Genomic DNA, 57671 nt, shown 5'->3' on the forward strand with positions numbered 1-57671 from the left:
ATGAAGTTTCGATTGAGAGTTCCTCGTCCAGAACACCAGGAATCAGATATCCGCAGAACTTGCAGGAATGGAAAAAATCTGCGTCGGTTTGTCTTGAAAATCAAGAAAGAGAACCCAGAAAGCGACGTAGAAGTATGGTCAATGGACGAACATCGGCTCGGGTTGAAACCTATTCTAAGACGAGAATGGGTGGATGAGTTTAGTAATGCTACTGCTGTTGTTAACTGGCGGTTTCAATGGTTATGGCTATACGGTTTTGTACATCCGAGTACGGGAGAAACAAAGGCGTGGATACTGCCATTTGTCAATAGCCAGCTTTTTGATCGAGTTTTAAAAGATTTTGCCCGACATTGGAAAGTCGGAGCGAAAAAAAGAGTGGTTTTAGTAGTGGATGGAGCCGGATGGCATTTGAGTGAAAGCGTGAAAATCCCCTTGGGGATACATTTATATTGTCTGCCTTCACATTCACCTGAACTGCAACAGCCGTGAAAGACTGTGGCCTGCAGACAAATGAACCGATAGCCAATCGCTGTTTTAAAAACTTAGATGAATTAGAAGCAGTTTTATTTGAGCGGTGTCGAAAACTGTTAAATCTCAAACAGTTAATCAGTGGTTTGACTCATTTCTATTGGTGGCCGGAGGCAAAAGTTTAATCATGGTTGATCGACCGGACATGATATTATTGGTTAAGCTCCTTTAAATGCCGAACAGCTTAGCCGGAAAGGATATTCCCAATGCCCAATGCCCAATGCCCAATGCCCAATTTCCAATAACTATTTAATCTCCTCAATTCGAGCATTCAAACCGTTAGTGCTGAGCATTTGTAGCAATTCCTCAGCTTTTTCGAGTTCCCGAAAAGCACCGGCTTGCATCACCGATCTTCCGCTGGAAAAAGAGCGAAAAGCACCGGGAACGAGGGATTGCATTTTTTGTCGCTCGCGCCAACTGTCGGTATCCACCACAACTCGATACCGGAAACCCAAAGCTCTGGCTCGATCGAATGACGGCGAATTATCCGCGGCATCGGGCAAAGAATTCCCTCCTAAAGGTGCAGGTACATAGCCGCCCCTTCCGATTGGAATGTTGCGGCCCGGAACCGGCAATCTACCCTCGGAAGAAACCGAACTCGAACTATCAAAATTGGGAGGAATCATTGGTTGCTGTACCGAAATTTCCGAAACCGATCGAAAACTCGGATCGGGCACGGGAATTGCGATCGCCCCTTGGACTACCACTGAAGCAGCGGCATTCCTCGGAGAAAGCTCTTGCTGCAACTGAGCGCTTGGCGGTGTCGATCGATTTTGCACCGGTCGCCTTGAAACGGGCGCAGGCGGGGGAAGTGGCGCTCTTTCACTTCTGGGACTTAGCCGGCCGGGAGTGTAAACCGGGAGAGAAGTGTCTGGGCCACCGATGCTGGGAGGTCGATCGGTCGTTAGCTGCAAAGCACTTCCCCCCATTGGCCCAGGGGTAAAAGTTCCCGCCACATCAACCGAGCCCGTCGTCCGGCTGCTCAATAATTGATTCCCGTAAGCTGGGATTACTTGACCTTTGGCTGCATTGTTGACATCGTACTGACCGTTGTTGCGAATAACATTGCCCCCCGGTTCGGCTGCAGTTCCCAAATCCGGCAGAGCTCTCGATATCGCCACAATTCCGTCCCGCCGGTTACTCTCGATATAATTGTTACGCAGCACAGGTCTAGCATTAGCTTGCACCACCACGCCGTCTTTATTGCGAGTAATTTTGTTACCGATGAGCAGAGGCGAAGCGTTCTGCGCTACATTCACCCCAAATCCCGTGTTTTCAAACACATTATCTCGAACTTCCGGCTGGGAACTGCCAAAAATCGTAATGCCGTTAGCTCCATTTTTCGAGAAAACATTCCCGCCAATCGTCGGCCTGGAAGTACCCACTACCGAAATGCCGTCGTGAGTGCTGCCAGAAAAAGTATTGTTGACAACCGTTGGAGAACTCGATTCGATCCACAAAGCGTAACCGCGATCGTTGGTATTCGTCACCGTCACCCCGCTGAGTCCCGCCCCGTCTGCGCCTAAAATCGCGATATTTTGACCCGCCGAAGTCGGACTGATAAAGTATCCTCCGCCTTTGATGACAATATTCTGACCCCGAGTGTTGGGATTTCCCTGAACTGTCACGCTGGGCCTGAGCATTAATGGAAATTTTTCGCCGGTTTGCTCGCTGTAAGTACCGGGCGCTAGCAAAATCGCTGTTTTGGGCGGCGCCACGCTTAAGGCGTAGGTAAGGGTTTTAAACGGAGCTCGATCGCTGCCGTTGCCCCCCGTGTCGCTGCCGCCGGTCGAGCTGACGTACAGTATGTTAATGTCGCTCTGCAGGGTCTGAGAAAGTAGCTGCACTCCCGGTATCCCGGCTGCGATAACTGACGGTTGATGGTTGCAAAGGGCGGTCATCGCAAAAACGAGCAGAAGGCAAGAACTCAAACCTTTGTTTTGCGATCGCTTTTCTTTGCGCCTGGTCGGTTGTGAGTACATCAGCATAAAAAAACGCAACTTATCTGTGATCCGAGTTTCGCCTCCGGTGTTTCGTGTCGGGTTTTCGCGATCGAACTTTGATTTCACCCGCCTGTTTGGGTTGTTCTCCCTTAATCTTTTGTGTTGTTCTGCTAACCTCACGGCTCTCCTCCCAAGTGTGGTATGCAGCTTAACGATTTCACTCTCATCAAGTTTGATCTATTATGCTTCGTTTTTCTCAAATTCAATAAAACTTAAAAATTTGTCTGAATTAAATCGCTTGATGCCAAAATTAAGCCGATCGCTGTACTAGAATCTATACGGCGTGGGACAATGTAGCGGTTTGACTGGTAAAATTAATTATAATTAGGGTGGTTCTGAATGACCGACAAACAAAACAGAACTTTACCGGCACAGCCAGCCCTCTGCCGGATCTTAGATGCAAATTTAGATCGATCGCGCGAAGGGTTGAGAATTATTGAAGAATGGTGCAGGTTTGGTCTCAACAACGCGGATTTAGCTGGCGAGTGCAAGCAACTGCGTCAAGAATTGGCTGCTTGGCACGTCGCAGAACTTCGCAGTGCTAGGGATACACCTGCCGATCCGGGTACGGAGTTGACTCACCCGCAGGAAGAGCAGCGTTCGAGCATCCAGCAGCTACTGGAGGCGAATTTCTGTCGGGTGGAAGAAGCTCTGCGGGTACTCGAAGAGTATGGCAAAATTTACGATCGGAATATGGGCGCGGCTTTTAAGCAGATGCGCTATCGGGTTTATACTCTCGAAAGCAATTTGCTGGCTTACCGGCGCTACCAGCAGTTACTTCGATCGCAGTTATACCTTGTAACTTCGCCGAGAGACAACTTGTTGGGAGTCGTGGAAGCTGCTTTGCAAGGCGGACTGACTTTGGTGCAGTACCGCGACAAAAGCTCAGACGACGGCGCAAAGCTGGCTAACGCGCGCAAGCTTTGCGAACTTTGTCACCGCTACGATGCTTTGCTGATTGTGAACGATCGCGTGGATTTTGCGATCGCAGCGGATGCTGACGGCGTACACTTAGGACAGCAAGATTTGCCTGTGGCGGAAGCGCGCAAGTTGCTCGGCCCGGGACGGATCATCGGTCGTTCGACTACAAATGGCGAGGAAATGCAGCGAGCTATTGAAGAGGGAGCCGACTACATTGGAGTTGGGCCGGTTTACTCCACTCCTACTAAACCTGATAAACAGGCTGCGGGTTTGGATTATGTGCGGTATGCTGCTGATAAGTCGCCGATTCCGTGGTTTGCGATCGGCGGAATTGATATCAACAACCTCGATGAAGTATTGAATGCCGGAGCTCAAAGGGTTGCCGCAGTACGCGCGATTATGGAAGCAGAACAGCCTACTTTAGTGACGCAGTTTTTCATCTCGCAGTTGATTCGGATGCAGAATCTGAAAGCTCAGAAAGCTTTGCACGGAAAAAGCTAGGTTTATTTGCGATTTGTAGGGCGGGTTTAGCACAGGAAATCTGTGCATAAAATATAATTTTGTTACAAAACCCGCCCTGAAAACCGATATTTTACTGATGATAAATCAAATTGCGCTGCAAGTTAACGGAGAAACCCGCAATTGTGCGATCGACACACCGTTACCAAAATTACTAGAACAATTGGGATTAAACCCGCGCTTGGTGGCTGTGGAGTACAACGGCGAAATTCTGCACAAACAATTTTGGGAAACTACACAGATGCAAGAGGGCGACATCTTAGAAGTTGTCACAATTGTCGGAGGAGGCTAGCCAAGTTTTAGGAGTAAAAACGAGAATTTTTCCTGCTTTTCTGGTTCTGGGTAAGCACCCAGAGTCCTTTCTCCGGGGAAACGAATTGCAAAAAGCTCTGCCTCCTGTAACTTTCTAATAACATAGAAAATCAGGAGGCAGAGCCTTGCTTATATGCGTTCCCAGGCATAGCCTAGGAACCATGAAACTAAACTGCGACAGCTTCAGCCACAGGTTCAGCCACAGGTGCTGCTACAACAGGATAAATGCTGACTTTCTTGCGAGTTTTGCCCTTTCTTTCAAAAGTCACCACACCGTCAATCATGGCAAACAGAGTATCATCTCTGCCGATACCAACATTGTTACCAGGGTGAAATTTGGTGCCGCGCTGACGGATCAAAATGTTGCCTGCTCGGACAACTTGACCGCCGTACTTTTTGACACCCAGACGCTGAGAATTAGAGTCGCGTCCGTTACGTGTACTGCCTGTACCTTTCTTGTGGGCCATAATATCCTCAACTGTATTTACTATTTTTTATTCTGAATCAGTTTCGGCGGTTTGGGGGGTTTCCACAACTGCTGCAGTTAAGTCTCTGGCGGCTAAGACTGTACCGTTGACGCTAATCGAGTCAATCATGAAGCGAGTTGTTTCTTGACGGTGCCCTTTTTTCTTCCGAGTTTTCTTTTTCCGCTGCATCTTGTAGACGAGGACTTTGCGGCCCCGGAAATGCCGGAGAACCGTTCCTTCTACAGTGGCATTTTCTAGTAGAGGCTGGCCGATATGAACCTCGCCTTCGTGCTGGATCAGAAATACTTTGTCTATGGTGACTTTGGATTCAGCTTCGACGTGAAGCAGTTCGATGTCGTAGAAGCGGCCTGGTTCTACCCGAAATTGTTTGCCGCCGGTTTCAATGATTGCGTAAGTCATGGGATGGTGGTTGAAATTGCCGTACAGGTAGCTGATGAGTCTTTGGTCATTGGTCGTTGTGGACTTTTGACTGCTGACTGCTCTCCAGCTTTTGGAATGTCTTAACCTGATCCGAGCCGGATTTAGACAGACAATCTACTATTATTGCGGATTGTTGGAGTTTTGTCAAGGTTAAAGAGAGTTAATCTTTTCTATTTGTTAGTTTGAGAACAGATTTGTGGCGACGAACTACGGAATGCTTACAGAGTTAAATGTAGATTTTCTCGGATTCTCTCTTCTGAAATAGGGCAGGTAAAAATGGCAAATCGCATCGGGAAATTATTAAATACTGATATCAAAGAACTGTTTTCCGCCGAAGCAGCGGAGGGAATCGGAGAAGCAGGGAAAACAGCCGCAGAATTGGCAAAAATGTTCAAAGAACAAGGGCTGGACAATAGCAACTTGCTGCTAGAGGTTTTGAACTCTCCGTTAGCTCAAGTTGTGGGAACTGGATTGCCATTTATCGGGATTGCGGCGAAAATGCTGGCGTTTTTTATCGAAAAAACTCAACAGCAGCCGACTTTAGCTGAGTGCATTTTCCTCGTCAGTCAGGCGGCTTATCTGGAAAGTTTTAAAGAGTTTCTTGAAGAAGACGCAAGTTTGTTAAATCGCATCGGGCAAACTCCTGTTTCCGATAAAGTTAAGCAGTTGCTTAAGAAATTGGCGGATTTGGAATTGAGCGATAAAGCAGCCAAAGACACTGTTATTTGCTTCCGCGATTCGATGTTAGCCACGGAATTTAACCTAGTGCTATCAGAACGGCTGCAACAAGCCGGACTCAATGCCGATGAAGCTCAAATTTTGACAAAGAGAGTTGCTGCTAATACTCACCGCTATTTGATCCAAGCTTGGGCAGTTTCCGGCGAAGCAATGAAACATCTTGGACAGCCTTCTATCAGCGAATGGCGGGAGGAACAGCAGAAATATCACAGCATTGACAACTACCTGCAAGAACAGATTTCCTCTCTACCGCTAGAACCGGTATTTAAAGAAAAATTTTCATTCAAAGATATCTACGTGCCTCTGAAAGCAAAGCCAATTGATGCAAATGGCAAGCTCATAAATGATGCAGAAGCTTTCGATTTACAAACTTGGGCAAAGCAATTGCTTGAGGATGAAAACAAACAAAATCAGGTGATGTTCGTCGAAGCTGGACCTGGACGCGGTAAAAGCGTTTTTTGTCGGATGTTTGCTGACTGGGTGCGGCAAAATTTGCATCCAGTTTGGACGCCCGTGTTAATTCGACTGCGATATATTCCTAAATTGCAAAATAATTTTCGAGAGACGCTAAAATATGCAGTTACTGCGGGTTTTCCTAACGATGACGGCTGGTTGACGGATCGAAACACACGATATTTGTTTTTCTTGGATGGTTTTGATGAGTTGCTGATGGAGGGGAGAAGCAGCGGCGGTTTAGAGCAATTTCTCAAGCAAGTAGGACAATTTCAGCGGGACTGCGATCAGAATTCAGAAATGGGGCATCGGGTTTTGATTACTGGCAGAACTTTAGCTTTGCAAGGGATTGAAAGGCAAATGCCAGATAACTTGGATCGAGTCGAAATTCAGATAATGGATGACGGACTACAGCAACAGTGGTTGAGCAAGTGGGAAGCCCAATTAGGGGCAGAAAAAACCTCAGCTTTTCAGAATTTTTTGCAAGATAAATGCTGTCCACAGAATGTAAAATCAGAACTGTCGCGAGAGCCGCTCTTGCTTTATCTGTTAGCGGCGATGCACCGAGACAAAATCATGAAAGTTGAGGATTTTCAAGGAACTAACAGCACTCAAGCAAAAATTTTGATTTACAACAAAACTGTGAATTGGGTACTCACAAAACAACGCTCTAAATCACTCAATCTCGATTTAACAGGATTGAACACAGAGAATTTGCGGCGCATCTTGACAGAAGCAGGGTTGTGCGTGGTGCAGTCTGGAGGGGAACGCGCTCCTGTAGCGATGATTGAGGAACGATTGAAAGCACATGACTCAGCTAAAAAATTTCTTGAGGACGCACAAAAACGGATTGATGATCCTCTAAGAAATGCTTTGGCAGTTTTTTATCTTCAGCAAGGCAGTAAAGAAGGTTCTGTGGAGTTTGTACACAAGAGTTTTGGTGAATTTTTGTGTGCGGAACGATTAAAAGAAAGTCTGGAAGAGTGGACGGAACCGGGAAAGAAAGGTAGAGGATTTAATACTCAAGACTCTCAGATGGACTGGGAAATTTATGATTTGTTGGGTTATGGGGCCCTGACGGAAGAAATTGTGGAATATTTGATGGGGTTGTTAACAACTCCGGTTGCTCTTGGCGAGGAAAATCTGTTTCACCCTGTGGAGCTATTCCAGCGTCTGGAAAATTTTTATGTGCGGTGGTGCGAAGGGGAATTTATTGATGCGCCGCCGGAAAATTGGCCTCAGAAGAAGATGCGCCTACTGCGAGATCAATTGAAAACCAAAGATTTGGGACAGCGACAAATAGATGTTTATGCTGGTTTGAATGTGATGATTTTGCTGTTGGAGTTGCACCGTTACGGTCAGCAGAGAGATGAATTAAAAGACAAAATGGTGTTTTATCCTTGTGGGGAACCTAATGCTGAAGGTGAACTTGACGATGCAAGTCGGTTGTTGCGTCTCATCGGTTATAGCTGTTGTATTGGGGATTTTGGCTTTCTCCAAACAGTTGGGAGATTTCTCAGCGGCGTAAGCCTCAGCGGCGTAAGCCTCCGTGGCGCAGACCTCATTGGCGCAGAACTCTGTGGCGCAAACCTCAGCGGCGCAAACCTCATGCGCGCAAACCTCATGGGCGCACAACTCAGGGACGCAGACCTCAGCGGCGCAGACTTCAGCGGCGCACAACTCAGGGACGCAGACCTCAGCGGCGCAAACCTCATGGGCGCAGAACTCAGCGACGCAGACCTCCGCAGCGCAGACCTCAGCAGCGTAGACCTCCGCAGCGCAGACCTCAGCGGCGCATACCTCCTTGACGCAAACTTCAGCGGCGCAAACCTCAGCGGCGCAGACCTTTGGGACGCATACCTCAGCGGCGCAAACCTCAGCGGCGCAGACCTCAGCGGCGCAGACTTCAGCGGCGCATACCTCAGCCGCGTAAACCTCATTGGCGCAGAACTCAGTGGCGTAATCCTCAGCAGCGCAGACCTCATCGGCGCACACCTCGGCGATCGCACTATTGAAGATATCAAATGGGATGAAGACACAAACTGGGACAATGTTCGAGGTTTGGATACAGCCGTTAATGTCCCAGAAGCGTTAAGGCGACAGCTAGGAATGCAGTAGAAACCTTTTTCCAGGCTTGGCGTATCATTTTTATGAACAGGCTTTCCGGCCTGTTCCACAAAGAGTGAATTTTCTTGTGGGGTGGGCCCTCCTAGTCCGCGCCCGAAAGGCCGATCAACATACGAAGGTCGATCGACCTTATTTTATCCAAAAGGTCGATCGAACTGGATTTAAGCCGTCACAGAACATTTGCGCGATCGTAACAATTCCAAAGCTTGCTGTTTCACCCTACCCTCCATCACCTCTTTTTGCAAATTAATAAAAGCCTCAAAATCTTCTAAACCGTACTTAGTCATCTGCAACTGCTGTCGCAACTGTTCTTCGGCCTCAACCGTTAAGCAACCTGTTGCCAAAGCTTTTCGGACAATTTTACTGATTAAAGTCATACTAGATTCACCCTGAATACACCTACATTAAAACACTGAAGTTTTGTCACCCGACTAACTCAGGTTTTAGTTTGTTTCATAATTACACTTCAAATAGGTTAAATCTACCTTAAGGTGTATGTAAATAAAGTTATTTTGGATACATCCAGGAAACTGTAGAGATTTTAAATGTACAGTGCGATTAAATTGAGCTATTTAGTTGTGGTCCGCCTTTATTATTCTTCCCTTACCTTAAATCTACCTTAAGGCATAATTTAAACATAGCGATTTGTGACATTGGAAATTGTATCGATGTTAAATGTAGAGTGCGCTTAAATTGGTATATTTAGTTTCTGTCTAACAACAGTCGCCATTCTCTGACAGCAAAAGGAGGAACCAGCAATTCTGTTTCTTTTTGATTTTTTACGGGAAAATTCAACAGCAAAGGTCGATTACTTTCCAGTTGTGTAATTATTGATTTGAAATCGTATTCTCCGACATTAATTGGCAAACCCGACTCGTTCCAAATATCATTAGCATTGCCAATTTCGCGCTTGCCCGCCGCAACTTTCAGCGGAACCGGGTGCTGCAATTCTGTTCCGGGAAATCCTACTAATCTCAGATTTAAAGACTTTACTACTCCCGACTTGACTCGTTTGTACAAAACAACTTGCCATGCTTTGTCATCTGTATCACGCAGGCTTTGTACGGATCGGAACATTACTGTCTCGGCAGTTTCTGGATATTTGTAAATCGAGGCGAAAGCAGGCGGGTTAACCGCTAAGATTATATACAAGCACAAGCTAATAATAGTTAAAGTTCTACGCCAACAATAATATTTTTTCAACTTCCAATACCTCCAATAGTTTACATTTTTTTAGCAAACAACAGAAAAAAGGACAGGTTTGTATTGAGATTATTAAGGGATAAACAATAGAAGACAAGAAGCAGGCAGGCTTTGTATAAAGATTATTCATCTATTACCAAGTTACGCGCTAAACCTGCCCCTACATTATACCTCGGCTTGGTTTCCTGAAGTTAGGCGCTAAACCTGGTCTTACAATGTAGATAGTCTGGTTTATTTCCAATCGGTTTCAGCTTGGGATAGCACGTAAGCTGAAACATCGATAATTTGTTGTTCCGACAAACGATCTTTGTAAGCGGGCATAATACCTTTGCCGTTGGTTACTAAGTTGGAAATGTTGGCGATGGAATCCATGCCGTATTTTTTTAATACTTTTTGTTTCAAGTTTTTGCCGCGCCGGATAATGTTGCTGCCGTTAATGTGACAACCTGCACAGTTGGCGCTGAAGACTTCGGCTGCGGTTGTGGGATTTGTAGCTGTATCTGCGAGGGCGATTTGGGAATTAGTGGCGATTTCTACAAATGCCAGTGTCAGTATCAATAGAAAGGCGGTGAGAATTTTTTTTAAGTTCTTTAGCGAAATCATTTATTTGCAAGTTAAAAAATAGTGCTGGATTTAAGGATATCACTAAATACGCATTTTGGGGTTAACTCAGCTATTTATTCTTCCCAATCGAATGTGCGGGAAACTGCTTTTTTCCAAAAGCGATATTTTTGTTCGCGAAGTGCGATCGGCATTTTTGGTTCCCAAGTACAATCCACCGCCCAATTGTCGCGCAATTCGGCTAGCTGACTCCAAAAACCAACCGCCAAACCAGCCGCATAAGCCGCACCGAGTGCAGTAGTTTCTGCTACCACGGGCCGCACCACAGGCACTCCCAAAACATCACTCTGAAACTGCATCAACGTATGATTTCCCACCATACCTCCGTCTACTTTTAAAGACAAAAGCTGCACAGCCGAATCCTGATTCATCGCATCCAATATTTCCCGGGTTTGCCAGGCTGTAGCTTCCAATACTGCGCGGGCAATGTGTGCCTTAGTCGCGTAGCGAGTTAAACCTGCAATTACTCCCCGCGCGCTGTCTTTCCAATAAGGTGCGTAGAGTCCAGAAAATGCCGGAACAACGTAAACTCCGCCACTGTCTTCGACTGTATTTGCTAATGTTTCTACTTCCGCAGATGTGTTGATGATGCCCAAATTGTCCCGTAGCCACTGCACTAGAGCTCCGGCGATCGCAATACTGCCTTCCAAAGCATACACAGCGGGCGATTCCCCCATCTTGTAGGCGACTGTTGTCAGTAACCCGTTTTTTGAAGGGACGATCGCCTCACCAGTATTCAGCAGCATAAAACAGCCCGTGCCGTAAGTATTTTTTGCCTCCCCGGGACTGAAACAAGTTTGTCCGACGAGGGCTGCTTGCTGATCGCCCAAAGCAGCAGCAATCGGAACACCTGCAAGCAATCCTTTTGCAGTTCCAAAAACTTGACTCGAAGGGCGAATTTCTGGCAGCATCTGGCGGGGAATTGCCATTATTTCCAAAGTTTCGGCATCCCAATCGAGGGTTTGCAAATCCATCAGCATCGTGCGGCTGGCGTTGGTAACATCGGTAATGTGCGCGCCGCCAGTCAGGTGCCAAATTAGGAAAGTATCGACATTGCCAAAAATCGCATCCCCTTGATTTGCAGCTTCCCGCAATCCTGCAATATTGTCCAGCATCCACTTAATTTTCGGCCCGCTGAAATAAGTAGCCAGCGGCAAACCGCATCGTTTTTGAAATCGAGCTTTGCCCTCAATTTCAGCTAATTGATCGCAAATAAAGCGAGTGCGGGTATCTTGCCAAACAATCGCATTGCCGTAAGGCTTGCCAGTTTTTCTGTCCCAAACAATTGCAGTTTCGCGCTGGTTGGTAATACCGAGGGCAGCAATATCTTTCGGGTCGATATTGCCGATTTCGAGGGCATTTTTAATCACGCTTTGGGTGCGCTGCCAAATTTCATCGGGATTGTGTTCAACCCATCCTGGTTGGGGATAGATTTGCTGGTGTTCTTGTTGGTTGCTGCAAATTATCTGTCCGCGGCGATCGAATATGATAAATCTGGTGCTGGTGGTTCCTTGGTCGATCGCTGCTACGTATTTTTTGGCCAATTGTCTAAAACCTTTTTAGTAACGAGCTATTTAACGTATATGATACTATGTAAAACACAACCTAATCTCAAAAACTTTAGTTTAGGGAACTCCACAAGTTGAAACTGGCAGATTTGCTCAGGCTCGATCGCACAATTAAGGTTATTGGCTTTGACGACGCTCCGTTTTCTCGTACAAGTGGCAGTCGGGTGTCGATCGCAGGCATAGTCTGCGGGGGAACTCGATTTGAAGGAATGGTGTGGGGACAAGTTTTCCCAGACGGATTAGATGCCACGGATGCTATTTCTGGGCTACTCCTCGGAGGCAAATTTCTGCCGCAATTGCATCTCGTTTTGCTAGACGGAATTGCTTTCGGCGGCTTCAATATTATTGACCTTCCCGAGTTAGCATCGCGGCTGCAAATTCCTTGCGTTGCTGTCATGCGCCGCCCACCAGATTTAGCTGCTGTTGAAAAAGCCCTCCGCCATTTACCCGATTCAGAATACCGTTTAGAATTGTTGCGCCGCGCCGGGAAAATTCACGCTTTTGAACCTTTCTTTTTTCAAGTTTGTGGCGAAAAACCCGAAGTAATTGCGCTGGTGCTTCAGCGTTTGACAGACACTGGGAAAGTTCCTGAAGCTTTGCGTTTAGCTCATTTGATTGGTGCAGCGGTAATTAATGGAGTTAGCAGCAGTTCTGCTTGAATCATTGTTAAGAACGGGCAAGATGCCCGTTCCACAAAGAGTAAATTTTCTTGTGGGGTGGGCATCCTGCCCGCCCATGAAAGGTTTATTGACAATGGTGCAATATCTCAGTTTGCACTCGCTTACTTACACAATTTCGCCGTCCATTTCACCGAATTCGATTTGAGTTCCCAATGCCAAAGTCAGGGTACTTTCAGGTTCTACCATTTTTATATCGCCTTGAATGTCTGTAGCCCACCAAGCGCGATCGCACAAATTGGTCAATCCTAACGAAAGCTCGTTTCTCGATCGAGAAGTGACTATAGCTACAAGACCGTTAGATGCTGCGGCTGTTAAACTCGGTATGTCAGAGTTGAATAGTTGAGTTCCCGCACTCAGAGGAATAACTCGACTGCCTAATTTCAGAGAAAGTTGGCTGCTGGTAAAAGAATTTACTGCGGGCTGATCTGATATAAAGGTAGGCGGAATATTTGCTGGTGTTGGGGCTGGCAAGTCAGAGTTTCCTACTGTAATTGTACAGTTGCCGATTTTCTTTTGGTCGCCCGATCGCAAATAACTCACCGCCCCGCTATCAAGATTCTCGCAAACAATTTGACCTGCTTCCAATTGAAACCGCATAGCCAAGGGCGAAACATTAGGAATGCAGATAATAGACAAATTTTCATCACTGCCAAAAGTGATAGGTTCCGAGCCCAGAGTGAGAGTGCGATTTGCTCCGGTATCGTAACTAATTACCAGCCAAGCTTTGTTGAACAAAGTTTCAGCTACAACCAACATGATGCCTATCCAAAAACCGATCGCAGCACAGCCAGCTAAACGGCCCGCGGTACCGGATAGATTGTAAGCAAACAGAATAAACAAACAGCCGCCCAAAACTCCTCCAACACCGCCGCCTCCCGTGCCGCGAAGCGCTCCCAAATTAGGAATCCGCTGTGCAAGTCCCAGTCCTAACAAACTGCCAGCTATTCCCCAGCAAATTACTCGCAATAATTCGTTGTTTCCGTCGCCAATTCCGCTGTAAATACCTTCGGCAATCGCCCCAGAAATCGCTCCTGCTATTAAACCAAACAATCCGCCATTTTTTAAAGCCTGTTTAATTTGAGGCTTGCCTTTGATATAGTAATAATAGCCGAACATGATAGCAGTAGCAATGCCACCGCCTACCAATCCAAACCAGCGAGCTGTGGACAATACACTGTCAAAAACAGATTCCGAACCAGTGAGCCCCTGCATGAAAGGTTCGGTGATTAGATTGCCGGCGAAACCGCCGACAGCACCGCTAATGCCAAACTGTAAAGCTTTTTTAAGGGCTGATAGATTTCTTTTCACGGCGCACCAGATTAAAAGTGAGAGTCAAATCTAGCTACAAGCTCGAAACTTACGATTTCCGACGATCTTAATATCTGGCATCACGATCGAGAACAGGCCCGACTGCCTGTTGCACAAACGCAAAGAGTGAGTTTTCTTGTGAGGAGTAGGGGTTGGCAGGAGATCCCCCCCGTCCAAGACTTATTCAGAATGGTGCAAGATGTGAGACGATCGCACATCTCCCCCTCTATCTCCCGCCTGTCTCCCTTCCCTCTCAGGGAAAAGTCTTTGAGCGTTGCGCCGTCGCCCGCCACAAATCCCCCTTAATAATTTATCGCCTGTAACCCTTGCTGCGAGGGAATTATAGCGATTTTTTATCCGTGAAATTTTAACGCAGAACACCCTAGCGAGGGCCCAAATATGAAAAGGAATGTTACAAACTATTACAGTAACACTCAGAATGTGAACATAATGCCTCAAAATACTTGCGAGAGGTAGTTGTGTCAGAGAAGCAATATCCTTACTAACTGCCGGACAGTCACTCGATCGCCACTAAGTGGCCTGCTGCAATCTCGATCGTAAATTAAAGATCGCATCAGTCATTTGTGGTATTGTAAGCGACAGGCTTAGTGCGAGCACTCACAACCGCACCGGCGTGAAGAACGAGCGCCGTTAAGCACCGAAGGCAGTCACCCGCCAACAACTTCAACAGTTGCTGAGTGTGGAAAGTCCAGCCTTCCCCGTCAAAGCTCCTGCCTGAGCAGGAAAGATACGGGACGCAAGCGCCCGCCTTCGCTAGCCCAGCGCAGAGCAGTTCATATAGCAAAATATCCAGCGGGTACACACAAGATGAGTATCGTCACCAAATCAATCGTCAACGCAGACGCCGAAGCTCGCTACTTGAGCCCAGGTGAATTAGATCGGATCAAGAGCTTTGTCACCTCTGGTGAACGCCGCGTCCGCATCGCCCAAATTTTGAGCGAATCCCGCGAACGCATCGTCAAGCAAGCAGGCGACCAACTTTTCCAAAAGCGCCCTGATATTGTTTCTCCCGGCGGCAACGCTTACGGCGAAGAAATGACCGCAACTTGCTTGCGCGACATGGATTACTACCTGCGTTTGATCACCTACGGAATCGTAGCTGGCGACATTACTCCGATCGAAGAAATCGGTATTGTCGGCGTCCGCGAAATGTACAAATCTCTCGGCACCCCGATTGAAGGCGTCGCCGAAGGCATTCGCGCTATGAAAAGTGCAGCAAGCTCGCTGCTGTCTGGAGAAGACGCTTCCGAAGCTTCCTCTTACTTCGACTACGTTATCGGTGCGATGCAGTAAGGAATTTCGATTTTAGGTTTTTGATTTTAGATTGAAAAATTGGGGGTTGCCGGCAACAAGTTAAAAGCTTTTGCAAATAACCAGCCACTTAAAAATCTTAAATCCCAAATCCCAAATTCCAAATTCTAGCTCCAAAATTGGACTGACTCAGCCACTTTCTACGAAACAAGACAACCATGCAAGACGCAATTACCGCCGTTATCAATTCCTCTGACGTTCAAGGTAAGTACCTCGACATCAGCGCTCTAGACAAGCTCAAGAACTACTTTGCTTCTGGCGAACTGCGCGTCCGCGCCGCTACAGCCATCAGCGCCAATGCAGCCACAATCGTCAAAGAAGCAGTTGCTAAGTCTCTGTTGTACTCTGACGTAACTCGTCCCGGCGGCAATATGTACACCACTCGTCGTTATGCAGCTTGCATCCGCGACTTGGACTACTACCTCCGCTACGCCACCTACGCTATGTTGGCTGGCGACCCTTCCATCCTCGATGAGCGCGTGCTCAACGGTTTGAAAGAAACCTACAACTCCTTGGGCGTGCCCATCGGTTCTACCGTACAAGCAATCCAAGCAATGAAAGAAGTCACCGCTGGTTTGGTCGGTTCTGACGCTGGTAAAGAAATGGGCGTCTATTTCGACTACATCTGCTCTGGCTTGAGCTAAGACTCAGGAAGAAGGAAGAAGGAAGAAGGAAGAAGGAAGAAGAAATAACACTTATTTCTTGCCTCTTTTAACTTTTAACTTTGGACTTGTTACCTTTGGCTTTGAAAAGAGGTCAGGGAAGTTGAGAGTGATTGCTAGACCGTCAAAGGCTTGTCGAGAAAGCCCGACGAGTTTTAACGAGCTAGTTTTGACTCGTAACTCCCTGCCTTCAATCTTTAAAAAATCCATCTAAAAATCTGTAAACCTACTCAGGAGTTAGTTTCCAATGAGAATGTTTAAGGTGACTGCTTGCGTCCCCAGTCAAACTCGCATCCGCACTCAGCGCGAATTGCAAAATACCTATTTTACTAAGCTGGTTCCCTACGACAACTGGTTCCGGGAACAGCAAAGAATTATGAAAATGGGCGGCAGAATTATTAAAGTGCAACTGGCTACCGGTAAGCCCGGAGCTAATACAGGTTTACTTTAAGAGCCGAAGCTGGATTAGTAGAGGGGTAAGAGGTCGCGATGACCTCTTTTTTGTTGTTATAGCAGAAGAAAGAATGTCCAGCGTTTTTAATTTAATCATTGACAAATATTTCAATAAGCAGAAAGTATAACTGCGATTATCGCTAACAAAACAGCAAGCATTTGTGGTAATGTAATAGCCTCTTTCAAGAATAAAGACGATAATAATATAGTAATCAGCGGGTAGATAGACGTAACACTCACTACATTGGCAACTTCACCTTTACCAAGGGCTATAAAAAATACTAATGATGCCACAGTGCCAGAAACGCCAACTACCATCGCAAACAAAATTCCCCTAACATCTCCCTCAAAACTAAAATTATTAGTGTGGAAAATAATAAATAAAGTAGTTAAGATAGCGCCAATTGCTTCATAAACAAAAGCAGTTTTGTAGTCAATATATTTAGTCGCTAAATTGCCAAAAAATCCCCACAAACCATATAATAGCGAGCAGATTAATGCGTAAATTAACCAATCTGGTACTTTAGCCATCTTTGTTAGAGTTTATTGAGAGCATTCTAAAATCCTATGGCTAATGACATTCGACGCTTGATTCCCTTTTTTGACCCCAGCGCGTCTCAATGGGCCGCTGAGGCCCGGTGGCTGAGGTGGCTGACTTTTCTGTGGCTGTTTGTAGGGCTGACAGCATTGTTTTCGGCTTCCTATCCCATTGCAAATTATGAATTTGGAGACGGCCTTTATTATTTTAAACGACAGCTAGTCGCAGTGGCGATCGGGCTGGCCGGCTTTAACTTGATGGTGTACTCCCCACTGCGCTACATCATGAAAACATCTCAGTTAGGCGTTTTGTTGCTGCTGGGACTACTGTGGCTGACTTTGGTTCCGGGGGTAGGAACCACAATCAACGGGGCGACTCGCTGGATATCTCTGGGTCCGGTTCCGATTATTCAACCTTCTGAGTTGATCAAGCCGTTTTTTGTTCTCCAAAGCGCCCGCATTTTCGGCAACTGGTCCCGGTTGACGAATAAAGTTCGCTTAACTTGGCTGTTAATTTTCGGTGCAATGCTGTTGGGAATTTTGTTGCAGCCGAATTTAAGTACCACCGCTTTGTGCGGGATGACTTTGTGGTTGGTGGCTTTGGCTGCGGGCTTGCCTTACTTGCAGTTGGGCGCAACGGCTATGGGAGGAATGCTTTTAGCCGTTTTAAGTATTAGTTTTAGGGAATATCAGCGCCGCCGGATTATGTCTTTTCTCAATCCTTGGGCTGACCCGATGCAAGACGGCTATCAGTTGATTCAAAGTCTCCTGGCTGTCGGTTCTGGGGGCGTTTGGGGTGTGGGTTTGGGGATGTCCCAGCAAAAGTTATTTTATTTGCCTATTCAGTACAGCGATTTTATTTTTGCTGTGTTTGCTGAGGAGTTTGGTTTGGTGGGAGGTTTCTCCCTGTTGCTGATGTTGGCGGCTTACTCTACTGTGGCGTTGAGGGTAGCGATGAAGGCTCGAAATAGTGAGAGTCAGTTGGTGGCGATTGGGGTGATGGTGGTGATGGTGGGACAGTCGCTGCTGAATATTGGGGTGGCGACCGGGGTTTTGCCGACTACGGGTTTGCCACTGCCGTTTTTTAGTTACGGGGGTTCTTCGATGTTGGCAAGTTTGTTGTTGTCGGGGTTGCTGATTCGGGTGGCGAGGGAGAGTTCTGAGGCTGATGTGGTTTCTTTAAACGGCCTCCGTGGAAAGCCGGGAAAGCCGAACTTGCGATCGAACAATGCAACTACACAAACTGAATAATTTGTCAAGTTATTTCTTTGACGCGCGGGTAGCTAGAAACCGGGTTGTTTAACCAAAATATTTGGTTAAAACCTTCAATAAGAGTCAAAAAACCCGGTTTCTTTAGCTTCTGCTGCGGTATCATTCTGGGCGATCGACTATTTCCGCCCGTCACCCTTATTTGGCGGTTCTTCTTGTTGTTCTTGAGGTTTAGCTGTGATGTTAGCTAATTCTTTTTTGTCTGGTTGCGGTGTTTCTGGAGTTGAGTTAGCCATTGAGTTTTTCCCTAAATAGATGCACCGCTTCATGATATCTTTTCCGGCAACAAATGTATTGCTGTAAATAGGGGGAGGGAAATCAAGACAAACAATTGTGATGCAATTCGATTGGGGCTTTAATATTAGATAGCATTATGTAGAGGCAAATGGCTGTCGCTTGCTATACTGCTGGAGGGTTGCAGCCAAACAAATCGGAGGCGGACGCAAAAACACCTTTGTTAAGAATTAAAGACCGAGATGGCGAGCTCGAACGATTAACCCTTGCTGCTGCAATTTTCCCATCATTCGCGTTACTGTTACCAGAAAGAATTGGTTTAAAGCCCGAACCCCGATCGGGAGAAATCAAAAAAAGACTATTCCTTACTCCAATCCTCTTCCTTCCAGGTAGATGTCGCTATCTTGCGGTCAACAGTCAACAGTCAACAGTCAACTGAACCGCGTCGTGCAAACCGCATTAGCAATATCTTGATGTGTCAAGCGGATGCTCAAACCAGATGCCTGTCAAAAGTTATGAAACTGCAAAAAATTGGATTGTCGGCACCGCTCTCAATCTTATCGGCGCTGACTGTAGGTGAGTTTCGGTTTATCCCTAACTCTCAATTTAAAATAATCAATTCTCAGGCCTTGGCTCAAACTTCTGCTGAGCGGAAAGCCGAAGCAGACCGACTGTTACAGCAAGGGATTCAGCAGTATCAGATTAGTCACTTTCAAGCTGCATTGCAGTCTTGGCAACAGGCACTAATAATTTATCGAGAAATTAAAGACCGCCAAGGTGAAGGGAAAGCTCTGGGAAGTCTGGGAATTGCTTATCGTAGCCTCGGCGACTACGCCAAAGCCATCGAGTACGCTCAGCAGGTGTTGGCGATCGCGCGAGAAATTAAAGACCGCCAAAGCGAGGGGGCGGCTCTGGGAGATCTGGGAATTGCTTACGGTAACCTCGGCGACTACGCCAAAGCCATCGAGTACGCTCAGCAAGACTTGGCGATCGCGCGAGAAATTAAAAACCGCCAAAGCGAGGGGGTGGCTCTGGGAAGTCTGGGAATTGCTTACGGTAACCTCGGCGACTACGCCAAAGCCATCGAGTACACTCAGCAGAAGTTGGCGATCGCGCGAGAAATTAAAAACCGCCAAAGCGAGGGGGTGGCTCTGGGAAATCTGGGAATTGCTTACGGTAACCTCGGCGACTACGCCAAAGCGATCGAGTACCAACAGCAGCAGTTGGCGATCGCGCGAGAAATTAAAGACCGCCAAAGCGAGGGGGCGGCTTTGGGAAATCTGGGAAGTGCTTACCTTCCCATCGGCGACTACGCCAAAGCGATCGACTACGCTCAGCAGTGGTTGGCGATCGCCCGAGAAATTAAAGACCGCCAAAGCGAGGGGGGGGCTCTGGGAAATCTGGGAATTGCTTACGGTAACCTCGGCGACTACGCCAAAGCGATCGAGTACGCTCAGCAGCAGTTGGCGATCGCGCGAGAAATTAAAGACCGCCAAAGCGAGGGGAAAGCTTTGGGAAATCTGGGAAGTGCTTACCTTTCCCTCGGCGACTACGCCAAAGCCATCGAGTACGCTCAGCAGGACTTGGCGATCGCGCGAGAAATTAAAGACCGCCAAAGCGAGGGGGGGGCTCTAGGAAGTCTGGGAATTGCTTACCTTTCCCTCGGCGACTACGCCAAAGCCATCGAGTACACTCAGCAGTGGTTGGCGATCGCGCGAGAAATTAAAGACCGCCAAAGCGAGGGGGTGGCTTTCAACAATCTAGGATTGGCTCTCGCCAACTCTGGCAATCTCCCAGCAGCAGAGAAAACCCTACTTGATAGTATTAAAGTTTTGGAATCTCTCCGTGCTGGATTAGACGATGCCAATAAAGTGTCAATATTTGAAACCCAAACTAGCCCCTACGTCACTTTACAACAAGTCTTCATTGCTCAGAAAAAAACTAACGACGCTTTAGAAATTGCCGAACGGGGTAGAGCCCGAGCTTTTGTGGAGTTATTGGCATCTCGCCTTGCCGCATCTGCGTCTGTCCCAACTACTATCAACCCGCCCAATATCCAGCAAATTCAACAAATCGCTAAAGAGCAAAACGCTACCCTCGTCGAGTATTCCATTATTAGGAATGAAGCCCTCTATATTTGGGTCATCAAGCCGACTGGTGAAATTACCTTTCGCTCCGTTGATATCAAATCTCTGAAAATCAATCTACCCGAAGCCACCGAACAGACAAGAGTATCTGCTGCTACCGGGAGGAGAGGATTAAACGAGCAAGATACAGCCTTAGCTGAGATGATTCGCGGCACTCGCGAGGCTCTGGGTGTATCGGCCGCGGGGGACATTGCCAATAAACAAACAGCTAATCCCCCTGCTTCTACCACTGCTAATTCTCGGATAATCTACCCCAAATTACAGCAAATTTATCAACTACTCATTCAACCCATTGCCGATCTTTTACCTACTGACCCGAATGCTCCTATCATTTTCATTCCCCATCAATCCCTGTTTTTAGTTCCCTTTGTCGCCTTACAAGATCCGACAGGTCAATATTTGATTGAAAAACATACCATCCTCACCGCTCCCGCCATTCAAATTTTGCAGTTAACCCGCCAATCACGGCAAAAACTCCGACAACTTTCTCTCCAGAATAACTTAGTTGTAGGCAATCCAATTATGCCCAAAATTGGCACACCGCCGCGCCAATTAGCTCCCTTACCGGGCAGCGAACAGGAAGCAATTACAATTGCCCAACTTCTGAATACTAAACCGATTACAGGCTCTCAAGCCACTAAAGCATCGATTGTTCAACAGATGCTAAAAGCCCGAATTATTCATCTGGCAACTCACGGATTACTCAATGAAGTGAAGAGGCGAGATTTACCGGGAGCGATCGCCCTAGCTCCATCAGCAAATGATGACGGATTGCTGACTTCCAGTGAAATCTTGGATTTAAAATTAAATGCTGAATTAGTGGTATTAAGTGCTTGCAATACTGGCCGAGGAAAACTCACAGGTGATGGTGTGCTTGGATTATCTCGTGCTTTAATTAGTGCTGGTGTTTCCAGTATTATCGTTTCTCTGTGGTTAGTGCCCGATGAGCCGACAGCGGAATTAATGGCAGAATTCTATCGCCAATTACAGAAGAACCCGAATAAAGCTCAAGCTTTGCGGCAAGCGATGCTGATGACAATGAAGATGCACCCAACTCCGCAAGATTGGGCCGCGTTTACGCTGATTGGCGAAGCAGAATAAGATTTTTCTCTGCGCTTGCTACACTGCTTGAGGGTTGCAGCCAAACAAATCCGATCTGGACGCAAAAACATCTTTGTTAAGAATTAAATGCCGATCGCCATCTCGACTGATTAACCCTTGCTGCTGCAATTTTCCCAGCATTCGAGTTACTGTTACCCGCGTCGTGCAAATCGCATTAGCAATATCTTGATGTGTCAAGCGGATATTCAAACGAGTTCCCTCAACCACAGGCTGACCGAATTCCTGTTGCAATAATAGCAGTAGCTGATACAAACGGTCATCTACTCGCCGCTGTCCGGCGATCGCTAAAATTGCTTCCATTTGCCGCAGTCGCCGTACCATTTGAGGCAGCAACTCGTGAGCCAATTGAGGAGAAGCTTCGATTTCCACCATAGAATACCACATCAAATAAATATCTGATGTCGCCGTAGCTCGGTAAGTCTGCAAGTTTGTCAACCACAAACCGAAGCACATCGAAGGTCCAACCCAACCCAAAAGTCCTTCTTCCCCGGTTGGATAAAGCGTACTCAGTTGTGCTAAACCTTGACAGACTCGCCAAAGACCGTGCGACATCATAGGAATGGTTTCGCCCTTGGCATAAAAATGCAAGTTTCGGCTCGCTCCTGTGTTATGCTGGATTTCCGCTAAAAGTGCTTTGGATGTTGGTGGCATATCCCTTATTTCCAGCTAAAAAACATTGGTCTGAGACCTACGCATCTCACTCTAGCCGGCCAAGGTAAAGGTTTGGTAATCGTCTGGTTAGCGCCAAGATAAGCTTTAGTCATTAGTTGTTATAGCAATCATAAATGAGTCGTAAACTTTTTACCCCACCCCAGCCCTCCCCTTATAAAGGGGAGGGAGTAAGAAATTCACAAATGATTTAGGATTGCTATAGTTGTTAGTTGTTAGTCATTAGTGATTAGTTGTTATAAAAGGACTGAGAACCGGGTAGATGATGGAAAATAAATGCAGTCCTTATTGCGGGCATATTAAATAAATATTTAAGTGGAAGAATCAATCAGAGTATTTGTTAATAAATAGTTGCTCGATCGAGGTTTTATAGAAAACAGAGGCGAGTTCAGAAGTTCGCTCGCACGGACAGGCCCGCCGAGTCAACTGCTGCTCTCTTCTGCCACAACCTTCAAGAACTTCTAAAATAGTTCAAGAAGGTATCAAAAGACAAAGTAAGGTTTTTCATGGCCGATCAATTAATTCGCGCTACAGCCGCAGAGGGCGGAATTCGCGCTGTAGCCGTCATTTCCACCCGCCTTACCGAAGAAGCAAGACAGCGGCACAAGCTCTCCTACGTGGCTACAGCGGCCCTCGGGCGCACGATGTCGGCAGGGCTGTTACTCGCCTCCAGCATGAAGCGGCCCGAATCGAGAGTCAACATTCGCATCAAAGGAGATGGGCCGCTGGGGGGGCTTCTGATTGATGCGGGACTCGATGGAACAGTTCGAGGTTATGTGGACAATCCCGAAGTGGAACTGCCACCCAATGCTAAAGGCAAACTCGATGTGGGCGGGGCAATAGGTGACGGTTATTTGTACGTGGTGCGGGACGTTGGATACGGTTTCCCTTACTCAAGTACGGTAGAATTGGTTTCCGGCGAAATTGGCGACGATCTGACTCACTATTTGGCAACCTCGGAGCAGACGCCTTCGGCTCTGGTTTTGGGGGTGTTTGTGGGGGCGGGCGGGGTACAAGCGTCTGGGGGTGTGCTGTTGCAGGTTCTGCCGAAGGCGGCAACGGACGAAAAATTGGTGCAAACTTTAGAATCTAGAGTTGCTGAATTGTCGGGCTTTACGCCACTGCTGCTATCGGGCAAAACGCTCCACCAGATTCTCGAAGAGTTACTGGGAGATATGGGCCTGGAAATTTTCCCGGAAACTCAGATGGTGCGCTTTCACTGCGGCTGTTCGTTCGATCGAGTTTTGGGAGCTTTGAAAATGTTGGGCGAAGCGGAACTCCAAGACATGATTGAAAAAGATGGCGGGGCTGAGGCTACGTGCCATTTCTGCAACGAGGTTTACAAAGCTAACAGCGACCAACTTGCAGAACTGATCGGCGATTTGCGCTCGAACTCCGGTTCTTGAGACAATAATGTGTAATTGGCAATAATGAGTGCGAGTCGGGATGAAGGCCTTGACCAATTGCCAATTACCCATTATCAATTACCTAATCACAAAATTTTGATTTTTGTGGTTTGGCGATCGTCTCTTGTAGTCTTTCGCCTGCTGGAGTATTTAAAAGTGATGAATACATTCTATAGAGCAGTCAATAGCAGCGATCGCTGTTTTGAAATAATTAAGACAGGCGGGTTGTTGTTTGTGGTGAGGATATGAGTCAAGATCGCAAAACACCAGGCCGTTGGTCTGCATCAGAATCCTTGGAGTCAACAAAGGATACTTCGTCGCTGGTGCGGTTACCAGCAAGGAAAAACCGGGCTGAACGACTTAAAGAGCTCCGAGAGCTGGTTACTTCGGGAAAACTGCCGGGAGGGCATTTGGAACTACGGCCGAATTTGTCTGGGGAAAACTCGCAGCCGCCCGGGCCACACAAGTTGTGGCGGAGCTGGTCTAATAAGTGGCAGTTTTGGCTGGCGGTGAGTTTGCTGCTGTCGGTGGGTATGGGGTTTGTGGCAATTGCGTCTTTGCTCAACCTGACCTCGCAGTCGAATTGCTCAAAGATTTTTTGGCCGACGGCTTCTGCTAACGATCGCTTTTTTTGCGCTCAAGAAGCAGCAAGCAAGCGGACGGCAGATGATTTGCTGTTGGCGATCGAATTAGTGAATGCTTTGCCACAAAACCATCCGCTGCGGCCGAGAATTAACGGTCAAATCGCTCGGTGGTCGGAGGATATGCTCAGGCTGGGAAATGCTAGTTTCCAAGAAGGAAAGCTGCAGGAGGCGATTGCGATAGCGAAGAAGGTTCCTCAAAACGTTCCTGCTTACCCGACGGTGGAAAAGCAGATTGAAAAGTGGCAGTCGATATGGAGCGAAGCAGAGAAAATTTACCGCACGGCCGAAGACCACTTGCGTAAGGAAGAGTGGACGCTGGCTTTCCGCCAAGCTACTTTGCTTTTGGATTTGGGAAATACTTTCTGGGAATCGACTAAGTACGAGGAATTGACTAAGCTAATTCAGGCGACTCGGACTGAGGGCAATAAGTTGGTCAAAGCCCGGAATACAGCCTCGGAGGGAGGTCTCGACAATCTGGTGGCGGGGATTAAGCTGGCTCAGGGAATTGGTCAAAAGAGTTATTTGTATCAAGCTGCCAATAAGGCGATCGCGGAATTTAGCAAGAAAATTTTGGAGATCGCCCAAAAACGCTTGCAGGCTGGCGATTGGCAGCAGGCGATCGCGATCGCTAACAAGATTCCCGACACTGCAAATTTAAGGGAACAAGTACAAGATTTTAATGAGTTGGCGAATGCTACTTCTCAGGCTTTGACTGGCTCTGTTGAGGGTTTCTCCAAGGCGATCGAGATTGCTCAAAAGTTGAATTCGGGTCGCCCTTTATACAAACAAGCTCAAAATTTAGTCGGCCGCTGGCAGCAAGAAATGGCTGATGTGAAAGTTTTGGATTTGGCAAGCAGGCTGGCGGCGCCGGGAGGGGTAAATGATTTGAGGGCTGCGATCGCCCAATTGCAAACAGTCCCGGAATCAAATCCCCGCTCCCAGGAAGCTCTCCGTCAAATTAGCAGCTTGAGCCGTCAAATCGAGCTGCTGGAAGACAGTCCGTATTTACAAAGAGCGAACGATTTGGCGAGTACCGGCGATCCGAATTCTCTGGAGGCTGCTGTGGCTCAAGCTTCTCGGATAGCTAGAGGTAGGGCGCTTTACGTGGAAGCTCAAACCAAAATTCAAGCTTGGATCGAGAGGAGACAGAGGCTTGTTGACCAGCCGTTTTTGGATAGAGCTCAGCAGCTAGCGGCAGGCGGCAATTTGGCGGAGGCAATTGAGATGGCCCGCCGGATTCGATCGGGACGGGTGCTTTATGAAGAAGCTCAATCGAACATTCGGGCTTGGGAGGCTCAATTTGAGGGGGAGCAAGGTTTGCAGAACGCCCGTCAGGCCGCCCGAGCGGGGACTGCGGAGGCTCTGCAAACGGCTATTGCGCTGGCCCTTCAGGTGCCGGAGTCGAGTTCGCTCCGGTGGCAGGCGAGTGAGGCGATTGATGAGTGGAGCCAGCGGATTTTGGCGCTTGGTGTGGAACAGTCGTCGTCGGATCTGGCTGGGGCGATCGCGACTTTGAAAAAAATTCCTTCGGGTACTCGGGCTTTTGAGCAAGCTCGATCGCAAATCGAAGTTTGGGAGGAGTCGCTGAATCCTTCGGATGCTGAATCTCCCCCTCCCGATCCCCCGGAAACTGAGCCTCCGAGCAGCCCTCCGAGTCGGTAAATTTGAGGGTGAGAAGGTGCTAACTAATATCTTTACTTATCTGTATTAGAGAACCAAAAATGAAAACGCCCAAGCAAGTTCTCGAAGACTGGGTTTCTGCTTATAACGCTCGTGACCCTCACGCCCTGATCGAGCTTTATCACGACGATGCAGAGAACCATCAAGTTGCCTTTGGCGCTCCTCTCAACGGGCGTGAGGCATTGCTTGAGAGTTTTGTTACCTTCTTCCAAGCCTTTCCCGACAATTACACGCACGTTGAGAATCTGTTTGAGGATGGCGAGTGGGCGATCGTCGAGTGGACTGGTGGCGGCACATTTCTAGGTGAGTTTGGTGGCCACCTACCAACTGGCAAAAGTTTTACGCTGCAAGGCTGTGGCTTCTTTCATGTTGTTGATGGCAAAATCCATTTTCAACGCGGTTACATAGACAAGCACACTTGGTTCATGCAGCTTGGGTTACCCATATCCTAAGCTTCGAGTTGTGCAACTGTACAATTATTTCGCATCAAGTCTTTGCTGACTAAAACCTGCGTTGCAGCTAGATACTACCGAAAAATGGTGCTTTTTCCTGATGCTTGCAATCCCATTAAAATGACTAATTCCAGAGCCTAAACATCCGCCGGATTGAGGTGCATCATGACCCAAGTGGTGTAAGTCCCGATCGGACTCCAAAGTATGTAAGGCAGCAATAACAGGGTGGCAGCCTCGGAAACTTGCAACACAGTTAAAGCTAGTATTACGCTTAAAATAGCGCCCGTTCCGCCGATTATTGTGCCGACTTTTAGGCTCCTAACTTTGCACATAACCGAGGTGTAAGACATAGTTACTATTTCTAAAAGCAAGTACAAACCCATTCTCAGCCAAGTCTCCTGAGTTCCCGGTTCTTTTTCCCAAACAATCACTGCTGACCAAGCTGCACAAATAAAAATTACTGTCCAAATTAGGGGAATTGCTCTTTCAAATACTAGCCATCTCGGACGCCGCAAGCGGTTGAACCATTGGATGTCGCTGGGCGGGATTAAGTTAGCTGCTAGTGCTACTATCAAGGCGACGCCTCCAATTACCATCCAGGATTTAATCATTTTTTTACCTTGGGCGAGGTTGACAGGTTCAATTCAGCAGATATTATCTCTAATTTGGGCGATCGCGCAATCTGTCCCTAGTTATATTAGGTGTGGTTCCGTCGCGAAACCAAACATCAGTTGAAAAGTAATTTAGACTTCGGGGAAATCTCAATTTATTTTTTTATATTCCGTTTCATAATATAAAAAATGTGACTCTTGGTGCCTCCCCTGGAAAAGGGGAGGGTTGGGGTTTGCTTTTCAGTAAAATTGACCAGTAAATTGAACAAAAAGTCTCTTAGTCTTTCAAAAAAATCGGCGACTAGCCGAGCCGATGATGCTGTTCTAATTCTAAACTAGAGTCATTCTCTTTTTTGGGAACCAGAAGCGTATTTTCACTGCTGGGTTGCAACACGGCTTTAATCACTTGGAGAAAACGGTTAGGCTTTTTGGTTTGACCGTTGAGAGTGCGCCGCTCTTGCACTTTTTTAGAAAGGTGCCTCATCACAGATAAATCGAGTTCATCGATGAAATGGTCTGCTATACGTTCTCCCATTAAATCAATAGCTTCAGCATACTGATCGGTTAGCGTTTCTATGGCATCGTATGCTTCGTCAGCAACTTGACTTGCTACTGTTTTATTTTGGTCGCCCGGTGTCTGGGAATGGCTGCGGCGTCGGTCTAAAAGACTTTGGTAATCCGCAATGCTCATTCCCAAATTGTAGAGATGGTGGTGAGCGTGATCCATCAAATCTACTTCACTGGGATAGAAGAAACCACGAGTGCTGTTGATGCCGTGCAGTTTTGCCCAACGCCGCAGATTTGTCTCATCTTGCAGTTGGTATCGCTCCAACATTTGAGCTGTGTTCAGCTCTACTTCTGGCGTAACTTTGAAATCGCTCATCGGTAAATCCTCGCTGGTGAGTAAATAAATAAAATTGAAACTTAGAATCTGTGATTGGCGTACAGTCTGAAAATGACGATCAATCCTGTGACAGCAGTGAGGGAAGTCTTGCGGGCATTTGCTAGCCGTCGATCGTGCGATCGTTGGATCGAGTCAGAGGATTTCAGGGTAGCGTACTTTTGGGCTTCGTCTCGATCGCATCCGGGAGCAAGCACACAGGGTTAATAATATAGCTGATTTATGGTTTTAACAACCGTTAAAAATAGTAAAGTTGGATTGTTGGGCTTGAATTCTTAGTAATGTTGAGCTATAATATTCTCAATAACCGTGCAATTAGTAATTTTAGTAGTTGCAAACGAGATTCTTAATATGCCTGTATACGATTATTTGTGTCCCGAAAACAACCAGCAGTTAGAAGTTTGGCACAGCATGAACCTGGAAGTTTCGACTTGGGGTCAACTGTGCGAGTTGGCTAAGTGCGAGCCTGGGGAGACTCCCGCAGATGCTCCGGTACGCCGGCTGCTGAGCGCTCCGAGATTGATGAAGCCGACATCCGACACTGATTATAAAAATTCGGGTTTCAGCAAGTATGTAAAGCGGGATGAAGGGGTTTATGAAAATGTCACGGCTAAGGATGGTGAAAGCCGTATTGTCAATCGAGAGGGCAAGCCGATTAAAGACTGAGAATCCACAATAATTAAGTTTTCAGTTGAGTGAATTAAAGATATTGGGTAGGGACACGGCAGTGCCGTGTCTTTTATTTCAGAGAAGTGAAAACTCCTATATTATTCAGATTATATTATTCCGATGCAGACCCACACAATACCAGCGACCGGACATAATATTATTAGCCAAACCAATCTTTCATTTTTTGTTTTGCTTGTTCTTTAGTGTCAGCATTAATGTATACTGAAACTGTAGCTAGTGCCGCCAACAATACTCCCAAATCGTCTGTAAATCCGATGCCGACTAATATATCGGGAATGGCATCGGCGGGAGATATAAAATAAGTCAAAGCTCCAACTACAACTCCTTTTGCCCAAGCAGGCACGTTTGGGTTCTGAGCCGTATAGTAGAGAATCAAAGCTTTTTCAACTACTTCTCTTCCTGCGGTTAAAGCAAAGTTTTTAAGTTTAGCCCAAAAACTGTCATCTGAATAGTTAGTTTTGGAGTTGCTCAGGTTGGTTGTGGTTCCTTTGGGGTCGATCAAATCGAGAGAGATACCATTAGTTTTCAGCTCTGAAACAGCAGACTTGAAGGATGCCGATGCCGGATTTTTAGTTGGCGCGGACTTTTGTATTTGTTTCATGTTTGCGATGAATTCCTGCATGGCTTGGATTTGTAAGTCGGAAACCGCCAGCAGTTTTTTGGAGGATTGGATCGCCTCGCTTTCTCCGCGCTGCAGCGTCTTATTTGCCCAAGCAATGTTGATTAAAAAATACATGACTCCCAAACGCAGCGTTTCTTCTGACTGGCTGAGTGTTTGCAAACAGTCGCTGAGTGATGGGGGACTGGCTGTGTAGGAGTGGATTTGATTCTTTGCAGAGTCAGAAAATTTGTCTAAATTTATGGTTTTAAACAACAAATCTAGTTCGTCAATATCAACGGAACCATCGGCGGCTGCCATCGCAAACAAAGAACCATAAAAAGCCTTAAGTTCGGTTTCTGAGGATGTGGCAAAAATATCTCTCTCGGACATGATGCTACTCCGATTGATAACGATGCTTTGCATATTACCACAAAACTCAGCGCGCCATGATTGCAGAAATCGGCAATAATTTTAGAGACTATGAAACAAAGGAGAATTTTTTATGAAAGTTGCGATCGTCGGCTGCGGCTATGTGGGTACTGCGACAGCCAAGCATTTACGCGGCAAATCTGATTGTATCGTGACGGCGACAACGACGACGGCGACGCGAGTAGTTGAGTTGGAGGGTGTCGCGCAGCGGGTAGCCGTGCTCAAAGGAAATGACAAAGATGCGATGACGGCTGTACTGCAAGAACAAGATGCTGTTATGCTGTGCGTCGGTGCTCCAAATCCTCATGCTTATCAGGAAAGTTATTTAGATACTGCGACAACTTTAGTATCGGTTTTACAGCAGATACCAACAGTAAAGCAGGTTATTTATACGGGTACTTATTCTGTGTATGGCGATCGCCAAGGTGAAGTGGTAAATGAAGATTCACCCGTTGCGCCGGCTAATCCAAACAGTGAAATTCTCGCAGGAACCGAACGGGTGTTATTAGCAGCATCTAATGCCAATCTTCACGTCTGCATTCTCCGTTTGGGAGGAATTTATGGGCCAGGGCGAGAATTAGTTAAAATTTTTGGACGTTGGGCTGGGAACACTCGTCCCGGTGCGGGGGAAGATGCTACTAATTGGGTGCATCGGGATGATGTTGTTGGGGGGTTAACTTTTGCTTTGGACAATCGATTGCAGGGAATTTACAATTTAGTCGGGGATGTGTCGCTATCCAGTCGCGAATTGCTCGATCGCATTTTTGAAACTCACAATTTACCTAAAGTTACTTGGGATGGAACTCCTAGCGTGCGGCCTTATAATGCTAGGGTGTCGAATCTAAAGATTAAGGCGGCTGGTTATCAGTTTGTTCATCCTGAGATTAGGGAGTTTTAGTTGGGCGATCGCTCTTTTTGTTTACCGCAGATGCAGGCGGATAAACGCGGATGAACGCGGATGTCAGAAAGGGCGATCGAATCACCTGGCGTATATAATTTTTGCTCTCACCCAACTTCTAATTGAATTGGTGAAAACCTTTGAGCTTCCAGAATGCAGCCGAGTAGAACAAACAACCGAGAAATAACCCAGAAATAAAACCAATAATAGCTCTAACAACGATGCCTGAAAAACTTCCATCCTCAGCTAAGTGCAACTTTACAGCAATTAATGCCAAGATACAAGAAGTCAGCAAAATGCAGCCAGTTGCTAATAGTTGCCAGCGAACAGGCAGCGTTTCTTTACTTGGGCGAGGTTTAGTTTTGAGCAGCCACACCAAGAACCAAATCGACAAACCGCAGAGTCCGAATATGCCGCTTCCATATTGAAGTAATTTGTAAAGTGGCAGGGACATAATCTTAAATTGCAGAAGTGGAAATCTGACGACAAACCACCCAGTGGAATGAGTGAAATCATCCCACAAAATATGACTGATACCGCCGAGCGCGATCGATGCTATAATTATTAAAAATTGTGAGATTGGGAAGAGGGAAAATCGCCCCATAGGTGGCAGTCTATCGGCTACGTAAGAGGGAGCAAGTGCGCGTAGCGGATACTTTAAAACCCAGTGAAACAGTAGCAAAAGAACTAGCGAACAGGGCAAACCTTCGATGAATACTCCTGGCAAACTGTGCCCGATCGTTCTGACTGGTTTCAGGGCGATAAAATATTGCAGATCGGGTATCATTGTCCCAATTGCGAGAGCTAACAGATCCAATTTTCGTTTAGATAGCAACCAGATGGGAGCTGCTGCGATTGGATGTGCGAGTGTAAAAGGCATTCTGCTAAACTTAACCGGGAAAAAAAAATTTGTTAACTGAGGTGGGCAAATACCCACCTCAGCAACTTATCCCATAATCCCACCAAAAAAGTCGATCGTCTCTTTCAACGCTTTCACAAACACATCAATCTCCTCGCGAGTAGTGTAAAAATACAAACTGGCTCTGGCAGTAGATGAAACGTTCAAATAGCGGTGCAAAGCTTGCGTGCAGTGATGTCCGGAACGAATCGCGACTCCCTCCTGATCTAACAGGGTAGACAAGTCTTGAGGGTGAATTTCTCCGGCTGTAAAGGCCGCCAAAGCTGCCCTACCTTCGCCGTTGCTGTCTGGTTGTGGCCCGTAAATTTTGATTTCTGGAATTTGCCGCAATTGTTGAAACATATAAGCCGTTAATTCAGCTTCGCAAGCGTGAATCTTATCCATGCCAATGTTACTAAGATAATCGATTGCTGCACCAAGGGCGATCGCCTCGCCGATTGCAGGCGTGCCGGCCTCAAATTTGTGCGGCAAATCGGCATAGGTGGAATAATCGAGAAACACGTCAGCAATCATCTCGCCGCCGCCGAAAAACGGAGGCATTTCTCTCAGCAAGTCCAGTTTACCGTACAGAAAACCGATGCCAGTCGGAGCGCACATTTTGTGACCGGAAGCAACCAGCCAATCGCAATCTATTGCTTGCACATCTACTATCATGTGCGGCACGCTTTGGCAAGCATCAATTAAAACTCTTGCGCCGAAACTGTGGGCAATTTTGCAGATTTCTTTGACTGGACTGATGCAGCCTAAAGTATTAGAAACGTGAACGGTTGACACCAATTTAGTTTTATGGGAAATAAGGGTTTTAAACTGTTCCAAATCAAACTCGTTAGTTTCCGTTAACTCGACAAACTTCAGCACCGCACCGGTTCTTTGAGCAATCATTTGCCAGGGAACGAGATTGCTGTGGTGTTCCATTACCGACAGAATAATTTCATCTCCGGCTTGCAGATTGCTCAAGCCCCAAGAATAAGCAACCAAATTAATCGCTTCGGTGGCGTTGCGAGTGTAAACAATTTCTTGTCGCGACGCGGCATTTACAAACGCCGCAACTTTGTCTCTCGCACCTTCGTAAGCATCAGTCGCTTTGGCGCTGAGAGTGTGAGCTCCCCGGTGCACGTTTGCATTGTATTGCCCGTAGTAATCACGCCAAGCGTTGAGCACAGCTAGGGGTTTTTGAGAGGTAGCTGCATTGTCTAAATAAACTAGCGGTTTGCCATTTACTTTTTCATTCAAAATTGGGAAGTCGCCGCGAACTTTTGATGCAAGTGTTTTTTCTTGAATAAGTGTCATAAATTTCAGAAGTTAATAATGATTTGGGCCCGGTTGTTGCTGATTCTGGGCGGGCTAGAAGCCCACCCCACAAGAACATTTCATGTTTGTGGAACAGGCTTCTAGCCTGTTGCTGATTTGGGGCGGGCTAGAAGCCCACCCCACAAGAACATTTCATGTTTGTGTAACAGGTTTCTAGCCTCTGGGTGATTCTTTTATCCTTGGATAGCCATGCAGGTAGAAAGCATTTTCGCCACGCCAATAATTGGCAACTGATTGAGAATTTCGGCTGCAAAAGCATCGATTAGCAAATAGCGACTTCTTTCTAAATCCAAACCGCGACTTTGCAAGTAGAAAAGTTCATCATCTTCTAACTGGCTGACAGTTGCACCGTGGGAACATTTAACGTTGTCGGCGACAATTTCCAACTGCGGTTTAGTGTCTACGCGAGCTCTCGGCGACAGCAACAAATTCCGGCTCAATTGTCCGGCATCTGTCAATTGTGCGGCTTTGCGAACGAAAACTTTGCCGTTAAATACAGCGCGAGCTTTGTTGCCGACAATGCACTTGTGCAATTGGCGACTTGTACCGTGAGGGTAATTAAAATCGATTAAACTGTGAGTGTCAGATAACTGTTCCCCAAAGGCTACGCTTAAGCCGTTTAAAGTTGTTTCAGTGGCTTCGCCGCGCTGAAAAACTTCTAAATTGTGCCGCGATATTTTGCCTCCCAAGCTGATAGCATGGCAAGTGTAACGGCTATTACGAGATTGCTCGATCGCACTTTTGCCGATATGAACAACCTCTCCACCTTCCCGCTGTAGCCGAACATGATTCACAGTGGCGTTTTCGCCGACAACAACATCCGTTACAGCATTCGTAAATGCAGCGACATTACCGATAGTTGCGTAATCCTCAACCAGCGTGATGCTGCTTCCAGGCTCAGCTATAACTAAGCAGTGCGGCTGGCACATCGTGGGAGATGCACCAGGCGCTGTCAGGAAGAGCAAGTGAATCGGAAGGTCGATCGACATATTGGCCGGCACGAACACCACCGCAGAATCAGCCAAACCCGCAGTATTCAGCGCGGTAAACACCTCGGTTTGCTGTCTGTGCTTGCTCAAAACATCGCTGATGCGCCCTTGATATTTTTCGGGTACATTGGATAGATTACCTGCGTAAAAGTCGAGCGGCAAATTCGGCAAAACCGACGACTCCACCGTTGACAAATCCGGCGCATAAAAACCGTTGACAAATACCAATCTTAAGGGTAAATCATCCCGATTTTTCACTGGCATAATGATATCAGCCAGCTTAACTTTTGACTGATTGCTCTGCGGTATATGAAAAGGAATTTGCAACACCGACGACAAATCAGTAAAGCGCCATTCTTCATCTCTCACCGTCGGAAAACTCGAAGAAAGCACGTATTCAGTCGCCGCATCCCGCAAATCCTGCAACCCGTAAGCCGGAGTTTTGCTATTAGCAGCCTCCAACTTGCTGCACTGATTCACCAAATCAGTCAAAAACATTTCCCTACTAGCAACTTGCGTATTCATCATCGCGCGCCTACTCCTGCTGCTTCCTCTTCCCCAACCCAGTCATAACCGCGCTCTTCCAATTCCAGCGCCAACTCTTTCGGGCCAGTTGTGATAATTCGGCCACCTTCCATGACGTGAATAAAATCAGGAATAATGTAATTCAGCAACCGCTGATAGTGAGTAATCACCAACATCGAATTTTCAGCATTTGACAACTGATTCACACCGCCGGCGACAATCTTGAGAGCATCGATATCCAAACCCGAATCAGTCTCATCTAAAATAGCTAATTTCGGTTCCAACAGCGCCATTTGCAAAATCTCATTCCGCTTTTTCTCGCCACCGGAAAAACCCTCATTTACGCTGCGGCCTAAAAAAGAATCATTCATCTTGACAATATCCAGCTTGTCCTCGATTAAATCTTGGAAATCAAAAGCATCCAATTCTTCCAAGCCGCGATGTTTGCGGTGAGAATTGTAAGCCACGCGCAAGAAATCCAGATTGCTAACGCCGGGAATTTCCAAAGGATATTGGAAAGCCAGAAATACGCCAGCCAGAGAACGTTCTTCCGGCGCTAATTCCAGCAAATTTTGACCCAGAAAAGTAACTTCTCCACCCGTTACCGTATAAGCAGGATGACCCGCTAATATTTTGGATAAAGTGCTTTTTCCCGAACCGTTCGGCCCCATAATCGCGTGAATTTCACCCGATTTAATTTCCAGATTCAAACCCTTCAGGATTTGAGTATCTTCTACATTCGCAGTTAAATCGCGGACGGATAGCACCACTTGACTATTTTCTACAATCATCTATTTTTGTCCTTTGCCTCAATGCACTTTACAGTTTTTTCTTCTCGTTCCTAGGCAGAGCCTATGAATGCGTGTCGCGAGGCTCTGCCTCGTTGGAAACGGGAGAGAGAAATGTGAGGCAGAGCCTCTAGATATGCGTTACCAGGCAGAGCCTGGTAACGAGGGTTTCTCGCCCGCCAAAATATTTTCTTCCTTCTTCCTTCTTCCTTCTTCCTTCTTCCTTCTACCCGACACTTCCTTCCAGCTTCAGACTCAACAGCTTATCAGCTTCCGCCGCAAATTCCATCGGTAACTGATTGAAAACATCTTTACAGAAACCGCTAATCATCATCGAAATAGCATTTTCTGCGGAAATTCCCCGCTGTGCGAAGAAGAACAATTGCTCTTCTCCAATCTTAGAAGTAGAAGCTTCGTGTTCCACTTTAGCGGTGTGGTTCTGCACTTGAATATAAGGGAAAGTATTCGCTTGAGCGTTATCCCCAATCAGCATCGAATCGCACTGAGAGTAATTGCGAGAGCCTTTAGAGTTCGGCCCCATCTTCACTAAGCCGCGATAGCTGTTGGATGAATTACCCGCAGAAATTCCCTTAGAAATAATCGTGCTGCGAGTATTTTTGCCAACGTGGATCATTTTGGTGCCGGTGTCAGCTTGCTGTTTGTTATTTGTCAGCGCTACCGAGTAGAATTCGCCCACCGAGTTGTCGCCGACTAACACGCAACTGGGATATTTCCAAGTAATCGCGGAACCCGTTTCTACCTGCGTCCAAGAAATCTTAGAATTGACTCCCTGACACAAACCGCGTTTCGTCACGAAGTTGTAAATGCCGCCTTTGCCGTTGGCGTCGCCAGCGTACCAGTTTTGCACTGTTGAATATTTGATGTCGGCATTGTCCATTGTTACCAATTCCACGACGGCGGCGTGAAGTTGATTGGTGTCAAACATCGGCGCGGTGCAGCCTTCTAGGTAAGATACAGAACTGTTTTCTTCTGCGACAATTAAGGTGCGCTCGAACTGGCCGGAATCTCCGTTGTTGATGCGGAAATAGGTTGACAGTTCCATCGGGCATTTGACGCCTTTGGGAATGTAAACGAAGGAACCGTCGCTGAATACGGCGGAGTTGAGGGCTGCGAAAAAGTTATCGCCGACTGGTACGACGCTGCCGAGATATTTTTCTATTAATTCGGGATAATCTTTGACGGCTTCTGAGATGGAACAGAAAATAACACCATCTTTGGCTAACTTTTCTCTAAATGTTGTGGCAATTGAAACGCTGTCAAAAACGGCGTCAACGGCGACATTTCCCAGCCGCTTTTGTTCGGATAGGGGAATGCCGAGTTTCTCGAAGGTTTCTAGCAGTGTTGGGTCAACTTCGTCCAAACTGTTGAGCTTTTTGGGCTTTTGTTTGGGCGCGGAATAGTAGATAATTTGTTGGTAGTCGATCGCGGGATAGTTGACGTGGGGCCAGGTGGGCTCGGTCATTGTCAGCCACTTGCGGTATGCTTTGAGGCGGAATTGCAGCATGAATTCCGGTTCGTTTTTCTTGGCGGAAATCAGGCGGACTACATCTTCGCTCAAGCCGCGGGGGATGGTGTCTGACTCGATGTCGGTGACGAAACCGTATTTGTAGGGCTGGTTGACTAAGGTTTTGACTGTGGTAGAACTCATTATTTTGCGTGTTCAGTGTTCTAGATAATGCTCTCTGGATGGCAGACGGGGCAATGCCTGTCTGGGCTTGAGCGAGTTCTGCTGGACTGCTCTGGGAAGTTAAACAACAATTTTGTTGCTTTACTATATTTTAAGCTACATTAACAATAGTGATATTGTCAAAGTCAAATTAATAATTTTTTGTGAAGATGATGGAGACTACTCAGCAGACTTCCACGAAACAAGAGATCCTGCAATATTTGCTCAAGGGGGGGCAGGGGACGGCTCTTGAGTTGGCGGAGTCTTTGGATATCAGCCCGCAGGCGATTCGCCGTCATTTGAAGGATTTGGAAGCGGAGGGGCTGATTCAGTATCAGTCGGTTCAGGCTGGGATGGGGCGGCCGCAGCACATTTATGAGCTTACCAGTCTGGGGCGCGATCGATTCCCGAATCGTTACGGCGATTTTGCAGTCTCTTTCTTGGATACTTTGGCGGAAACCGTCGGCCGCGAGCAAGTGATTACTATCCTGCGAAAACAGTGGCAGCGCAAGGCTACGGACTACCGGCGGCTAGTGGGTGCGGGTTCGCTGCAAGAACGGGTGACTAAGTTGGTGGAACTCCGCAGGGCTGAGGGTTACATGGCTGAGTGTTATCCTGTAGAATCTGTAGAGGTTGGGATGTGCGATCGCGCTGGTTTGGGCGATCGATTTGTGTTGATGGAACACAACTGCGCGATTTCTAATGTTGCTGAAACTTTTCCGAGTGTCTGCGGTAATGAGTTGGAAATGTTTGCAGCGGTTTTGCCGGATTGTATGGTAGAGCGGACTCACTCGATTATTAATGGGGAACACCGCTGCGGTTATTTGATTGCCAGGAAGAAGGAAGAAGTTGGGCAACGGATTCTGTAACGGATTTAACGGATGTCACGGATGAAAGTTCGGCAACGGATGAGTGTAACGGATGTCACGGATGTCAGGGATTACCAATTACCGATTAGCAATTACCAATTTTTAATATATGGAACCGCTAGCAGATTTTTTAAAGCCGGAAGAGTGTGCCGAAGTTGATATGGCGCTGCTGTCGTCCAAGGAAAAGTTTTCGGCGCGGGTGGCAATTTATGCTTTGAGGGTGCTCAAGCAAATTTCTGGGGAGACTGGTTTGCCGGTGGCTGAGGTGACTAATGGGCAGGTGATGGATTGGATTAAGAATGATGAGAGTATTAAAGGGTCGATCGAACTTGATGCTAGTTTTGAAAACTTTTTTACGAATTTGGTGGTGGCGTCCTTGCGGCCTTTGAGGCAAATTGCGACAGAAGCCGAGATCCCGATCGAAGAATTAACAGTTAAGCAGGTCGTGGCGTGGTTTGAGAAGGACGGGAAAATTCGCAGAGAACAGGGAACCGATGCGGCGTTTTTGGACTTGTGAGTTAAAGGTCGATCGGCCCCACCCCCAAACCCGGCCTCAAACCCCGATAATTCCAGCGGTTTCGGGCGATAAAAAAAAGTTTTGACAAAGGGGTTGACAGACAAAGGAGAACTTGATACAGTAATTAAGTCGAGCGAAAGAGATGCAGCGCATTAAACTTAACGCAGACACAGGATTAAAAGTTTTCAAAGCTTTCCTGGTGCTTATGATGTAATGGAACCACTCCGATCCATCCCGAACTCGGTTGTTAAACGTTGCTATGGCGAAGATACTCGGCGGGTCACTGCCCGGTAAAATAGCTCAGTGCCAGGTTAATAATAAATTAAAGCTCTTTTCCCGCAACAACGGAAAAGGGCTTTAGTTTTTTGGGGAGTTATTAGTCATCTACACAAAAGCTCGTCTAGGGCCGGCAGGATGCCTAACCCCTACTCCCCACAAGAATTGTTGGAGAGGTCTTTGGTGCGAGTTTTGTAGAAATCTCAATATTCTGGGCCAGGAACAGATGTTGGGTCGCTCGAACTTGATGCGAGTTTTGAAAAGTTTTTTAAGAATTTGGTGGCGGCGTCTTTGTGGCCTTTGAGGCAAATTGTCACAGAAGCCGAAAGGGCGATCGAACAATTAACAGTTAAGCAGGTCGTAGCGTGGTTTGTGAAGGATGGGAAGATTCGCAGAGAACAGAGTGTCATGCGACGTTTTTAGATTTGTGAGTTAAAGGTCGATCGCTCGCACCCTCAAACCAGGCCTCAAACCCCGATAATTCGAGCGGTTTCGGGCGATCGAAAAAAAGTTTTGCCAAAGGGGTTGACAGACAGGGGGAAACTTGATACAGTAATTAAGTCGAGCGAAAGAGATGCAGCGCATTAAACTTAACGCAGACACAGGATTAAAAGTTTTCAAAGCTTTCCTGGTGCTTATGATGTAATGGAACCACTCCGATCCATCCCGAACTCGGTTGTTAAACGTTGCTATGGCGAAGATACTCGGCGGGTCACTGCCCGGTAAAATAGCTCAGTGCCAGGTTAATAATAAATTAAAGCTCTTTTCCCGCAACAACGGAAAAGGGCTTTAGTTTTTTGGGGAGTTATTAGTCATCTACACAAAAGCTCGTCTAGGGCCGGCAGGATGCCTAACCCCTACTCCCCACAAGAATTGTTAGAGATGTCTGAGGTGCGAGTTTGGTAGAAATCTCAATATTCTGGGCCAGCAGCAGATTTTGGGTCGATCGAACTTGATGCTAGTTTTGAAAACTTTTTTACGAATTTGGTGGTGGCGTATTTGCGGCATGAGAGGCAAATTGCGACAGAAGGCGAAAGGGCGATCGAGCAATTAACAGTTAAGCAGGTCGTGGCGTGGTTTGAGAAGGATCGGAAGATTCGCACAGAGCAGGGTGTCGATGCGGCGTTTTTGGATTTGTGAGTTAAAGGTCGATCGGCCGCACCGCCAAACCAGACCTCAAACCCCGATAATTCCAGCGGTTTCGGGCGATCTAAAAAAAGTTTTGACTTTGGGGTTGACAGATAGGGGGAAACTTGATACAGTAATTAAGTCGAGCGAAAGAGATGCAGCGCATCAAGCTTAACATTAAGCCGAACGCCGACACAGGATTAAAAGTTTTCAAAGCTTTCCTGGTGCTTATGATGTAATGGAACCACTCCGATCCATCCCGAACTCGGTTGTTAAACGTTGCTATGGCGAAGATACTCGGCGGGTCACTGCCCGGTAAAATAGCTCAGTGCCAGGTTAATAATAAATTAAAGCTCTTTTCCCGCAACAACGGAAAAGGGCTTTAGTTTTTGGGTGAGTTACAGATGTTTATAATATGACAAGTGCGTAAGTCCAGAGCTTGTTGCGTATTTGAAGACGAGTAGGAATTATCCCAGGCCATCATTAAAGGAGTTAATGCTAGAGCCACATCAGGCAATTACCAAGTCGAACGTTTTATATTTAATTAGGTTGACTTACTTAATCTCCCTTTCAAGGTAGTATATGGGTAATAAAAAACTATGGACTTGGGCAGATTTATGTTTCAAAGCATTACTTCTCAAATAAATGGTTCTTCTTCCTTCTTGTCATATTTAGTAATAGTATTAGGCTTTACTAGCATAGCGTCTATACTGAGTTGGCGATGGTGGAAAGGAAAGGAAACGTATAAATCGCTACAATCACTCCCTTCGCCTCCCCAATATTGGGTGTTAGGAAATCTGCCACAAATATTAGCAGCAGTAAAACAGAAGAAATTATTTCAGCAATTTTTTGATTGGAGCCAGCAGCTAGGCCCGATGTACGTCATCTGGAATGGCAGGACTCCAGTTGTGATTTTAAGTAAACCAAAAGTAATTGAAGATACCATTATCAATGGAATGAGAGATGGTAGCTTAATTAGACCCAAGCAATTACGCGAAGCATGGAACGATATCAGCGGTTCTATTATGCTTGGAGAAACTGGAACCGAGTGGCAGTGGCGACGCAAGGCTTGGAATCCGGAATTTAGTTCGAGCAATCTTTCCAAATATCTGGAAATAATTAGCCAAGCTTGCGAACAAGTCATTGAGACGCTCACACAAGCTGCACCCCCAAAAGAAGTGGAGGTAGATCCTCTGTTTGTGGAACTAACAATGCGGGTGATATCCTCTCTTGTACTAGGTATTCCTGTAGATAGAAATAGTACCAGTCAGGAAGGTTCCCCCCTGGAAGTTAGCAAGGTGTACGAAGCGATGTCTGTTGTAGGTTATCGATTCCTGCGACAAGCTACGGGGGAGAAAAGATGGATGAAATATTTGCCAACTCAGAATTCACGGGATTATTGGACAGCAAGGCGATATTTAACCGAATTTCTTACTCCCCGGGTAGACTTAGCTTTACAGATGAGAGAACAAAATCAAACTGATTTCCCACAAGTCAGTAGTTTGTTTAGGGAATCAATGTTAGTCAAAATTGCGGCTAAAGAGCCAAAATATGATCGCGACACCTTAATATCAGAATCCATTGAACTATTAATAGCTGGGACTGACACCACAGCCCATACTTTATCCTTTGCACTTGGAGAGTTGAGCTTAAATCCAAGAGTGTTTCAACAAGCACGGGACATCGTTGACCAAGTTTGGCAAAAACAAAGCGGGATTAACCTAGAAAATCTCAAAGAATTGGCTTATATTCGTGCCATTATCAAAGAAACACTGCGGCTTTATTCAGTTGCCTCCGGCTCAACTACATTAGAGGCTCAACGGGATACTCTAATTGAGGGTACAGTGATTCCGCGTGGGACGAGAGTATCCTGGTCAATGCTTGCAGCCGGAAGAGATCCAGAAGTTTATGCTAACCCAGAGGAATTTCTGCCCGAACGTTGGCTAGACAAGAATAAGGAAACAAGTTCACTGCCAATGATAGACTTTGGCTCAGGATCGCATCGTTGTTTAGGAGAGCATCTATCAATGCTGGAAGGAACAATGATGTTAGCATTATTGGTGCGCCACTTGGATTGGGAGTTAGTTAACGGTCGTTCTTCTCTCGAAGAATTACAGCAAAACCTGTTAATTTATCCGTCAGATCGAATGCCAGTACGCTTTCGAGAGAGAAACTAAGCCTAAACCTTTCAAACACGGCAATTTTTAGCAATATACAAGATAGCCCGATTAGCGCTCTTCTGTCATTCTAAGCAGAAGAAAATAGGTAATCAGGGGTAAAATTCGTTTGAGCAATAGGAATGGGAAAGAAATTCATCAAAGAAATCAGCCTAGGAAATCCCAAAGATTCTTGCGGAACCGGAAACATCTTCAACCAGGTTTGGATGAGATTGAAGTTGATACAGCATATTCCATTTATATGCGGTACCTACAATTTTGTTGTAAGTAAGGTGCGTTGCCATCAACAATCTGCAAGTTCCATTGAACTATAAAACAGCGGCGCACCTACATAACACGTACCACACAATATAGCTGCTACTGTACTTAATAAACCTGGAATATGGTGTAAGTAAGGATGAGTGGAAAAATGAGCCGTACTTTTGATGCAAAATCTTATAGTCCTAATAATTGCCTCTTTGAGTCGTCATTTATTTTAACAAAATCATAACAACATCGTGCTGAGGATGTAATGGGACCACTCCGATCCATCCCGAACTCGGTTGTTAAATGTTGCTATGGCGAAGATACTCGGCGGGTCACTGCCCGGTAAAATAGCTCAGTGCCAGGTTAATAATAAATTAAAGCTCTTTTCCCGCAACAACGGAAAAGGGCTTTAGTTCTTGGGGGAGTTATTACTCATCTACAGAAAAGCAAGTCTTGGGCCGGCAGGATGCCTAACCCCTACTCCCCACAAGAATTGTTGCAGATGTCTAATCTGCCAGCGTTGTAGAAATCCTCGAAGTTATCACATTTTAGGGGGTAGAATTTGAAACGGCTGTGATGCGGGTAGATTTCCGGGAAATAGAAGCTGTTAAACAAAGTGCAGAAAAATGGCTAAAAGAGAAATTGAATATTACCACTAAAACCTCTTAGCAGATTACCTCTAAGGTCTAACAGAAAACCTTTCGGCGGTGGGGCGCATCTTGTTAGACCGGATCACGGATTTGCTGCTGGACAAGGATGTGAATGACAAACTCCGTTCCCTTACCAGGTATTGAGAAGCAATCTAACTTACCGCCATGTTTCTCAGTGACAATCTGATAGCTAATCGCCAGCCCCAGGCCCGTTCCCTTACCGACAGACTTTGTGGTGAAGAATGGATCAAAGAGGCGTTTCTGAACAGATTCAGACATTCCCGTTCCGTTATCAGAAATTGCAATTTTTACCCACTTTGAATCAATCATGGCAGTCCGAATGGTAATCAGGTTGCGATTTTCCTTGAGTTCCTGATAGGTTCGTTTGACGTTGGCTTCTTCCAGGGCATCAATGGCATTTGCCAGGATGTTCATAAACGCCTGATTGATTTGACCAGGATAGCATTGTATTAGCGGTAGATTACCATAATCACGAATTACTTGAATCGCTGGACGCTGTGGTTTATCTTTCAAGCGATGCTGCAAAATCAACAACGTGCCATCAATGCCCTCATGAATATCAACGGCTTTGAACTCAGCTTCATCCATTCGTGAAAAGTTGCGGAGTGACAAAACAATCTGGCGAATGCGATCGGTGCCGACTTTCATGGAGTCGAGGACTTTAGGTAGATCGGCTTGGATAAAGTCCATCTCAATATCTTCCGCCTCAGCTTGGATTTCGGGTGCTGGGTCGGGATAGTAATTCTGGTAGAGTTGCACCAAACCTAATAAATTGTGGGCGTACTCCTGCACATGAGTCAGGTTGCCGTGAATGAAGTTGACTGGATTGTTGATTTCGTGTGCCACCCCTGCCACCATTTGCCCCAAAGCAGACATCTTTTCGCTATGCACCATCTGAACCTGAGTGCGTTGCAGTTCCTCTAAGAGTTGTTGCAACTGCGTATTTTTGTCGCTGAGTTCTTGGGTTCTGACCTCAACTTGAGATTCAAGGGTTTGGCTGTAGTTTTCGAGTTGTTCGTTGGCTGTTTTCTGTTGCTGTAACAGTTGTTTAACAGCGCGAATTAATTGGTTAAAAGCATTGGCAAGCATTCCAATTTCATCATCTTGCTCAACAGTCGCTTGTAACTCAAAATTAGATTCTTCAGTAGTTCGTCGGGCAACGCTGGTCAGAGATTGAATGGGTTGGGCAATTGCTCGGCTGGTCAAAACTGCCAAAAGAATGGCGATCGCAACAGACAATCCAATGCTCGCAGCCACAATTTTCTCTGAAACTACGTTGGCTTGTTGTTGCAAGCTTTCTGCTTCTTCAAGTTCTTGGTAAGCTTGGTCAATTAAACCCACCAAATCATCCGAGATGCCATCGAATTCAAGCGCCAAATCGCTGTTGGTAAATTCCAAAATCAGCGCTTGGGCTTGCTCAACATCAATGGGTGATGCGAGATTCAGCTTGCGAATTTGTTCAACTCGGTGTTCTACTTCCTGTGAGTAGCGTGGTGGTACGCGGTCATAGGTTTGCAAGAAGGCTGGAATTGTTGGTTGATGTAAGTCATCTTTTATGGTCGAAGGCTTTGCCACAAATGTCTTAAGTTCAGCCCAAATTTCTTGGATTTCAGCTTTATGCTTCAGCAAGTGAGCATATTCATCTTGAAATTTTTCTGGGTATTGCGCTAGAGGAATGAGTTGTTGTTGGTGGGTTCGGGTTTGGAGAACACGAGATTGTAGGCGATGCAGAAGTTCCACTTCGTTGCGTACGTGTTCTTCTTGCTCTTCAGCCTGTTTTTGATAGTAACGCCCAACTCCAAAACCAGCAATTGTTCCACACACGGCAATGCTGAGAGCAAGGGCGTATCCTAAACCGATCTTTTGCCCAACTCTGAGACTGGATAACCGTTGTCCTAAACTCTGGTGCACCATATAACCTTCTCTAGCCCTACAGGAGATTTGCTTGACCGAGTGCCCCTATGTGCTCATTTTAAGCCCTTAAGTTTGAAAACGGAAAACTCATATGTTTAGGATAGGTTTTCCCTTACAGGGTTTACGTCTTGAATTTACGCTTTTCTAAAGGTTCTACCTAAATCGTGCAGAACCCCGAAGTAGCTGGCCACGCCGCCACTTCCAAAGTTACCCCCAAACGCCGAACATCTTTTTTGCATTCTAAATTAGCACAACTATCAGAATTCCACCCGCTCAAATTTCGTGCAAAATTCCCTTCAGCGCTAGTTGCCCACCGTAAAGTCTCCGGCTAGTCTTGAGTTAGATGAACTGGTATAGCTTTTACTGTAGCTTAAATTCGCTATCCGGCTCATTAGTCCTTACTTCCAAGCGATCGACCTCCTCGAACCATTTTGCCCAAGCTTTAGCAATATCGTCTGGGAGTTTGGGTTAAGCTATTCTATTGTGGTGCTTGTGCATCACAAAGTCGATGAAGTCCCTGACTTCTGGCAAGAATGATTCGGGAAGTTGCTGCAATTTGGCGATCGTAATATCACGAATACTCATCATAATTATTGCCCATTCCAGTCGTTTTTATTTTAATACAATCATAACAATAAAGGATGTGTGAGAGAAGTTAGGGTTAGGGTAAAACCCTCTAATTTTTACATAAATGACTGTACGCAATTATACTGCCTCAATGTCATAAGCTAGCGTACCAAAGAGAGATTTCACAAAATTTAAAGCCTCTGTGTTCTCCATTAAGAGTTTTCGTACAGCCCCCTCATAATCTTCACGTTTTTGGAATTTAAGCTCCTTTGCAATGTTAGTTAAAGCCCCGGTTTCCCGAACTGGGTATTGTGAAATTAGTTGTGTAAAATCCCCACTATTAAGTGCATTACCTAGCCGCTCTAACTCTTGGTTTACAAACTCATTAACATCGATAGAAACATTTACTGGTATACGATTCTTAATGTCTTCTTTCTTAGGCGTATTGCGAAAATACTTCTCACGAATTGCTTTTTCAGCAGTTTTAATACTCAGAGATTGAATACCTTCATTGATTTTTCTCATTGCAGCAGTTTTAGCATTCTCAAGGTATGTGGAAGCATCGCCTCCAATAATATCTGCTTGGCGTTGTGCAATAAGGCCTTGAATATGTGGATGGTAATATATCGACTCAACTGAGAAGACCGGAAGGGCATATATGCCCTTCTCGTTAAGCCGATTAATGTCAGCTTCTGGTCGCCGATCATTATCAACAATGCCCAAAGCATGAACCCAGTGAAGGTTGGTAGAGTCCCGGATGCTAGAAACGGTATGTTCGACATCTCGACAGCTTGATTTGGCAATAATGGAGACATTTGGAAACACTAGACTGTAAAGTGGCTTATCAAGGCTGTTCTCAGTGCCTTCGATAAATAGAATCTTTCTACGCGCACCAAGGATATCCTTCTTGATGTCATCATCAATCTCAGTTTCGGGGGGAACAATATCTGCCTCCCAACCACTTACAGAAGATCCCGCGTAGGTGCAGCCCCGAATGAGCAATGTACGTGCGCTCGGATTGTCGAGGGGCAGCATCACATCATGTGTAGATACGATGAATGCACAATCATCTCGCTTAGAGAACAAATGTGTCAGCAGTGGTGAAATGATGGAGCGATGAAGGTGGCGCTCAGGCTCATCAATTAGCACTAAAGTATCACTCTTAACGGTTAACACGTTCGCTGCGATTAGCAAGGCATTACGTTCGCCGTCTGAAAGCTCCGCAACGCTGTAAGGAGTACCTCCACATTTGCTTGCAACTACCTGATCGTTTTCACCGACAGATATCTCAATAGGAATATTTGAAAGACGTAGAAGCTCGTTGATAATCTTTATAGGAGCATCTTCTTTGGAAAGAGTTTTTGCATACTCCATCTTCTGGCTATCGACTGCACCAGCAATTGAGCGAGCACGTACGTTCTCAGCGTCAATGAGGTCATAAATCGAAATACTTGCACGTTGGCTAGCATAATCGTCTTTCCAGCGTGCATATAGATTGGTGTCTCCACTTCGCATACCGTTTTCATAGTCTCGCTTTTGCTGAGACGATAAATCCATTGTGTTGGAAGAAAACCAAGTTTGGCGATGCGCCGATATCCATCGCGCATTACCAAAATAAGAGCTATATACCCGTTGCATCAGGCTGGACTTGCCGCTACCGTTAGCACCCATAATAAAAAGGTTTTGTCCCACGTTGATAGTGAGATTGAGTAGTTCACCTGTAGTTCGAGGGATATTCAAATCGAAGGACATCATTGCGTTACCATTTACACTGTTGTCATTTTAGACAATACTTCTACTATAACAAGCTCGTCAAGCAGAGTTAATCCTTTAAGTCTTCGAGAGGTTCATCAAAATCATCTGACATCCAGATTTTATCTTTCCAAATTCCAAGTCCGCCTCGCTTTGTCGGCTTTTCTTGAGTTGAGTTTTTAGCCTGCTTTTCGAGCAAAAACTCAATATAATGAAGCACTTCTGTCTGAAGAGACTCAGGGAGTTCTGCTAATTTTTCTAAAATGACTGGCTGTATCATGGTTTCTACTCGCGATCGCCCTATCTATTCCATTAAAGCACCAACACCCAATGTCAGCAACAGAATACCCCATGATCTAGCCCGATCGCCCTCGCTCTACCCAAATCCCGATCGCACTAACACCATCATAATTGTGCAACTTGCCTAAAATCTCCCGATCGACTATTCTTCCTAGTAGATATGATCTTGATATAACAACTGACAAAAACATGACAGCAATATTACCGCCTTGGATAGTTTTAGACTCCCTATTGCACAACTGGCTACTAGAAGATATCGGTAGGGGCGATCGCACAACATCGGCCTTATTTCCCGCAAACAGCATCCAGGGTACTGCTAAATGGATTGTCAAAGAAGCTGGAGTCATTGCCGGATTGCCAATTGCCGATCGCACATTTAAACTTTTAGACAGCAGCCTCAGTTTCCTCCCCCAAGTACCGGAAGGGAAACTGTGCGAAAAAGGAGAAGTAATTGCCGAGATTTCCGGCAATTTCGATGCGCTGCTAACCGGAGAAAGAGTAGCATTAAACTTGGCAATGCGTTTGAGTGGCATCGCTACTTTAACTCAAAAATATGTTGACAAAATTGCCGATTTGCCCGTGCAATTAGTGGATACGCGCAAGACAACGCCCGGATTGAGATTGTTGGAAAAATACGCAACTCAAGTCGGCGGTGCTTGCAATCACCGGATGGGATTAGATGACGCGGTGATGATTAAAGACAATCACATTGCGGCGGCTGGCGGCATTGCAGAGGCGATCGCCCTAATTCGCAATTCTATCCCCTATCCGCTGACGATCGAAGTCGAAACCGAAACTCTGGCTGAAGTAGAGACAGCTTTGCAGCACAAAGCCGATATTATCATGTTAGATAATATGTCCTTGGATTTGATGCGGCAGGCTGTGGCAATAATTCGCGAAAAGAGCGAGCGGGTAAAAATTGAAGCTTCCGGCAATGTTACTTTAGAAACAATTAGAAGTGTAGCGGAAACCGGAGTTGACTATATTTCTACCAGTGCTCCGATTACCCGATCGACTTGGCTCGATTTGAGTATGAAAATTAATAGTTAGTTGACTGTTGACTGTTGACTGTTGTTATATCAAATGCGGGTTAAATACTTTCTTTATCTCTTAGTCTTTTAGAGAGGAACTTCGTTTGTGTTCTCGCGTTGCTAGCCGTTTCACAAGCTTAGTGATAAAGAAGTTAATAACCCCGGGTTTAGTATCATTAGTCAGTAGTAACAATGCCAATTACCAATTCCCGATTCCCAATTCCCAATTCCCAATTACTTAGAGATAAAATGAACCCAAAAATTCCCGTCAGGCATACAGAGGCTGCGGATTAAGCGGTAAGTATAATGCAAGTAAGCACCGCTGACACTTGTATCGTAGCCACTTCGGAACCACTCACCATAGGGATCGTGGACGAAGAATCCCTCGCTGTCGTAGCCTGAGGCAACTATAATGTGACCGAAAGACGTGAAGTATCCGTGGATGACAGCGGGATTTCCAGTGGCGAGCCAATCTTGAACGTCATCAATAGTTGCATTCTCGGTAAAGAAATCTTGAGCGCCGTAATCTTTAACAATCTTTGCTAAATCGTAGGGGTCCCAGCGACTATAACCTTTGGCGATCGCATATTCGTAGAGTTCGTCTTCATATTGCCCGCTTTGTTTGCGCCGTGGCACTTTCAAAAAGTCCATACACATCGCTAATGAAGTTACATTGCAAGAACCTGTAGGATTATTCAAGTTATCCAGTTGCGATCGGTAAGGAATGCCGAGCCTGACAGTTGGGGGATTCGGTTTGGGAAAAAACAGAACGCTCTCTTGAGTAATTTGAGCGTGTGCTCCAAAAACATACCAAATTCCTGAACCTTTGAAAGACTCGTTGCGGAGAGCAACTCTGATGTGACCGCGAGCCGGAGCAAAAGCCAGAATCTCAAACTCTTTTCCGGCTGGTATTACTTGTTTTTCCGAGTCGTGAAGTTGAGAAGACGCCAGCGGTTTTGATTTAAAAATGGTGTCTCTGAGCGTTTTCAGGATCAGGGGATGTGTGGGAATCTCCTCTGGTTTGGTTTCAATCAGCTTTTTGGCTGTGACTGCTCCCAAAAAACCCGGTTCGCCGCACTTCATCAGAGTTTGAAATCGGTGGAGGGTGGCGGTAGAGAGAGGGCCAAAAATTCCGTCTACGGGAGGCTTCAGTAAACCCAGGTCAATGAGGCGGCTTTGAATTTGACCACTGAGTTCGTCGTCTGCAGCAATTGCTTTGGCATCGTACCTAATTTTTGAGTTGAGAAAGTTTTGTAATTTCATGCTTGCGTGCCCCTGTCAATCGATTTTAGATTCTAGATTTTAGGTTTTAGAATTACGCTCGCCGATCGATCCGGTTTCCCTAGACTAAATTGCTTGCTCGTCCATAATTCCCAATTTATCGTCTCATAAAATTACGGTAATTTTGCCGAGCAATAGATTTTAGATTTTAGATTTTAGATTTTAGATTTTAGAATTACGATCGCCGATCGATCCGGTTTCCCTAGACTAAATTGCTGACTCGTCAATAATTCCCAGTTTCTCGTCTCATAAAATTACGGTAATTTTGCCGATCGCCCGTACCTTAAAGGCTTCATATTAATTATTTGATACAAAACCTTCAAGGCGCGGGTCGATCGAATTTCACGCACTATTGACTAAAAATCCCTCGTGCGCGTTGACATTGTTTCTGCCGAATGCCGAATGCCGTTGGATGGCTCAAAAGCATAGGGATGGGAGAATTGCCCTGTTGAGGCGAAGTCAGATTTATGCTTCGTCGGGGCGAATTACCACAACACCCATCGCGTCGGGAGAGAGATATTTGACGGCGGCTTCTCGGAGATCCTCAGCAGTCTGAGCTTGGATGCAGGCGGCATAGTTGAGGGCGGGAGCGATATCTCCTACCATCGACTGATAGTAACCGTACAAACTTGCTCGATCGCTCGGAGTTTCGTTACCAAAGATAAACCGATTTGCTACTTGAGTGCGGATGCGGGAAATTTCGGCATCTGTCACCAGTTCGGTTTGGAGAGTGCGGATGTGTTCGACGATCGCAGCTTCCACTGCTGCCAAGTTTTCTGTCGCTAGTTGAGCGGAAATCGAGAATACACCGCCAAGTCGCTGAGTCATGTTGCTGACCGAAATTGACGAAACTAGCCCTTTTTCTTCGCGCAAATCCTGAACCAAGCGAGTTGTGCGGCCGTGACCCAATATTGTCGCCAAAACGTCGAGGGCATAAGTTTCGGACATTTCCATGAAACCTGGCACTCGCCACATCAGGATCAGTCGGGCTTGCTGAAGGGCAGAGTCTACAAATTCGCGGCGGACTGTTTCTGTAAACGGCGATTCTTGGCCGTAGTTCAGGGTTTGGGATTCTGGGTGAAAGTTGCCGACAGCAGGCACATTTATTTTGTTGTGTTGTGCTGTACTTTTTGCTGCAAAACTGTCTGCGACAATTTCTATTAGTCGATCGACTGGCAAATTGCCTACAGCTACGGCTGTCATGGCCCCTGGCTGATATCTGCTGCTGTGGAAATCCCGCATTTGTTGGGCTGTCAACTGTTCGATTACCGCAGTCGGGCCGAGTACCGGTCGCTTGTAGGGCAGGACTTCAAATGCTAATTCCATCGATCGCTGATAGGTACGGCGGCGGGGATTGTCTTCCGATCGTCTAATTTCTTCTAACACTACCAGCCGTTCTCGATCGAAGGCGTCGTCGGGAATGCTGGCGTTGAGCAACACATCGACTTGCAGGGGAGCTAGTTCGGCAAAATCTTTAGGGGCTGTGGTGATGTAGTAGTTAGTGTAGTCTTGGCTGGTGGCAGCATTGGTGACAGCGCCGCGCTGTTCGATCGCGCGCTCAAATTCGCCACTGGGAATGCTCGGAGTTCCCTTAAAAATCATGTGTTCTAAAAAGTGAGCCATACCGTTAATGTCGTCTGGTTCGACGGCTGAGCCTAAATTGAGCCACACGCTGAGGTTAACAGCATCGACCGGCAAGTGTTCGGCTATAACGGTGAGGCCGTTGGGGAAATGGCGGATTGTTGGGGCGTTGAGGGGCGATCGGGAGGAGGATTTGAGTAGGGTGGAGGTCATTGCGCTTTTAAATTTATCTTGTTCTCTATATCTTAAAGGGTCTTTAAGGAAGGACTCAGGCATTCGCCATTTGGCGCGAAAAATGCAATTGGATGTGGACGGTAATGGACGCACCGAGTTTTTGGTCTCCCGGAAGAAGTCTTGTTAACGTATTTCTGCGATCGCGATCGTTAATTTATCCTAATAGTTGCCCAAGTCCTCTGTTTTTTGGTGACAGCATTCGATGGAAAATCGAAGATTGAATAAAAACTTAGTATTTCCACAACCAGCTTTTCAACGATTTTGGCGATCAACTTCGGGGAAAATCGGCTTAATTTTGACTGTAGCGCTGATGCTCTCGGCACTGTTGGCCCCCCTACTTTCTCCTTACGATCCGGCGGTCGATCGAGATTATTTGTCGCGCTTGGTGGCTCCTAGCGCTAAACATTGGTTTGGCACCGACGGTTTGGGGCGAGATTTGTTGGTGCGGGTGTGGCACGGATTGGGGATCTCTTTAGTCGTCAGCCTGGTTTCTGTGGGTGCGGGTTTAATTGTGGGAGCGCTTTTGGGGCTGGTGGCCGGGTATTTTCGGGGGTTTCTGGAAATGGCGATCGGCACTTTGGCCGATATTTTGCTAGCTTTTCCTTCGATTTTACTGGCGATCGGCGTTGTTACTGTCACCGGGCCGAGCCTGCAAAGTGTAATTATCGCTGTCAGCCTCGTGCAAATTCCGATTTACATCCGCTTAACTCGCAGTATGGTGCTGTCTCTGCGGGAACAAGAATTTGTTTTAGCTGTCAAGGCCTTGGGCGCCAGCGACTTGCGGATTATTTTTCGCCACATTTTGCCGGGAAGTCTCGCGCCTCTAGTTGTACAAGCAACTCTTTCGACTGGTACGGCGACACTAGAAGCTGCCGGTTTGGGTTTTTTGGGTTTGGGCGCACAGCCGCCGGTTCCTGAGTTGGGGACGATGCTTTCTGATGCTTTTAAGGGCGGATACGCTCTTTCGTCTCCTTGGACTATTTTGTTTCCCGGTTTGCTGATTACCTTGACTGTTCTGGGTTTCAATCTTTTGGGCGACGGGCTGCGAGACGCTTTAGATCCCAGATCCAATGCTGCGGCAAGGAAATAGCAATATTCAGGACTTACGCAGCAAGCACAGTATTTGAGCCATACTGTGCCTCCTCTAAAAATTATTCAGGTATGCTCAAACTTTTGGCGGGAGTTCAAGCCATTTCAAAGTCGTAGCCTGGGCTGCAGACTGAGGTGATACCCGCTATGACTGGCTGCATTAAGATTGGCCCGGATAGGCGGCTGTCGCGCCCGATCGCGATCGTTAATTCTGCGACTGATTTATTGACTTTTTGCACCAGCCAACTCACAAAGGCTTGACCCAAAATTGTCGCCATTTCCGGGGTGGGGTTAACCTGTTCCTCTGGAACGCCTTCGAGGGCGATACCGCGAAGGTCTGAACCATGTTGCAGCTTTTTTCAGTTATAGTTTGGCAAAATAATCAATAGTATTTTGGTAGTCCTGCATAGTAATGATAATCAAGCTTTTGGCTCTCTACATAAACTAGCGTTGGTAGTCATGCACAGTAAGGATATCGTTTTCTTATGAAAAAATTATAGTTAGATCCAGAGTTAAAAATTGCCACAATATGGTGAAAGCAGTTTTTTTGACAAAGACAAGGTTTTACGAACCAAACGATAAATTCGCTGCCGTAAAGTATTATTAAGTCTTTCAATTTGACTGGTTTTTCCCGATTTTTTACCTACAGGTCGATGTCTTTTAAAAGGTAGCACTTTTGAATAATATTCCCAAAAATCAGTATAACAAACAGCACATTGTCTCTCGACAGGAGGTAAAGATTGCCCGAGCATGGACGCAGATTTTTTTGAGCGATCTTCAATATAAAGTCCAACAATCTTACGGGTATTTCGATCGAAAGCTATCCAGAGCCATTGCTTTTTTCGCTTGTTTTGACAATTGACCACATTTCATCTACCTGTAAAGTCAATGAACCTTTAGGTTTTTTCATCACAAAATTTTTCCCAGATTTTTCGGCATACTTTTTATTTACATAATTCTTAAAATATCGAATGGATAACCCCGTAGCTCTAGCAATTCCGGCTCAATAAATTTTTTCTAAAATCAGCCGCTCAAATATTGAGTTTAGAAGTGGACTCTGCTTATATGGAGGATTTTCAATCTTCCTGACGACTACAATTTTTACACTTAAATCGCTGTTTCCTGTAATAACTATTTCCATTTAGAAAAATCGTTTTGACAATTAAGACAGTCCATACTTTTAACTCGAAAAGTTATGTTGATTTAATATTAAACCATTACTGTGCATCACTACCAAAGCATTTAATTGCTTGCGGAACATATTAGTAGAGCAAGGATTACTCGCCCTACTAACAGCCTTAAAGCAGAGTAATTGCAGTCGATGCCGGAGCGCCGATCGAACCTGAGCCAAAGCCCAAATTCACCACCCCACCAGTCAAACCAGGTAGATTGTTAATCGTCAGACTAACGCTAGTTTGACCGGGATTAAAGTTCACCGTGCCTCCTGAAGGATTCACAGCAAAGGGACTAATGTTGTAGTCTACGTTGTTCACAGGTTGACCACCACCAGGGGCAACAATCAAATAGTCCACCGAAGCCGAAACCGAAATATCGCCAGTCCGATTAATCGTAACAACTCCAGAACCACCATCAATAATAGGATCGGGAGACGAACCGTAAGAGAAGAAAGTCGGAGACACAGCATTAGAAATCCCTTGATATTCAATGTGCCGCACTAGGTAATCGGAACCATCGCTTTTGAAGGAGGTGGCGGCGTAGGCAGCGGTAGGGCTATCGTAGGGTTTGGTGGAGAACCGCAGTTCGTCAAAAGTAGCGCCACTCAGAGAGTCTCCTACTATCTGGAATTTGAAACTGGCATCGGTGCGATCGCCAATTACAGTCACTCCATCTGAAGACACAGTAATGGGTTTTGGAGCGCTCGGAGCGTTGAGGCGAGCGATCTTAAAATTGGTGGCCGGTACCCGAGCCCCATTATTAAAGATTTGCAGGAAACCAACTTCATTGCCTTGATCGCCCAAACCAGGACTTGTTTTGGGACTCAATCCACTGAGGTCGATCGTTGTGCTAGTGATGTCTTGGTTATCTGCCCATTTCACCTTCAGCGTCTGAGATTGATTGGTGTTGGGGTTATGGTTGATTTCCGCCCGAATTTTATTGGCGTCGGTGAACCAACCATCATAAGAGGATGGGACACCAATACCGCCGGTACTGCCGTAGCTCAACCAGCTTTTAGGGTTTTCGTTGCTTGCTAAGGTGAGGTTGCTGATGACATTCGGGTTAAGATAGTCAGTTTCCACGCCGTCAAAAGCTATCCCAGACAGTTTGATGCCTTGATTCTGGGCGGCATTCGGCCATTGTGCGATCAGGTCACTGACACTGCTGTAATTATTGGTTTGACCCAAGGAACCAGTAAGAGGCGGCGTAACTGTAGGGTTAAATTCGTAAGCGCCAATATCAACGATCGCGCTTCCGTTATTATCACCATCTTGAGGGCGGCTCATACCGCGCTGATCCGCAGCCGGCGCGCCCACACCAGTACCGGTATCAATTGCCGGACTTCCTGCTAGCAGGGGCAGCACAAAAGCGCCGTTAATATTTTGCAAAGAGCCGAGTAAGGGGTCTGCGATCGTCACATTTGCCGTAACATTACTATCATTAGGATCTCCCACGGTCAGTTTAGCGGGGAATTGAAGATTGTTTCCCCCATCAATTAGCTCCCGTCCAGTGTGCTGCCTATTTTTAAAAGGATTACTTGCGGTATTCCTATCAAAAATCGAATTCTTGACCGTAATTGGCGATTTCACAGCATCGTTAAAAGTAGCAATACCTCCCGAATATTCCCCAGCGGTATTTTTAGCAAAAGTCGAATTGACGATATTAGTCGAAAAAGAATCTCTGTTGCCAACAACCATTCCCCCGCCCTGCTTAGCAGCACTGTTGCCGGAAAAGGTACTGTTGACAATGCTGACATTTCCATTTTCTCCCAACCACAAACCGCCGCCGTTATCTTCAGCTTTATTGTTAGCGAACGTGCAGTTTGTCACTGTCAAATCGACATTGCCGTGGCGGACGCCGCCGCCGGAGCCTCCAGTACCTGATGAATTCTTTACGGCTTGGTTATTAATAAAAGTGCTATTTTCCAAAACCACTTTATCTTGGAGATAACCAAACAAAAAGGCTGCGCCTCCTTCTCCCGAGCCGATATTGCCGTCAAAAACGCTCTTGCGAATAGCAATAGTTCCGGCAACAGGGCCGGGGGTTGCATTGGGGCCCGAAGCATTAGCGCCATCGACGTAAACTGCCCCGCCAACGCCTTTATCTGTGCGGTTGCCGATAAATTTAGAGTTTTCGATCGTCATGCTGCCCAACAGGTTATTAACAGCTCCGCCGTAGCTGCCTTTGTTGTTGGTAAATTCGCTATCTCTGATAGTGAGAACACCGCCGCTTTTGGTTGCGATCGCACCGCCACCGCGTTCGGTATTGTCTGCTAAAGAACCGTCATTGCCGCTAAACTTGCTGTTAATTACATTGGTCGTACTGCGAAAACCCGTGTGAATGCCGCCACCAAAACCGGCAACATTATTATTGACTTGGCAATTTTCTAAAGTTAAAGTGCTGCTACCTCCCGTTTGAATGCCACCACCGGCGCTAGTTGCCTCATTATTCGGATCGGTTCCAGAAACTTTGCCGTTGGCAACAATCAGGTTTTTTAGAGTAACATTGGTCGAACCTCCGGTGCGGATTACCCGCGAAGTATTGTTGCCGCTGATGGTTAAACCGGGTGCTGCGCCGCCGTCAACGGTGATGTTTTTGCCAGCGGGAATATCGAGTTGACCGCTGGTGAGGGTAATAGTTTGGGAGGCTAAACCTGGAGCGAAGGTAATTGTATCTCCTGCAACAGCGGTGGCGATCGCAGCCCTTAATGAACCGGGCCCGCTATCGCTATTGTTGGCTACTACGATTGTAGCTAAATCGCCTCGGTAACTTGCCATAGCCTCTGGCTGTAAGGCTAAGGGAGATTCAACTTGACCCCTAGCAAATTCTAAATTCCAGTCGCCGCCGCTGCCGGTTGTGTTGGTGGAAGCGGCAACGTCGGCCCCAGTTAATTGACTGAAGCGATCGGCGAAATTAGCACCTGTACCGTCTGCTACATCGCAGCCGTACAGCATGATGTCTGCTTGTGGGGCTAGTGAAGTTTGCCACTTTTCCAACTGGCTTTTGTATTGCTCTATGTTATGTGAACCCAGAGCAGTATTGCCAAGTTGCAGGCTGCCGGAACTGCCGTGAGAAATAATGTGAACCGAGTCAATAGCCCCGTTAGTAGAGGCGTATTGTTCGATTTCAGAGCTGATTTGTTCGATGCCGTTTTTGGTGCGATCGAGTATTACTACCTGCTGTCCCGGCAGCACTCCCGCGGCAATTGACTCGTAATCTTCCACGCCGGAGTCAATGAAGACTAAGGAGCGCCGCGGTCGTTCTTTAAAAGAAGATTGCGAGTTAAGCTGAGCGAATGTAGAACTCATATTGGAGACTCCATTAAGGGCATTATTGGTAGATACGCCCCGGAGCTATCTCATCAAGCTTATTTGATAACTGTGCGATTTTGGCAGTTAACTTTTGTATGGGTCGAGGTAATCTGAACTGAGGATAACAGAGCCTAATTGCAGTTAGCCCGAGCTGCCGCCAGAAGTTGTGCGAACTTTGTCAACCTTTATAAGGATAGAGGCCGATTTTTGAAGTGCCGAGGTAATTTTCTCGATGCAGTCAGATTCCCCAGCCAAAATTATGGAAACAAAATATCTACCTTCATTGATGCTGGAGTCCTTGAATACAAAGCTTTTGGATGGGGAATTTGCGTATTCCGAGGATCGAGCCGTTTCCCTTAAAGAAGCCAACATATTGCGCCCTCCAAAAGCGAGTTTAGGGGTAGATACAGCCTTAGATTCAGAGCTTCTGAAACTGCCAGCGACCTTGTTTATTTCGCTCATTTTTATTTAACCTATCTATCAGTTTCCCCTATTTCTGCAGCACTGCCATCCGCGATCTCACGGAATTTACAGCACTTTACCATGCTATGAGGTACAGTAGCAGCAATGAGCGAACCAATGTCTTAAACGGTTAGGATTCATCAAATTAAGGGCAAGTGCTGCGATCCTGGGGGTGACCAATATAGCTATAAACCTTGCGTGAGCAAAGTTCTAGTCCTGAGACCTTTTTGATAAAAGTGACGCT

52 protein-coding genes, 4 rRNA genes and 2 pseudogenes are annotated in these 57671 nt (G+C 46.4%); 29 read left to right on the forward strand and 29 right to left on the reverse strand.

Going from position 1 to position 57671, the window contains the following annotated elements; translation table 11 throughout:
• The coding region (locus tag QUA47_RS08745; protein ID WP_333430462.1) for a transposase at positions 1 to 489 on the forward strand (489 nt) is incomplete at its 5' end.
• Between the two features lie 284 nt (positions 490 to 773).
• Here QUA47_RS08745 and QUA47_RS08750 read toward each other — a convergent pair.
• A complete protein-coding gene (locus tag QUA47_RS08750) occupies positions 774 to 2597 on the reverse strand; it encodes a DUF1565 domain-containing protein (protein ID WP_333430463.1) in 1824 nt (607 codons plus the stop codon).
• Positions 2598 to 2870: 273 nt separating this feature from the next.
• On the opposite strand from QUA47_RS08750, the gene QUA47_RS08755 reads away from it, so the two are divergent.
• Positions 2871 to 3953 carry a thiamine phosphate synthase gene (locus QUA47_RS08755; RefSeq protein WP_333430464.1) on the forward strand — a complete coding sequence of 361 codons (1083 nt, stop codon included), beginning with the start codon at positions 2871 to 2873 and terminating at the stop codon, positions 3951 to 3953.
• 97 nt (positions 3954 to 4050) lie between these two features.
• Entirely contained in the window at positions 4051 to 4263 is a 213-nt protein-coding gene (thiS, locus tag QUA47_RS08760; protein WP_015176890.1) for a sulfur carrier protein ThiS, read from the forward strand.
• Positions 4264 to 4450: 187 nt separating this feature from the next.
• Here the strand turns inward: thiS and rpmA are convergent, their stop codons facing one another.
• Complete coding sequence (rpmA, locus tag QUA47_RS08765) at positions 4451 to 4750, reverse strand: 50S ribosomal protein L27 (RefSeq protein WP_006634942.1); 300 nt, start codon at positions 4748 to 4750, stop codon at positions 4451 to 4453.
• Positions 4751 to 4777: 27 nt separating this feature from the next.
• Positions 4778 to 5170 (reverse strand): 50S ribosomal protein L21, encoded by a 393-nt coding sequence (rplU, locus tag QUA47_RS08770; protein ID WP_006634941.1) that lies wholly within the window; start codon positions 5168 to 5170, stop codon positions 4778 to 4780.
• 297 nt (positions 5171 to 5467) lie between these two features.
• On the opposite strand from rplU, the gene QUA47_RS08775 reads away from it, so the two are divergent.
• Positions 5468 to 8500, forward strand: a complete 3033-nt coding sequence (locus QUA47_RS08775; RefSeq protein WP_333430465.1) for a pentapeptide repeat-containing protein — start codon at positions 5468 to 5470, stop codon at positions 8498 to 8500.
• A gap of 170 nt (positions 8501 to 8670) precedes the next feature.
• On the opposite strand, the gene QUA47_RS08780 is transcribed toward QUA47_RS08775, so the two are convergent.
• The 4 genes from QUA47_RS08780 to glpK all read right to left on the reverse strand — a co-directional run bounded on the left by QUA47_RS08780 (position 8671) and on the right by glpK (position 11877).
• Positions 8671 to 8886, reverse strand: a complete 216-nt coding sequence (locus QUA47_RS08780; protein WP_333430466.1) for a hypothetical protein — start codon at positions 8884 to 8886, stop codon at positions 8671 to 8673.
• Between the two features lie 325 nt (positions 8887 to 9211).
• Positions 9212 to 9712: a DUF3122 domain-containing protein gene (locus tag QUA47_RS08785; RefSeq protein WP_333430467.1), complete on the reverse strand. Its 501-nt coding sequence runs from the start codon at positions 9710 to 9712 to the stop codon at positions 9212 to 9214.
• A 231-nt stretch (positions 9713 to 9943) separates the two neighbouring features.
• Positions 9944 to 10315 (reverse strand): c-type cytochrome, encoded by a 372-nt coding sequence (locus QUA47_RS08790; protein ID WP_333430468.1) that lies wholly within the window; start codon positions 10313 to 10315, stop codon positions 9944 to 9946.
• Positions 10316 to 10389: 74 nt separating this feature from the next.
• Positions 10390 to 11877, reverse strand: a complete 1488-nt coding sequence (glpK, locus tag QUA47_RS08795) for a glycerol kinase GlpK (RefSeq protein ID WP_333430469.1) — start codon at positions 11875 to 11877, stop codon at positions 10390 to 10392.
• 98 nt (positions 11878 to 11975) lie between these two features.
• Here glpK and QUA47_RS08800 point away from each other — a divergent pair, with 98 nt between their 5' ends.
• The gene (locus QUA47_RS08800; RefSeq protein ID WP_333430470.1) at positions 11976 to 12560 is read left to right on the forward strand and encodes an endonuclease dU; all 585 of its coding nucleotides are present in this window, start codon (positions 11976 to 11978) and stop codon (positions 12558 to 12560) included.
• A gap of 126 nt (positions 12561 to 12686) precedes the next feature.
• Here the strand turns inward: QUA47_RS08800 and QUA47_RS08805 are convergent, their stop codons facing one another.
• Positions 12687 to 13889: an FHA domain-containing protein gene (locus tag QUA47_RS08805; protein WP_333430471.1), complete on the reverse strand. Its 1203-nt coding sequence runs from the start codon at positions 13887 to 13889 to the stop codon at positions 12687 to 12689.
• An 828-nt stretch (positions 13890 to 14717) separates the two neighbouring features.
• On the opposite strand from QUA47_RS08805, the gene apcA reads away from it, so the two are divergent.
• From apcA to QUA47_RS08820, 3 genes are all read left to right on the forward strand, one after another.
• Entirely contained in the window at positions 14718 to 15203 is a 486-nt protein-coding gene (apcA, locus tag QUA47_RS08810) for an allophycocyanin subunit alpha (protein ID WP_006634931.1), read from the forward strand.
• Positions 15204 to 15379: 176 nt separating this feature from the next.
• Entirely contained in the window at positions 15380 to 15865 is a 486-nt protein-coding gene (apcB, locus tag QUA47_RS08815; RefSeq protein ID WP_006634930.1) for an allophycocyanin subunit beta, read from the forward strand.
• Between the two features lie 265 nt (positions 15866 to 16130).
• Positions 16131 to 16334: a phycobilisome linker polypeptide gene (locus QUA47_RS08820; RefSeq protein WP_006634929.1), complete on the forward strand. Its 204-nt coding sequence runs from the start codon at positions 16131 to 16133 to the stop codon at positions 16332 to 16334.
• A 110-nt stretch (positions 16335 to 16444) separates the two neighbouring features.
• Here the strand turns inward: QUA47_RS08820 and QUA47_RS08825 are convergent, their stop codons facing one another.
• Entirely contained in the window at positions 16445 to 16867 is a 423-nt protein-coding gene (locus QUA47_RS08825; protein WP_190734960.1) for an EamA family transporter, read from the reverse strand.
• Between the two features lie 36 nt (positions 16868 to 16903).
• On the opposite strand from QUA47_RS08825, the gene QUA47_RS08830 reads away from it, so the two are divergent.
• Complete coding sequence (locus tag QUA47_RS08830; RefSeq protein ID WP_333430472.1) at positions 16904 to 18124, forward strand: FtsW/RodA/SpoVE family cell cycle protein; 1221 nt, start codon at positions 16904 to 16906, stop codon at positions 18122 to 18124.
• A gap of 482 nt (positions 18125 to 18606) precedes the next feature.
• Here the strand turns inward: QUA47_RS08830 and QUA47_RS08835 are convergent, their stop codons facing one another.
• Positions 18607 to 18666, reverse strand: coding sequence for a hypothetical protein (locus QUA47_RS08835; protein WP_333430519.1), 60 nt, complete (start codon positions 18664 to 18666; stop codon positions 18607 to 18609).
• A 225-nt stretch (positions 18667 to 18891) separates the two neighbouring features.
• Between QUA47_RS08835 and QUA47_RS08840 the strand changes: the two genes are divergently transcribed.
• On the forward strand, positions 18892 to 21624 hold the full coding sequence (locus QUA47_RS08840) for a CHAT domain-containing protein (protein WP_333430473.1): 2733 nt from the start codon (positions 18892 to 18894) through the stop codon (positions 21622 to 21624).
• A gap of 18 nt (positions 21625 to 21642) precedes the next feature.
• On the opposite strand, the gene QUA47_RS08845 is transcribed toward QUA47_RS08840, so the two are convergent.
• Positions 21643 to 22296, reverse strand: coding sequence for a Crp/Fnr family transcriptional regulator (locus tag QUA47_RS08845; RefSeq protein ID WP_333430474.1), 654 nt, complete (start codon positions 22294 to 22296; stop codon positions 21643 to 21645).
• A 524-nt stretch (positions 22297 to 22820) separates the two neighbouring features.
• Here QUA47_RS08845 and hslO point away from each other — a divergent pair.
• From hslO to QUA47_RS08865, 4 genes are read left to right on the forward strand one after another with little or no spacing between them, the layout of a single operon-like run.
• Positions 22821 to 23720 (forward strand): Hsp33 family molecular chaperone HslO, encoded by a 900-nt coding sequence (hslO, locus tag QUA47_RS08850; protein WP_190655617.1) that lies wholly within the window; start codon positions 22821 to 22823, stop codon positions 23718 to 23720.
• 24 nt (positions 23721 to 23744) lie between these two features.
• Positions 23745 to 23969 (forward strand): hypothetical protein, encoded by a 225-nt coding sequence (locus QUA47_RS08855; RefSeq protein WP_190655615.1) that lies wholly within the window; start codon positions 23745 to 23747, stop codon positions 23967 to 23969.
• Positions 23966 to 26026: a hypothetical protein gene (locus QUA47_RS08860; RefSeq protein WP_333430475.1), complete on the forward strand. Its 2061-nt coding sequence runs from the start codon at positions 23966 to 23968 to the stop codon at positions 26024 to 26026. Before QUA47_RS08855 ends, QUA47_RS08860 begins: the two co-directional genes overlap by 4 nt.
• Before the next feature lie 59 nt (positions 26027 to 26085).
• The gene (locus tag QUA47_RS08865; protein WP_333430476.1) at positions 26086 to 26496 is read left to right on the forward strand and encodes an ester cyclase; all 411 of its coding nucleotides are present in this window, start codon (positions 26086 to 26088) and stop codon (positions 26494 to 26496) included.
• Between the two features lie 137 nt (positions 26497 to 26633).
• Here QUA47_RS08865 and QUA47_RS08870 read toward each other — a convergent pair whose 3' ends face one another.
• From QUA47_RS08870 to QUA47_RS08880, 3 genes are all read right to left on the reverse strand, one after another.
• Positions 26634 to 27107: a TspO/MBR family protein gene (locus QUA47_RS08870; protein ID WP_333430477.1), complete on the reverse strand. Its 474-nt coding sequence runs from the start codon at positions 27105 to 27107 to the stop codon at positions 26634 to 26636.
• Between the two features lie 301 nt (positions 27108 to 27408).
• On the reverse strand, positions 27409 to 27990 hold the full coding sequence (locus QUA47_RS08875) for a hypothetical protein (protein WP_190655609.1): 582 nt from the start codon (positions 27988 to 27990) through the stop codon (positions 27409 to 27411).
• Between the two features lie 41 nt (positions 27991 to 28031).
• Entirely contained in the window at positions 28032 to 28205 is a 174-nt protein-coding gene (locus QUA47_RS08880; RefSeq protein WP_333220746.1) for a hypothetical protein, read from the reverse strand.
• Between the two features lie 154 nt (positions 28206 to 28359).
• Here QUA47_RS08880 and QUA47_RS08885 point away from each other — a divergent pair, with 154 nt between their 5' ends.
• A complete protein-coding gene (locus tag QUA47_RS08885) occupies positions 28360 to 28674 on the forward strand; it encodes a zinc ribbon domain-containing protein (RefSeq protein ID WP_333220744.1) in 315 nt (104 codons plus the stop codon).
• Between the two features lie 163 nt (positions 28675 to 28837).
• Here QUA47_RS08885 and QUA47_RS08890 read toward each other — a convergent pair whose 3' ends face one another.
• Positions 28838 to 29689 carry a YkvA family protein gene (locus QUA47_RS08890; RefSeq protein WP_333282005.1) on the reverse strand — a complete coding sequence of 284 codons (852 nt, stop codon included), beginning with the start codon at positions 29687 to 29689 and terminating at the stop codon, positions 28838 to 28840.
• Between the two features lie 112 nt (positions 29690 to 29801).
• On the opposite strand from QUA47_RS08890, the gene QUA47_RS08895 reads away from it, so the two are divergent.
• Positions 29802 to 30626 carry an NAD-dependent epimerase/dehydratase family protein gene (locus QUA47_RS08895; protein WP_333430478.1) on the forward strand — a complete coding sequence of 275 codons (825 nt, stop codon included), beginning with the start codon at positions 29802 to 29804 and terminating at the stop codon, positions 30624 to 30626.
• Between the two features lie 118 nt (positions 30627 to 30744).
• On the opposite strand, the gene QUA47_RS08900 is transcribed toward QUA47_RS08895, so the two are convergent.
• The 5 genes from QUA47_RS08900 to sufB form a co-directional block, all read right to left on the reverse strand.
• Positions 30745 to 31506 (reverse strand): DUF4184 family protein, encoded by a 762-nt coding sequence (locus tag QUA47_RS08900; protein ID WP_333430479.1) that lies wholly within the window; start codon positions 31504 to 31506, stop codon positions 30745 to 30747.
• 66 nt (positions 31507 to 31572) lie between these two features.
• Positions 31573 to 32835 carry a SufS family cysteine desulfurase gene (locus QUA47_RS08905; protein WP_333430480.1) on the reverse strand — a complete coding sequence of 421 codons (1263 nt, stop codon included), beginning with the start codon at positions 32833 to 32835 and terminating at the stop codon, positions 31573 to 31575.
• Between the two features lie 194 nt (positions 32836 to 33029).
• Positions 33030 to 34373 carry a Fe-S cluster assembly protein SufD gene (sufD, locus tag QUA47_RS08910; protein ID WP_333430481.1) on the reverse strand — a complete coding sequence of 448 codons (1344 nt, stop codon included), beginning with the start codon at positions 34371 to 34373 and terminating at the stop codon, positions 33030 to 33032.
• Complete coding sequence (gene sufC, locus QUA47_RS08915) at positions 34370 to 35161, reverse strand: Fe-S cluster assembly ATPase SufC (protein WP_333281985.1); 792 nt, start codon at positions 35159 to 35161, stop codon at positions 34370 to 34372. Before sufC ends, sufD begins: the two co-directional genes overlap by 4 nt.
• A 223-nt stretch (positions 35162 to 35384) precedes the next feature.
• Complete coding sequence (gene sufB / locus QUA47_RS08920; RefSeq protein WP_333207742.1) at positions 35385 to 36827, reverse strand: Fe-S cluster assembly protein SufB; 1443 nt, start codon at positions 36825 to 36827, stop codon at positions 35385 to 35387.
• A gap of 188 nt (positions 36828 to 37015) precedes the next feature.
• Here sufB and sufR point away from each other — a divergent pair, with 188 nt between their 5' ends.
• From sufR to rrf (QUA47_RS08965), 9 genes are all read left to right on the forward strand, one after another.
• Positions 37016 to 37714, forward strand: a complete 699-nt coding sequence (sufR, locus tag QUA47_RS08925) for an iron-sulfur cluster biosynthesis transcriptional regulator SufR (RefSeq protein ID WP_333430482.1) — start codon at positions 37016 to 37018, stop codon at positions 37712 to 37714.
• A gap of 109 nt (positions 37715 to 37823) precedes the next feature.
• Entirely contained in the window at positions 37824 to 38231 is a 408-nt protein-coding gene (locus QUA47_RS08930; protein ID WP_333430483.1) for a hypothetical protein, read from the forward strand.
• A gap of 195 nt (positions 38232 to 38426) precedes the next feature.
• A 5S ribosomal RNA gene (gene rrf / locus QUA47_RS08935) occupies positions 38427 to 38543 on the forward strand.
• 243 nt (positions 38544 to 38786) lie between these two features.
• Positions 38787 to 38930, forward strand: a complete 144-nt coding sequence (locus QUA47_RS08940; protein ID WP_333430484.1) for a hypothetical protein — start codon at positions 38787 to 38789, stop codon at positions 38928 to 38930.
• Between the two features lie 204 nt (positions 38931 to 39134).
• A 5S ribosomal RNA gene (gene rrf, locus QUA47_RS08945) occupies positions 39135 to 39251 on the forward strand.
• Between the two features lie 246 nt (positions 39252 to 39497).
• Complete coding sequence (locus QUA47_RS08950) at positions 39498 to 39647, forward strand: hypothetical protein (protein WP_333430485.1); 150 nt, start codon at positions 39498 to 39500, stop codon at positions 39645 to 39647.
• Between the two features lie 208 nt (positions 39648 to 39855).
• Positions 39856 to 39972, forward strand: a 5S ribosomal RNA gene (rrf, locus tag QUA47_RS08955).
• A gap of 280 nt (positions 39973 to 40252) precedes the next feature.
• The gene (locus QUA47_RS08960) at positions 40253 to 41812 is read left to right on the forward strand and encodes a cytochrome P450 (protein WP_333430486.1); all 1560 of its coding nucleotides are present in this window, start codon (positions 40253 to 40255) and stop codon (positions 41810 to 41812) included.
• A 493-nt stretch (positions 41813 to 42305) separates the two neighbouring features.
• Positions 42306 to 42422: ribosomal RNA gene (rrf, locus tag QUA47_RS08965) — 5S ribosomal RNA — on the forward strand.
• Positions 42423 to 42780: 358 nt separating this feature from the next.
• On the opposite strand, the gene QUA47_RS08970 is transcribed toward rrf (QUA47_RS08965), so the two are convergent.
• The 4 genes and pseudogenes from QUA47_RS08970 to vapB all read right to left on the reverse strand — a co-directional run bounded on the left by QUA47_RS08970 (position 42781) and on the right by vapB (position 47242).
• Complete coding sequence (locus QUA47_RS08970; RefSeq protein ID WP_333430487.1) at positions 42781 to 44643, reverse strand: ATP-binding protein; 1863 nt, start codon at positions 44641 to 44643, stop codon at positions 42781 to 42783.
• A 157-nt stretch (positions 44644 to 44800) separates the two neighbouring features.
• Positions 44801 to 44956: pseudogene (locus tag QUA47_RS30960) on the reverse strand (DUF6753 family protein); the annotation flags it as partial.
• 392 nt (positions 44957 to 45348) lie between these two features.
• Complete coding sequence (locus QUA47_RS08975) at positions 45349 to 46965, reverse strand: AAA family ATPase (protein ID WP_333430488.1); 1617 nt, start codon at positions 46963 to 46965, stop codon at positions 45349 to 45351.
• Between the two features lie 67 nt (positions 46966 to 47032).
• Positions 47033 to 47242, reverse strand: coding sequence for a type II toxin-antitoxin system VapB family antitoxin (gene vapB / locus QUA47_RS08980; protein WP_333430489.1), 210 nt, complete (start codon positions 47240 to 47242; stop codon positions 47033 to 47035).
• On the opposite strand from vapB, the gene QUA47_RS08985 reads away from it, so the two are divergent.
• Both QUA47_RS08985 and nadC read left to right on the forward strand, forming a co-directional pair.
• A complete protein-coding gene (locus tag QUA47_RS08985; RefSeq protein ID WP_333430490.1) occupies positions 47241 to 47390 on the forward strand; it encodes a hypothetical protein in 150 nt (49 codons plus the stop codon). The genes vapB and QUA47_RS08985 overlap by 2 nt on opposite strands.
• Positions 47391 to 47451: 61 nt before the next feature.
• Complete coding sequence (nadC, locus tag QUA47_RS08990; protein WP_333430491.1) at positions 47452 to 48312, forward strand: carboxylating nicotinate-nucleotide diphosphorylase; 861 nt, start codon at positions 47452 to 47454, stop codon at positions 48310 to 48312.
• A 215-nt stretch (positions 48313 to 48527) separates the two neighbouring features.
• Here nadC and QUA47_RS08995 read toward each other — a convergent pair whose 3' ends face one another.
• Both QUA47_RS08995 and QUA47_RS09000 read right to left on the reverse strand, forming a co-directional pair.
• Positions 48528 to 49556 (reverse strand): C39 family peptidase, encoded by a 1029-nt coding sequence (locus tag QUA47_RS08995; protein ID WP_333430492.1) that lies wholly within the window; start codon positions 49554 to 49556, stop codon positions 48528 to 48530.
• Between the two features lie 483 nt (positions 49557 to 50039).
• Positions 50040 to 51368: a pitrilysin family protein gene (locus QUA47_RS09000; protein WP_333430493.1), complete on the reverse strand. Its 1329-nt coding sequence runs from the start codon at positions 51366 to 51368 to the stop codon at positions 50040 to 50042.
• Positions 51369 to 51606: 238 nt separating this feature from the next.
• On the opposite strand from QUA47_RS09000, the gene QUA47_RS09005 reads away from it, so the two are divergent.
• On the forward strand, positions 51607 to 52479 hold the full coding sequence (locus QUA47_RS09005; RefSeq protein ID WP_333430494.1) for an ABC transporter permease: 873 nt from the start codon (positions 51607 to 51609) through the stop codon (positions 52477 to 52479).
• A gap of 94 nt (positions 52480 to 52573) precedes the next feature.
• Here the strand turns inward: QUA47_RS09005 and QUA47_RS09010 are convergent, their stop codons facing one another.
• From QUA47_RS09010 to QUA47_RS09020, 3 genes and pseudogenes are all read right to left on the reverse strand, one after another.
• Positions 52574 to 52831 (reverse strand): hypothetical protein, encoded by a 258-nt coding sequence (locus tag QUA47_RS09010; RefSeq protein WP_333430520.1) that lies wholly within the window; start codon positions 52829 to 52831, stop codon positions 52574 to 52576.
• A gap of 104 nt (positions 52832 to 52935) precedes the next feature.
• Positions 52936 to 53654 (reverse strand): annotated as a pseudogene (locus QUA47_RS09015) (IS1 family transposase).
• A gap of 122 nt (positions 53655 to 53776) precedes the next feature.
• The gene (locus tag QUA47_RS09020; RefSeq protein WP_333430495.1) at positions 53777 to 56962 is read right to left on the reverse strand and encodes a DUF4347 domain-containing protein; all 3186 of its coding nucleotides are present in this window, start codon (positions 56960 to 56962) and stop codon (positions 53777 to 53779) included.
• Positions 56963 to 57197: 235 nt separating this feature from the next.
• On the opposite strand from QUA47_RS09020, the gene QUA47_RS09025 reads away from it, so the two are divergent.
• Positions 57198 to 57437 carry a hypothetical protein gene (locus tag QUA47_RS09025; RefSeq protein ID WP_333430496.1) on the forward strand — a complete coding sequence of 80 codons (240 nt, stop codon included), beginning with the start codon at positions 57198 to 57200 and terminating at the stop codon, positions 57435 to 57437.
• The last annotated feature ends 234 nt before the right edge of the window (positions 57438 to 57671 follow it).

It is taken from the genome of Microcoleus sp. MON2_D5 (genome assembly GCF_036701905.1).
Lineage (GTDB): Bacteria > Cyanobacteriota > Cyanobacteriia > Cyanobacteriales > Microcoleaceae > Microcoleus.

What these genes read in the sequence shown, in the direction of transcription:
- rplU (WP_006634941.1), bottom strand. Translation starts at nt 5,170, where the DNA reads ATGACTTACGCAATCATTGAAACCGGCGGCAAACAATTTCGGGTAGAA.
- QUA47_RS08845 (WP_333430474.1), bottom strand. Translation starts at nt 22,296, where the DNA reads ATGCCACCAACATCCAAAGCACTTTTAGCGGAAATCCAGCATAACACA.
- QUA47_RS08995 (WP_333430492.1), bottom strand. Translation starts at nt 49,556, where the DNA reads ATGAAATTACAAAACTTTCTCAACTCAAAAATTAGGTACGATGCCAAA.
- apcB (WP_006634930.1), top strand. Translation starts at nt 15,380, where the DNA reads ATGCAAGACGCAATTACCGCCGTTATCAATTCCTCTGACGTTCAAGGT.
- sufC (WP_333281985.1), bottom strand. Translation starts at nt 35,161, where the DNA reads ATGATTGTAGAAAATAGTCAAGTGGTGCTATCCGTCCGCGATTTAACT.
- QUA47_RS08780 (WP_333430466.1), bottom strand. Translation starts at nt 8,886, where the DNA reads ATGACTTTAATCAGTAAAATTGTCCGAAAAGCTTTGGCAACAGGTTGC.
- QUA47_RS08865 (WP_333430476.1), top strand. Translation starts at nt 26,086, where the DNA reads ATGAAAACGCCCAAGCAAGTTCTCGAAGACTGGGTTTCTGCTTATAAC.
- QUA47_RS09020 (WP_333430495.1), bottom strand. Translation starts at nt 56,962, where the DNA reads ATGAGTTCTACATTCGCTCAGCTTAACTCGCAATCTTCTTTTAAAGAA.
- QUA47_RS08970 (WP_333430487.1), bottom strand. Translation starts at nt 44,643, where the DNA reads ATGGTGCACCAGAGTTTAGGACAACGGTTATCCAGTCTCAGAGTTGGG.
- QUA47_RS08890 (WP_333282005.1), bottom strand. Translation starts at nt 29,689, where the DNA reads ATGTCCGAGAGAGATATTTTTGCCACATCCTCAGAAACCGAACTTAAG.
- QUA47_RS08975 (WP_333430488.1), bottom strand. Translation starts at nt 46,965, where the DNA reads ATGATGTCCTTCGATTTGAATATCCCTCGAACTACAGGTGAACTACTC.
- QUA47_RS08930 (WP_333430483.1), top strand. Translation starts at nt 37,824, where the DNA reads ATGGAACCGCTAGCAGATTTTTTAAAGCCGGAAGAGTGTGCCGAAGTT.
- sufR (WP_333430482.1), top strand. Translation starts at nt 37,016, where the DNA reads ATGATGGAGACTACTCAGCAGACTTCCACGAAACAAGAGATCCTGCAA.
- QUA47_RS09000 (WP_333430493.1), bottom strand. Translation starts at nt 51,368, where the DNA reads ATGACCTCCACCCTACTCAAATCCTCCTCCCGATCGCCCCTCAACGCC.
- apcA (WP_006634931.1), top strand. Translation starts at nt 14,718, where the DNA reads ATGAGTATCGTCACCAAATCAATCGTCAACGCAGACGCCGAAGCTCGC.
- sufD (WP_333430481.1), bottom strand. Translation starts at nt 34,373, where the DNA reads ATGATGAATACGCAAGTTGCTAGTAGGGAAATGTTTTTGACTGATTTG.
- QUA47_RS08905 (WP_333430480.1), bottom strand. Translation starts at nt 32,835, where the DNA reads ATGACACTTATTCAAGAAAAAACACTTGCATCAAAAGTTCGCGGCGAC.
- QUA47_RS08985 (WP_333430490.1), top strand. Translation starts at nt 47,241, where the DNA reads ATGGTTTCTACTCGCGATCGCCCTATCTATTCCATTAAAGCACCAACA.
- QUA47_RS08755 (WP_333430464.1), top strand. Translation starts at nt 2,871, where the DNA reads ATGACCGACAAACAAAACAGAACTTTACCGGCACAGCCAGCCCTCTGC.
- QUA47_RS08825 (WP_190734960.1), bottom strand. Translation starts at nt 16,867, where the DNA reads ATGGCTAAAGTACCAGATTGGTTAATTTACGCATTAATCTGCTCGCTA.
- QUA47_RS08860 (WP_333430475.1), top strand. Translation starts at nt 23,966, where the DNA reads ATGAGTCAAGATCGCAAAACACCAGGCCGTTGGTCTGCATCAGAATCC.
- QUA47_RS08900 (WP_333430479.1), bottom strand. Translation starts at nt 31,506, where the DNA reads ATGCCTTTTACACTCGCACATCCAATCGCAGCAGCTCCCATCTGGTTG.
- QUA47_RS08775 (WP_333430465.1), top strand. Translation starts at nt 5,468, where the DNA reads ATGGCAAATCGCATCGGGAAATTATTAAATACTGATATCAAAGAACTG.
- thiS (WP_015176890.1), top strand. Translation starts at nt 4,051, where the DNA reads ATGATAAATCAAATTGCGCTGCAAGTTAACGGAGAAACCCGCAATTGT.
- rpmA (WP_006634942.1), bottom strand. Translation starts at nt 4,750, where the DNA reads ATGGCCCACAAGAAAGGTACAGGCAGTACACGTAACGGACGCGACTCT.
- QUA47_RS08855 (WP_190655615.1), top strand. Translation starts at nt 23,745, where the DNA reads ATGAGTGCGAGTCGGGATGAAGGCCTTGACCAATTGCCAATTACCCAT.
- nadC (WP_333430491.1), top strand. Translation starts at nt 47,452, where the DNA reads ATGACAGCAATATTACCGCCTTGGATAGTTTTAGACTCCCTATTGCAC.
- QUA47_RS08885 (WP_333220744.1), top strand. Translation starts at nt 28,360, where the DNA reads ATGCCTGTATACGATTATTTGTGTCCCGAAAACAACCAGCAGTTAGAA.
- QUA47_RS08870 (WP_333430477.1), bottom strand. Translation starts at nt 27,107, where the DNA reads ATGATTAAATCCTGGATGGTAATTGGAGGCGTCGCCTTGATAGTAGCA.
- vapB (WP_333430489.1), bottom strand. Translation starts at nt 47,242, where the DNA reads ATGATACAGCCAGTCATTTTAGAAAAATTAGCAGAACTCCCTGAGTCT.
- QUA47_RS08840 (WP_333430473.1), top strand. Translation starts at nt 18,892, where the DNA reads ATGAAACTGCAAAAAATTGGATTGTCGGCACCGCTCTCAATCTTATCG.
- QUA47_RS09025 (WP_333430496.1), top strand. Translation starts at nt 57,198, where the DNA reads ATGCAGTCAGATTCCCCAGCCAAAATTATGGAAACAAAATATCTACCT.
- QUA47_RS08830 (WP_333430472.1), top strand. Translation starts at nt 16,904, where the DNA reads ATGGCTAATGACATTCGACGCTTGATTCCCTTTTTTGACCCCAGCGCG.
- QUA47_RS08820 (WP_006634929.1), top strand. Translation starts at nt 16,131, where the DNA reads ATGAGAATGTTTAAGGTGACTGCTTGCGTCCCCAGTCAAACTCGCATC.
- QUA47_RS08895 (WP_333430478.1), top strand. Translation starts at nt 29,802, where the DNA reads ATGAAAGTTGCGATCGTCGGCTGCGGCTATGTGGGTACTGCGACAGCC.
- QUA47_RS08790 (WP_333430468.1), bottom strand. Translation starts at nt 10,315, where the DNA reads ATGATTTCGCTAAAGAACTTAAAAAAAATTCTCACCGCCTTTCTATTG.
- sufB (WP_333207742.1), bottom strand. Translation starts at nt 36,827, where the DNA reads ATGAGTTCTACCACAGTCAAAACCTTAGTCAACCAGCCCTACAAATAC.
- QUA47_RS08960 (WP_333430486.1), top strand. Translation starts at nt 40,253, where the DNA reads ATGTTTCAAAGCATTACTTCTCAAATAAATGGTTCTTCTTCCTTCTTG.
- hslO (WP_190655617.1), top strand. Translation starts at nt 22,821, where the DNA reads ATGGCCGATCAATTAATTCGCGCTACAGCCGCAGAGGGCGGAATTCGC.
- QUA47_RS08875 (WP_190655609.1), bottom strand. Translation starts at nt 27,990, where the DNA reads ATGAGCGATTTCAAAGTTACGCCAGAAGTAGAGCTGAACACAGCTCAA.